We start from the raw sequence: 57,671 nt of genomic DNA, 5'->3' as shown, positions 1-57,671 counted from the left end.
CAGGCGTTTGACCCGCAGGTCGTCGAGGCGGTTATCGAGCTGGGTGATATCGGTCAAGCGCTCGCCACGCTCCACCAGTTGCCGCATGCCGTTCCAGGCAACGACAGCCAGTATCAGGGTCAGGGCCAGCACCAGACCGAAGCCGATGGCCAGTTTCAGGGTTACGCTGAGGTTGCCGAACCATTTGTTCATGAAGTTCTCCGGCATGAGATACAGGAATACGCAAACGCTGGAGAGTTATTCTTATGGCCAGCACAGAGACTCGGCACAGTTTAGACAGCGAAGGCGCGGCGACAATATCATGACGCCACCTTTTAATCATTCATTCATCTATATCACCCGCCAGACGGCACGCAGCCCCATCACCCCCACGCGCCACCTCTGCTAGGCTTGCCGCCCCAACGCCTGCCTGGATCACCCCATATGCGCGCTCTGATCGCCTTCAGCCGCTTCGTCGGTAATACCTTCGCCCTCTGGGTGTTGCTGTTCGCCGTTCTGGCCTTCCTGCAACCGGCCTGGTTCCTGCCCGTCACCACCTGGATCGTGCCGCTGCTGGGCTTGATCATGTTCGGCATGGGCCTGACCCTCAAGGCCGAGGATTTCCGTGACGTGCTGCTTCGGCCCCAGGCCGTGCTGCTCGGCGTGCTGGCGCAGTTCACCATCATGCCGCTGACGGCCTGGCTGCTGTGCCAGCTCTTCGGCCTGCCGACAGAAATCGCCGTCGGGGTGATCCTGGTCGGTTGCTGCCCAGGCGGCACCGCCTCCAATGTCATCACCTGGTTCGCCCGTGGCGACCTGGCCCTGTCGGTGGCGATCACTTCGGTGACCACCCTGCTCGCCCCGCTGGTGACGCCAGCGCTGATCTGGCTGCTGGCCTCGCAATGGCTGCCGGTGTCGTTCAGCGCGATGTTCGTTTCGATACTCAAGATGGTGCTGCTACCCATCGTGCTCGGCCTGGTGGTGCAGCGCCTGCTCGGTACGCGAGTGAAGACGGCAGTGCAGGTATTGCCGCTGATTTCCGTGGTGAGCATCGTCGCCATCGTCGCGGCAGTGGTAGCGGCCAGCCAGGGCAAGATCGCCGAATCCGGCCTGCTGATCATGGCGGTGGTGGTGCTGCACAACGCCATCGGCCTGACCCTGGGCTATCTGGCCGGACACCTGTTCGGCATGCCGCTGGCGCAGCGCAAGACGCTGTCGATCGAGGTCGGCATGCAGAACTCCGGCCTCGGCGCCGCCTTGGCCAGCGCCCATTTCAGCCCTCTGGCAGCGGTACCCAGTGCGCTGTTCAGCGTCTGGCACAACCTGTCCGGTGCGCTGCTGGCAACGCTCTATCGCCGGATGGGTGCGCAAAAGCGCGTCGACTGAAAAGCTGGTGCGCGCAGCGCCCCCTACGAAGCGTAGGGTGTGCCGCGCGCACCGTCATCAGCGCCAGTCGCTCCGTAGCGCAGCCACACGTGCCTGCAGCACCTCACGGCTGGCCTGTTCGGGGGCGATGGCCTCGCCCGCCACCAGGGTCACTCGCGACCACAGGCGCCTGAACAAGCCCTTGTTCGGGTCGTAGCTGAAGAAGCTGCCCCACAGGCCCTGCAAGGCCATGGGAATCACCGGCACCGGATTCTCTTCGAGAATGCGCTGCACCCCACCCTTGAATTCGTCGATCTCGCCGTCGCGGGTCAGCTTGCCCTCGGGGAAGATGCACACCAGCTCACCGTTGCGCAGGTATTCGGCGATCTTCTTGAACGCCGCGTCGTAGATCAGTAGATCCTCGTTGCGTCCGGCGATCGGCACGGCGCCAGCGGTGCGGAAGACGAAGTTGAGCACCGGCAGGTCGTAGATCTTGTAGTACATGACGAAGCGTACCGGGCGGCGAATGGCGCCACCGATCAGCAAGGCATCGACGAAGGAAACGTGGTTGCACACCAGCACCGCCGCCCCCTCTTCGGGAATGGCATGCAGCCCCTTGTGCTCGACGCGATACATCGAGTGCCCCAGCAGCCAGATGAGAAAGCGCATGCTGAATTCGGGGACGACCTTGAAGATGTAACTGCTGACCGCAACGTTCATCAGCGAGGCCACCAGGAACAATTGCGGGATGCTCAGCCCGGCGACACCAAGGAAAAGGATCGCGACGATGGCCGAGACCACCATGAACAAGGCATTGAGGATGTTGTTGGCAGCGATCACCCGCGCCCGCTCGTATTCGACGGTGCGCGATTGGATCAACGCATACAAGGGCACGATATAGAAGCCGCCGAACAGACCTATGCCGAGAATGCAGCCGAGAATCCACCAGACCTGGCCATGACCGAGCAGCGCCAGCCAATCGTGCGGTGCGGCGCCCTCGGGAAAGCCACCGGAAAACCACCACAGCAGAATGCCGAAGACGGTCAGGCCGATGGAGCCGAACGGCACCAGACCGATCTCCACCTTGTGCCCACTCATGCGCTCGCAGAGCATCGAACCCAGGCCTATCCCTAGCGAGAACACGGTGAGGATCAGCGTCACCACGCTCTCGTCACCGTGCAGCCACTCCTTGGAGTAGGCGGGAATCTGCGTCAGGTAGATGGCACCGAGAAACCAGAACCAGGAGTTGCCCACCAGCGAGCGCGACACGGCCGGCCGCTGGCCGAGCCCCAGCTTCATGGTCACCCAGGATTGGCGCAGGATGTTCCAGTCCAGCTTGAGCGTGGGCATGGCCGCTGCCGCACGCGGAATGCCGCAACTGGCCAGATAACCCAGCGCCGCCACACTCACCACCGAAGCGGCGACGATGGCGGCATAACTGCTGCTGGCCATCATGATGCCCGCGCCGATGGTGCCGGCGAGAATGGCCAGGAAGGTGCCCATCTCCACCAGGGCGTTACCGCCGACCAACTCCTTCTCCTGCAGATGCTGCGGCAGGATCGAATACTTGACCGGGCCGAACAAGGCTGACTGCGTGCCCATGGCGAACAGTACCACCAACATCAGCGGCAGATTGTTCAGCAGCACACCTGCCGCACCGGCGAGCATGATGAAGATCTCGGCCAACTTGATCTTGCGGATCAGGGCGTCCTTGGCGAACTTCTCACCAAACTGCCCGCCAAGTGCGGAAAACAGAAAGAACGGCAGGATGAACAGCAAGGCGCAGAGATTGACCAGCACATCGCGGTCGGCGCCCGTATTGAGCTTGAAGAGGATGGCGAGAATCAGCGACTGCTTGAAGATGTTGTCGTTGAAGGCGCCGAGCAATTGCGTCACGAAAAACGGCAGAAACCGTCTCTTGCCGAGCAGGGCGAATTGCGATTGTTGGGTCATCGTCCATGGTCCTCGCGGGGTCGGGTTTGCCCGCACGAGCATTTGACTGAAATCGCCGCCAGAAAGCCACAGGCAATGCCCTGCAAACACCTCCCCCCATACAGTCGCGACAAGCCTCCTGCCCTCTCTCGCCGCCACTGCTGCACAGTCACGGAAATTTAAAAAGAGCGCAATCAAGCAATAACAAAACAAGTAACGCACAACTTTAGAGCAAGAAAAAGAACCACGAAACATAATGAAGCACGACCAGTGCCGACTTGATGACGCCAAAAAAACACCAAAAAACACGCAAACTATTTTTTGACGCTGGAAATAACACAAACTATAACTTGTTGTTTTTATTGAATTTTTTAAAAAATTCAAACTTAAATTAAAAAAACCACAACAAGCCAACTTCGAGTGCTTGAAATAAAAAAAAAAGCCACCCTAGTATCCGCGCTAATTGCATAAAGCCATCAAACAGAACGGCAGAGATTGCGCGATAGCACATGCGCAGTCAGGGCGTATTTGTGCCTGGAATAAGTGCAGAAGATTTAGCCAACAACTTAGTATTGAGGGATGGAGTGATGAGAATCAGTATCTTTGGACTGGGTTATGTTGGAGCAGTCTGCGCAGGTTGCCTGTCGGCGCGCGGCCATGAAGTGATCGGTGTCGATGTCTCGCAAACCAAGATCGATCTGATCAATCAGGGCAAATCCCCGATCGTCGAGCCGGGCCTTGCCGAACTGCTCGAAGCGGGCGTCAACGCTGGCCTGCTGCGCGGTACCACCGATGTCGGCGCGGCCGTACTGGCCAGTGACCTGTCCTTCATAGCCGTAGGTACGCCGAGCAAACGCAACGGCGACCTGGATCTCGGCTATATGGAGTCGGTGTGCAAGCAGATCGGTGTGGCGCTGCGCGACAAGCACGAGCGCCATACCGTGGTGGTGCGCAGCACGGTACTGCCGGGCACGGTGAAGAACGTGGTGATTCCGCTGATCGAAAGGGAGTCCGGCAAGAAAGCCGGCGTCGACTTCGGCGTGGCCACCAACCCCGAGTTCCTCCGTGAAAGCACGGCGATCAAGGATTACGACTTTCCGGCCATGACCGTCATCGGCGAGCTGGACAAGCAATCCGGCGATCTGCTGCAGGAACTGTACAGCGAACTGGACGCGCCGATCATCCGCAAGACCATCGAAGTCGCGGAAATGATCAAGTACACCTGCAACGTCTGGCACGCCACCAAGGTCAGCTTCGCCAACGAGATCGGCAACATTGCCAAGGCCTGCGGCGTCGACGGCCGCGAGGTGATGGACGTGGTCTGCCAGGATCACAAGCTCAACCTGTCGCGCTACTACCTGCGCCCTGGTTACGCCTTCGGCGGCTCCTGCCTGCCCAAGGACGTACGCGCCCTCACCTACCGCGCCGGGCAACTGGATGTCGAGCATCCGTTGCTGGCTTCGATCATGCCGAGCAACCGTGCCCAGGTGCAGCGCGCCTACGACATCGTCGCCACCTATGACAAGCGCCGCGTCGGCCTGCTGGGCCTGAGCTTCAAGGCCGGCACCGACGACCTGCGCGAAAGCCCGCTGGTTGAGCTGGCGGAAATGCTCATCGGCAAGGGCTTCGAGCTGCGCATCTATGACAGCAACGTCGAGTATGCCCGGGTCTTCGGCGCCAACAAGGAATACATCGAATCCAAGATCCCACATGTCTCCTCGCTGCTGTGCAAGGAGCTGGAGGAAGTGGTCGAGGCCTCCGACGTGCTGATCCTCGGCAACAACGAACCACGTTTCGCTGAAGTCCTGCAGAACCTGAGCAGCGACAAGCAGGTGGTCGATCTGGTCGGGTTCATGGAGCACAGCACTCAGGCGAACAGGGAAGGCATCTGCTGGTAAGCGCACAGCCCGAATGGCAGCGGCATGTGCACGCTGCCACGGGACAGGTCGAGGCCAATGGCCTTTGCACTGCCAATAGGTTGCCAATCGGTGTTTGTCCAGGAGTGACGAAATGATCCCTCTGATCTTGTCCGGCGGTAGCGGCTCGCGGCTCTGGCCGCTGTCGCGCAAGCTTTACCCGAAACAGTTCCTGCCCCTGACCGGCTCGGCCACCATGCTGCAGCAGACCCTGCAGCGCCTGGCCCCGGAAGGCATGCACAAGCCCATCGTGGTGTGCAACGAGGAGCACCGTTTCATCGTCAATGAACAACTCGCCGCCATCGGCTGCGAGGCGCACAGCATCCTGCTCGAGCCCTTCGGCCGCAACACCGCGCCAGCCGTGGCCATTGCCGCCATGCATCTGCTTGCCAGCGGCCGCGACGAACTGCTGCTGGTGCTGCCTGCCGACCATGTGATCGAAGACCGCGCAGTGTTCCACCAGGCGCTCGAGGTGGCTCGCAAGGCTGCCGAACAAGGCGAGATGGTGCTGTTCGGCGTACCTGCCGAACGCGCCGAAATCGGTTACGGCTACATCAAGACCAGCCCCATGGGCGACGAGCTTCCCGACGGTGTGCTGCCGGTGGAGCGCTTCGTCGAGAAGCCCGACCTGGCCACGGCGCAGAGCTTCGTGGCGCAGGGCGATTACTTCTGGAACAGCGGCATGTTCCTGTTCCGTTGCAGCCGTTATCTGGAGGAACTGCAACGGCACGACCCGGATATCTACGACACCTGCCAGTTGGCGCTGAGCCGCAGCAAGAGCGATCTGCAGTTCATCCGCATAGACCCCAGCTCCTTCGCCTGCTGCCCGGACAACTCCATCGACTACGCGGTGATGGAGAAGACCGAGCGCGCCTGCGTGGTACCACTGGCCGCCGGCTGGAGCGATGTCGGCTCCTGGTCGGCCCTGTGGGACGTGCGCAACAAGGACGCCAATGGCAACAGTCTGTCGGGTGACGTGCTGGTGCATGACAGCCACGACTGCCTGGCCCACAGCCAGAGCAAGCTGGTCACCCTGGTCGGCCTGCAGGACGTGGTGGTGGTGGAAACCAAGGACGCGGTGATGGTCGCGCACAAGGATCGCGTGCAGGACGTCAAGCAACTGGTCAACGCCATGACTCGCGAAGGCCGCAGCGAGGCGCTCAACCACTGCCAGGTCTATCGCCCGTGGGGCAGCTACGACTCCATCGACAACGGCAATCGCTTCCAGGTCAAGCGCATCGTGGTCAAGCCCGGCGCGCAGCTTTCGCTGCAGAAGCACCACCACCGTGCCGAGCACTGGATCGTGGTCTCCGGCACCGCGCGGGTGACCTGCGACGACAAGACCTTCCTGCTCTGGGAAAACCAATCCACCTACATTCCCATCGCCGCCGTACACCGCCTCGCCAACCCCGGAAAGATCCCCCTGGAGATCATCGAGGTGCAGTCCGGCGGTTATCTCGGCGAGGACGACATCGAGCGCTTCGAGGACGTCTACGGGCGCAGCGACAACGTACTCAGCTAGCCAGGAAAGCGCTTGCTGCCGGTTCGCCGGCAGCAGCGTTCATCAATGAAGGAAGCACGTCAAATGCAAAGATCCTTTGCAGACAGGTTGAACAAGTTCTTGGGCTGGGCCTGCCTCATCGCCCTGATCCTGCTCGCCTCGGAAATGATCGATCCCGCCTACCTCGATCCGTCGCATCAGAAGTTCATCTTCCTTATCGGCGTACTGGGCATGTGGCGCTATGGCAATGCCGTGATGCATTACCTGCGCGGCATGTACTTCCTGCACTGGCGCTTCCCGCGTATCCGCAAGGCGGTCGACCGTATGGGCGCGGCGGCTCTGCCGGAGCACCTGTTCATGGTGGTCACCAGTTTCCGCATTCCCACGCAGACCACCTACCAGGTCTACCAGTCGGTCTTCCAGGAGGTGCAGCGCCTGCCCGTGCCCTGCACGGTGATCGCCTCGATCGTGGAAAAGAGCGACGAGCACTTCATCAAGGACATCATGCGCCAGGAAGTGCGCGAACGTGACGACATCAAGCTGGTCATCGTGCGGGCCCGCGGCACTGGCAAGCGCGACGGCCTGGCCCACGCCTTCCGCGCGCTGTCACGGCGCATGCCGCTGGAGAACTCGGTGGTCGGCGTGGTCGACGGCGACACCCTGATGCTGCCGGGTTGCGTCGAGCGCGCGGTGAGCCTGTTCGCCTACCTGCCCAGCGTCGGCGGCATTACCACCAACGAGTTCTGCGAGGTCAAAGGCAGCCGCCTGATGCGCGAATGGCACACCCTGCGCTTCGTCCAGCGGCACATCAACATGTGTTCGATGGCGCTTTCCAAGCGCGTGCTGACCATGACCGGGCGCCTGTCGTTCTTTCGCGCCAGCGTGATGACCGACCCTACGTTCATTCAGGACGTGGAAGCCGATTTCCTCGATCACTGGCGCCTAGGGCGTTTCCAGTTCCTCACTGGCGACGACAAGTCCTCCTGGTTCAGCCTGATGCGCGCCGGCTGGGACACCTTCTACGTGCCCGACAGCCACACCCTGACCATCGAACACCCGCCCAGCAGCAGCTTCCTCCAGGCCACCCGGCAACTGATGTACCGCTGGTACGGCAACTCGCTACGGCAGAACTTCCGCACCACTCGGCTGCTGGGCTTCGGTCGCCTGGGGCTGTTCACCATGTACGTCTTGTACGACCAGCGCGTGTCCATGTGGACCTGCCTGATGGGGCTGAGCGCCTCGCTGGTGGCCGGCCTGCTGTTCGGCATCCAGTACCTGCTGCTGTACCTCTTCTGGGTGCTGCTGTCGCGCTCGCTGGTAACGCTGCTGTTCGTCTTCAGCAAGCACCCGGTCGACCCGCTCTACCCCTTCGTTCTCTATTACAACCAGATCATGGGTTCGTTGATGAAGGTGTACGCCATGTTCCACATGAACCAGCAGAGCTGGACGCGACAGAAAACCACGCTCAGCAATGGCAGCGTCGCTTTCGATGCGGCCCTCAACCGATGGACCTCGAAGGGCATGTTGTTCTCCTCGATCGCCATCTTTTTCGGGGTCATTTCGATCCTGCTCGAACTCACGCAACACTAAGCAAAGGCGCGAAGACCATGAGTAGCACTGTCTTACCCGGAAACATCGTTCACGAGGCGATCGACGAGCGTCAGTTCGTTCGCGCCAAGATTCCTGCCCGTGTCACCCTCGAGGGGAACGGGATCAAGGGCCTGGAATGCGAAATACTGGATCTGTCCCTGGGCGGTATCGGCCTGTCGCTGGCACAGCCCATGACCATCGGCAGCCTGTTCAATGCCTCGATCAAGCTGAAGCTGAACAAGATCGACCTGAACATCGAGACCAAGCTGAAGATCGTCTCCCAGCGCAACCATGAGGTGGGCGCCGAATTCGTCGACCTGGATCGGCAGAAGAGCGACATCCTGCGCTACATCATCTCGTCCTACATGTCCGGTGACATCGCCGATATCAACGGCCTGTTCAACGTGATGCAGCGCGAGAACTACATCAAGGAACGCAAGCACAAGACCGCCGAATCACGCACCTTCGGCGAGCGTCTGCGGGCTCTGTTCGGCTCGTTGCTGTTCCTCGCCGTCGGCCTCACGGCCCTCGCGCTCATCGTTTACAAGAGTTATCTGCTGTTCTTCCACATGCAGGCGGCGCAGGCCGTGGTCGGCGCCAACGCCTACATCGTCAGCATGCCGGAAAACGGCAACCTCAAGTACCTGATCGCCCCCGGACAAACGGAAGTCAGCGTCGGTCAGCCACTGGCCAGCGTTTCCACCCAGCTGGCCAGCAGCCTGACCAGCCCGGCGGACATCGCCGCCCTGGCCAACCTCTCGGAACAGGACAGTGCCGCCCTGCTCGGCCGCGTGACCGTGGAAACGGTGATCGCCAGCCCCTGCAACTGCAGCCTGTACTACCCCAAACCGCGTCAGGACGGCTTCGCCTACAAGCAGGACGCGCTGGTACACCTGTTGCCGCTGGATCAACCACTGGACGTCAAGGCCAGCATTCCCTTCGCGCAGATGAACAAGCTCGAGCGCGTGCGTGGCGTCGAGATGCGCGTGCTGGGTAGCGATCAGGTCTTCACCGGCGAGATCGTCGGCAGCCGCGTGGACGAACAGCAGCAGATGGTCGAGCTGACCATCAAGCCGGATCAGGCACTGCCGCGCAACGACTACCAGTTGCCTGTCGCGGTCGACTTCAGGCTCGGCCTGCCCACACGCTGGACATTCTGAGGTCGCCATGTCGCTCAGATTCATCCTTTGCACGAGCGCCCTGACCCTGGCGCTCAGCGGCGCGGCACAGGCCGAGCGTAGCCTCGATCAGGTGCGCTACGCGCTGTTCCAGGACAACCAGGCGGCGGTCGAGGACGACCTGCGCCTGCTGTCGCAGCGCGGTGATCTGGCAGCCGCCCGCCTGCTCGGCGAAGTGCTGGCCAGCCGCAGCCCAGCCAATACCGCGCAAGCCATCGCGCTGTTCAAGCAGGCCTTCGCCGATGGCCGTGGCGATATCGGCGCGCTGATCCCCCTGGCGCGCCTAGTGGACTACAAGCCGCGCTGGCGTGAGGCCAACCGCGACTTCATGCGCCAGGCCCTGACGCAGTTCGCCACCGGGCGCGACTTCATCAGCGTGGATACGCGCCTGGAAGTCTTCCTGGTCTACCCGGAGCTGTTCGACCAGGCCGAGACGATGCGCCTGATCGAGCTGTATGACCGCGCCTGCCTGATCTATTGCCACGCCCCGCTGTACCGGGCGGTAGCCGCGACGCGCTATGGCGAGCGCGCCGAGGCCGAGAAATGGTTCGAGCTGGCGGTGGAAAGCGACCCACGCGCGGTGAACCGTTATTACGCCTTTCTCGGTGCAAAGCGCAACGAACTGTTCCGTGCCTTCGCCATACGCCTGGCAGAGCGCATGAACAGCCTGCCGGTGGATCTGGTGCAGAGCATCGCCCAGCAACTGACCGCAGTGCGCAACGCCGAGATCGGCGCCTATAACAACAACCGCCCGCTGACCCGCGCGCAGACCGACGAAGAAAAGGCCGAGCGCGAGCGCAAAGCCCAGGCGCAAGCCAGCCTGATCGAACAGATCGACCGTGAAGTGCTGCAGTGGCTGGACAACGCCATCGCCCGTGACTTCGGCCCAGCCATGCTGAGCAAGGCCTACTTCCTGATGACCGCGCCGGATCGCTATGGCCCGGAGCCGGTGGTCGAGCTGATCCAGCGCCTGGAACAACGCCAGGGGCAGAACCTCAGCCTGAGCATGGCCGAGCGCCAGGATCCGATCACCCCGCAGCGCATCAAGGCCCTGCGCGCCAGCCTGCACATGGTGGTCTGGCGCACGCTCGACCCACAGCTGAGCCAACGCCTGATCGCCGAGCTGCAAGCCGAGCACTACCCCGAGGCCACGCTGCTCGAAGGCGACATGTACAGCCAGGGCGTGCTGGACGAGCCTGACCAGCAACACGCCATCGCGCTGTACATGAAGGAAGTCCAGAGCGGCTCGCTCAACGCCCTGATGCGCATTGCCCGCCTGTACAGCTACGGCCGTTCCATCTGCCGCGACGACATCAAGGCTTACACCTTCGCCTACGCCGCCCAGGAACTGGGTGATCAACGCGCCCTGTCGCTGGTGGAAGCGCTGGGCTCCAGGCTCACCCCCGAACAGCGCGCCGCCGCCACCCGTGAAGGCAACCGTCTCATCGAGGAATCCATCCTGTGATCCGCACCCATGTCTTGCGTCATGCCGCCCTGCTGCTCGCCTGCCTGCCCCTCACTCTGGTGCAGGCCGAGGAACCTGACGAACCAGTGGCAGAGCCCAGCAACCTGTCACCCGAACTCGAGCCCGTCACCTCGCTGCTGACGCAAAAGCTCTTCCTGCGCAGCGGCTACGGCCCGGACGAAACGCGTCTGGGCGAAGATCGTCGGGCCTTCTTCAGCCTGCGCTACGAACCCTCGTACCGCTGGTATTCCCCCGAGCAACGCTGGGCCAAGTGGGAAGCCTTCGGCCGCCTGTGGCTCAACTACGACACCGATCCCAACGCCCTGCAGACCATCGAGGGCGACAACGACGACCTGTCGCGGCGGCGCCACGCCTACAGCGAGGCACGCGAGTTCTACGTGCGGCGCAACCTGCTCGGCGACGATCCACGCTTCTCCGCCACCTTCGGCCGCCAGCGCTTCACCGACCGCTTCGGCATCTGGTGGGACGACAGCATCGAAGCCCTGCGCCTGGACTACAACGACAGCTTCGCCAATGGCTTCGTCGCCGTCGCCGAAAAGTTCTACTACTACAACTCGGACGACAATCGCCTCGACCCGCGTGACAAGAACATCCGCTACCTGATGGCCGAGTATGCCTGGCGCTGGTATGCCGACCACTGGGTCGGGGTGCGCCTGCTGCACGAGGACGACCACTCCGGTAGCGCCATCGATGACCGCCAGGATTTCGATGGCCTGCGCTATGGCCTGTTCCTGCGTGGCGATACCCGCCAGTTGACCTCGCTGATCAGCGATTACCAACTGGAGTTGGTGCGCCTCGACGGCAATCAGGAAATCACCCAGCGCAACGGCCTGCGTGATCGCAGCGACAAAGAGGGCTGGGCGCTGGTCGGCGATATCGGCAAACGCTTCGAGGATCTGCCCTGGACGCCACGTGTCGGCCTCACCGCCGGCCTCACCGACCGCCCGGACGACAGCGGCAACGATGGCTTCAGCCTCAACCGCATCCAGTCGGATCGGCGCAACGACCCGTTCAGCTACAGCAGCCGCCTGATCAGCAACCTGGTCAGCGTCAACCTGAGCAACCTGGCGTTCTATGGCGTCACCCTGGAAACCCAGCCCACCGACCGCAGCCAACTGGATATCCGCCTGAGCGACCTGCGCCTGCGCAACGCCTCCGCGCAACTGCCGCTGCGCACCACCAACGAAGGCACCGTGCGCGACAGCGGCTCGTCCACCCACCTGGGTCAGGTGCTGGACATCACCCATTACTGGCGCATGTTCCCGCTGGCCTACGAAGGCAAGCGCATCCAGCTCAACACCCTGACCAGCCTGAGTTACTTCCGCGCCGGCAGCGCCCTGGAAATCGGTGACGACTACCAGCTGACGCTGGGCATCACCCTGACGTACTGACCGAGAGTAGTGCCAGCATGATCTTCGCCTCCAACGTCTTCCTGTTTCTCTTCCTGCCGGTATTTCTGCTCTGCTATTACCTGGCCAGGGAGCACTGGCGTTCGTACGTAATCGTGCTTGGCAGCTACCTGTTCTATGCCTGGTGGCGCCCGGACTTCCTCCTGCTGTTCGTCGCCATTTCCTACTGGAATTACTGGTTCGGCCTGCGCATCAAGGCACGCATGGATGCCGGCGAGAAGAAAATCGCCTTCCGCCTGCTGACCATCGGCGTGGTCGGCAACCTGGCCACCCTGGGTTACTTCAAGTACGCCAACTTCGGCGCCGACGTGCTGGTGGCGATACTGGAGCCGCTGGGCATCAACACCTTCACCCTGGAACACATCATCCTGCCACTGGGTATTTCCTTCTACGTGTTCCAGGCCCTGAGTTACATCGTCGACATCTACCGGCGCAACGCCGAACCCACCGAGCGCTTCGTCGACTTCGCCGCCTACATCGCCATCTTCCCGCAACTGATCGCCGGGCCGATCCTGCGCTACAGCCTGATCGACAAGCAGTTGAAGCAGCGCACCCATTCGCTGGAGCTGTTCTCCCTGGGCGCCTGCCGTTTCATGCTCGGCTTCATCAAGAAGGTGCTGATCGCCGACTCCCTGGCGCCGATGAACGTGCTGTTCATCAGTGGCGGCAGCGCCGGCGAGCTGCAGATGGTCGATGCCTGGTTCGGCCTGCTGATTTCCGCCCTGCAACTGTATTTCGATTTCTCCGGCTACAGCGACATGGCCATCGGCCTGGGCATGATGATGGGCTTTCGCTTCGCCGAAAACTTCAACCAGCCCTATATCGCACAGAGCATCACCGAGTTCTGGCAACGCTGGCACATGACCCTGGCCGACTTCCTGCGTGACTACGTGTACATGCCGCTGGTGCGCAAGCGCCTGGTGGGCATGCTCACCGGGCTGGTGGTGACCATGCTGCTGTCGGGCCTGTGGCATGGCCCGAGCTTCGCCTTCATCTGCTGGGGGCTGTTCTTCGGGGTCGGCATGGTGATCGAACGCAAGCTGGGCATCGCCACCAAGATCACCACGCCCTATCACTTCTGGCGCAACATGCGCTGCCTGTTGCTGCTGCTGTGCTCCATGCCGCTGTTCTTCACCGGCAATCTGCCGCACAGCCTGCAGGTCTATCAGGCCATGCTCGGTTTCAACGGTTTCGGCTCGCTGCAACCTTACTGGCTCGGCACCTCGGCCATGACCCTGAGCTTTACCCTGCTCGCCGTGCTTTGGCTCGTCGTCGCCGGCACGATCAACCAGCGCTATTACGCCGGCAACAAGCAGCAGCCGTACTTCATGCAACACGTCGACGGCCTCAACACCCTGCTGCTGTGGGCCGTCTTCCTGCTGACGCTGAGCCGTCTGGCAGCCAACTCCTTCTCCCCTTTCCTGTACTTCCAGTTCTGAGGAGCGCGCATGTTTCCCGTGATGAGTTCGGCCAGCAAGATCAACGGCATCCTCTTCATCGTGCTGCTGTGCGGCATGTGTCTGTATTCCCTGCCGCTGGTGTTCGGCTTTGCCAGCCAGCAGAACGCCGGCCAGGCCATGGCGCTGTTCTTCGATGGCAAGCTGGTGCGCAAGTTCGAGCATTACTACGACAAGAGCCTGTTCCTGCGTGACCCATCCATCGAGCTGTGGGCCGATATTCAATATGCGCTGTTCCGCGAAGGCGCCAGTGGCGTGGTGCTGGGTCGTGACGGCTGGCTGTTCACCAATCAGGAGTACCTGCTGCCCGGTGATCTGGAAGAGAACCTGGACAAGCAACTGACGCTGATCGACAAGGCCCGCGAACAACTGGCGGCCAAGGGCACACGACTGATCCTGTTACCCATTCCGATGAAGCTGGACACCTACGCCGAGCATTCACGCCTGGCACCCAGCGCGCAGCTCAGCGGTTTGTACGAGGACTTTCGCGCACGCCTGAGCGAGCGCGGCATCGCCTCGGCGGATCTGCGTGGTGCCTACAACGAGGCAGCCGCCGCCCTGCCCCTGTTCCTGCGCAACGATACCCACTGGACACCACAGGGCGCCGACCTGGCCGCACGCACACTGGCCCGGCAGTTCCCCGAGCTGGCCGGCACTACGGCTTACGTCACCCAGACGGTGGGCGAGAAACAGGTGCCCGGGGATCTGCTCAACTACCTCAAGTTCGACCCTCGCTTCGCCCCCAGCTACTTCGCGCCAGTGCACATCGCCCTGCACGAAACCCTCAAAGACTCGCCCAAGGACATCGGCGACAGCCTGTTCGCCGACGAGGCGGTATCCCTGGCCGTGGTCGGCACCAGCTATACGCGCATCGATGACTGGAATTTCACCGGCTTTCTCAAACAGGCGCTGCAGCGTGATCTGATCAGCGTGGCCCTGGAAGCACGCGGCCCGTTCGAGGCCATGAACGCCTTTCTCGCCAGCCCGGCAGCCGCCAGCGGCGACGTGCACACCGTCGTCTGGGAATTCCCCCTGCGCACCCTGCTCGCGCAACGCCAACTCCCCTCCCCCATCGCCCAACAATAGAAGAGGTGCTTCATGCCCATCTCCCCGCTTCGCGTCCTGTTCATGCTGCTGATCATCGGCTGCACCGCTGCCCAGGCGGCCCAGGACGGCAATGCCGACCTCTATGACCCGGTGGCACCGGCCAACTCGGCTTTCGTCCGGGTGCTGAACCTGAGCGAGCGCAACATCGAAGTCGGCTTGAGCGGCAAGAACAAGCCCCAGCTCGTCAACAGCGGGCAATTCGGTGGCTATCGTTTCGTCGCACCGGGCAAGCAGATCATCAGCGCCGACGGGCAGACCCTGGAGAGCGAGCTCAAGGCCAACACAGCCAGCACCGTGATCTACCGCGACGGCAAGTTGCTGCTGCTGACCGACAAGTTCGTCGACGAACCGCGCAAGGCGCAGATCGCCTTCTACAACTTCACCGACAAGCCCGCCGCGCTGAAGACCGTCGATGGCCAGCATGTGGTGGTCGACACCCTGCAACGCGACCAGACCGGCAGCCGCATGGTCAACGAGCTGAAGATCGCCTTCGCCGCCTACGCCGACAACGACAAGCTGGCCAGCTTCGACGAACTGTTCCTGAAAAAGGGCCGTTCCTACAGCTATGCCCTGCTGCCGGCAGGCAATGGCTACCGCGCCATCACCCTGGCCAACAGCATCGACGCCACCGAATGAATTCCGACCAGCAGGCCCTACGAGTAAGCGGACGATGATCCCGACGAAGATGAAACACTACCTTTCCCTGGCCATCGGCAGCCTGCTGGTGGGCGGCATGCAGGCCAGCTTCGCCGCGGCGCCGGCGAGCCAGGCCGATGACTGCGCGGATCTGCAATGCCTGATCTGCCCGCAACTGAGTGCACCCGAGGAATACGCCCAGGGCAACATGAAGGCGCTCAAGCAGCTCGTGCCGGGCCGTGACCACTGGCTGTTCCGTTCCGAAGTGGATCTGACCAACGACTTTGGCATTCCGGCCGCCATGCAGCCGGAGTTCGCCCGCCTGATGCGCGCCTTCGCCAGCCATGGCACCCAGGTGGTGATGGCGGTACAACCGACCCGTGGCCTGATGCATCGCGCCCAGCTTCTGCCGGGGCAAGCGCACGGTTTCGATTACGCCCGCGCCAGCGGCAACCTGCGCAACTTCCTGCAGCAGATGCGTGACGCAGGCGCCATAGTGCCGGACATCATGGGCCTGGTGCAGCAGCCCCCCAAGGACTTCTTCTTCCGCCGCGACCACCACTGGACCCCGGTGGGCGCCGAGGCCATCGCCAGGGTCACCGCCGACACCATCCGTCAACAGCCGGTCTACGCCCAACTTGCACACAAGGGCTACAAGACCGAGCAGAACATGACCCTGTTCAAGGACGGCACCCTCAACCTCGGCCTCAACGCGATCTGCGGCAACCGCTACGGCAATCAGTTCGTACCGGGCTACCAGACCGTCCCGGAAAGCAACGACGCCGCCCTGCTGTTCGAGGAACAGCCCGAGCCCGAGATCGTCCTGGTCGGTACCAGTAACTCCGCCGCCCGTGAAGACGAAACCAAGCAGTTCAACTTCGACGGCTTCCTCAAGCAATACCTGAGCAGCGACCTGGTCAACTACGCCCTGCCCGGCGCCGGCCAGGATGGCTCGTTGCTGCAATACCTGCTGTCCGACAACTATGCGCCGGACAAGGCGCCCAAGCTGATCATCTGGGAACTGCCGGCCAACTACCGCCTCGATGGCGACATCACCTACCGGCAACTGGTGCCAGCGGTCAACGGCGGTTGCAAGGCCAGCCCCAGCGAACTCGAGGCACGCGTCGAGCGTCCTGGCCTGCAGCTCAACGATCGCATCGAACTGCTCAGCAATGCCGGGGCACAACGCAAGGATCTCAAAGGTCGCGACGGCGTACTGGACATCCGCATCAGCGACCCCAACCTGAAGAACTTCTACATCATCACCTATTACGACAACGGCACCCGCGACAAGGTGTGGTTCCGCCGCGAGGCCATCGTCAACAGCGGGCAGTACTACCTGGAGCTGAGCCGCGCCGCCGAATTCCGCGACGCCAACCTGCTGTCCGTCTTCCTCGAACCGACCCAGATCATCGAGCAACCCCTGCAGATCGAGACCAAGCTATGCCTGTGACCCCCTCGATCAGGTGGCTGGCCACCGTCCTGCTGCTCGGCCCCCTGAGTGCCAACGCCACGCAATCGATCTGGGTCAGCCAGGCCACGCCGGCATCCGCACTGGTGGACGACTACCGCCACCAGCGCTGCCCGAAAACGCCACCGCCGGCCTACACCGGCCACCTGCAGCTCGACAGCAAGTACGACCAGAGCGACAGCAGCAAGTCACGCCTGACGGCCAAGCAGAGCAAGGACACCCAGCGTGTTCGCCAGCAGGTGCAGTACTACATCAGTGGCCTGATCAAGGCCGGTGAAGTGTTCCAGCGCGCGAAGAAGGCCGAAGAAGCCAACGTCGCTCTGGGTTGTCTGAGCCAATGGCTCGACGCCTGGGGCAGCCAATCGGCCCTGCTCAGCGACGATGCCAGCAAGACCGGCGTGGCCGCACGCAAATGGGCGTTGGCCGCCATCGCCACCACCCTGCTCAAGGTGCGCGCCCTTAGCGACCAGCGCTACCAGTTGAGCAGCGTGCAGCAGCGTTGGCTCGGCCAGCTCTCGGCCAAGGTGATGGCCGAATACGAGCCGCGTCGCCACGACCCCAGCATCTACTTCAACAACCATGACTACTGGGCGGCCTGGGCCGTGGCGGCCAGCGCCATGCTGCGCAACGACGACCGCGCCCTGGCCTGGGCCGATGTCGCCCTGCGCCGCGCCATCGGCCAGATCACCGCCGGCCAGGGCGATTACGCCTACCTGCCACTGGAAGTCGCCCGTGGCCGCCTGGCCGCCGACTATACGCACTACGCCATGGTGCCACTGACCTTGCTGGTGGAAACGGCAGAAACCAATGGCCGGCCGCTCACCGCAGAGGAGCGCAGCAAGTTCGCCGCCCTGGCCAACTTCGCCGCGCGCGCCGTGCTGGAACCCAAGGCCCTGCCCGAGCTGACCCAGCGCCAGGCCGAAGTCGGCACGCACAAGATGGTCTGGCTGCTGCCGTTTCTCAACCGCTATCCGCAGCATGCATGGGCCAGACGCCTCTACCAGGCATATGGCCAAGACATCAATGGCTACAGCCAGGTGGGTGGTGATCTCAAACCACTCTACCCTCGCCTCAACTGACACAGGACGCCGCCATGCCCCAGGCACTGCCCCTCTCCCGCGCACTGCTCCTGCTGAGCTGCATGACCTGCCCACTGCTCGCCCAGGCAGCTCCGGCTGCCCTGCGCACCCTCGATCCCCAGTGGCAGGAGCAACAGCAGCAACTCCCACGCCGGCAGATTCTCCAGCACAGCCAACCGCCAGCCATGCATCTGTCAGTGCCCAACCAGCGTGGCAGCGCCCACCTGGAGCCCATGTACTCGGCCCAGGCCGGTAGCTGGCCGTTCGAGCCCTTCGTGCACAACGGCCTGTTCCGCGCGGTTGCCAGCTACCAGGCGCAACATCCACGGGCCGTGGTTATTCGTGGCGGTGCCATCACCCTGGCGCAACTGCAAGCGCAACTGAACGACCCCAAGGTGTTGCGTCGCCACCAGGACGGTTATCTGCTCAGCTACCCGCTGATGATTGGCGAAGACGCCGCCCTGCTGATCGATGACCAGGTGCTCTATCTGTTCGGCCCCTCCGGCACAGCGCTGATCAACCAGGGCCTGCTGCAGGTACGCAACTCACGCCTGGAAAGCTGGAGCGACGGTCGCGCACTCAGCACCGATCGCCCCACCCGTCCCTTCATCATGAACTGGGCCGGCAGTCGCCTGCGCCTGGACAACGCCCATCTGGTCAAGATCGGCTACAACGCCAACTTCTCCCGTGGCATCAGCAGTGGCCTGAGCACCCAGCAAGCGCCCAGTCAGCCACCTGCGCGCATCCTCATCAGCAACAGCCAGTTCGACAACATGTCCAGCGCCCTGGAACTGCGCCACAGCGACGCGCTGATCCGTGACAACCGCTTCAACCAGCTACAGCAATACGCCATCGACATCAGCAACAGTCGCTTCCTCATCGCCGACAACCGCATCGACGGGGTCAAGCACAACAGCGGCATCCGTATCGGCGGCAGCAGCAGCGGGCGCATTCGCGACAACCTGATCCTGCACACCGGCAAGAGCGCCATCGAAGTCAACGAACAAAGCGGCGCCCTGCTGATCCGCGGCAATCTCATGGGCGCCTCCCAGGGCTACGGCATGATGCTGCGCCAGATCAAGGACGGCAGCCAACTGCTGATCGAAGACAACCTGATCGCCAACAGCCGCCTGAGCGCCATCGACGCTGGCGAGATCAATGGCGCCTGGATTCTTGGCAATCGCATCAGCTCCACCCCCGAATACGCCATCAGCCTGCGCAACGACCAGCCGGCCGCCGGCGAGCTGGTGATCAGCGGCAACACCCTGGAAAACATCGGCAAGGCCATGATCCGCGTGGAAGGCATGCAGAATACCGTGCTCGGCGACAACCAGTTCCGCGCCAACCCGCTGCTGCAAAACCTGCTGATCGGCGACCTGCTGCCGCTGCAGAGCCAGATCCTCGACAGCACCGTGCGCCGTCATTGCCACATGCTGATCACGCAAAGCCCCAGCAACGCCAGCACTGGGCCAACCTGTAGCAACTAGCAATCGGTTCCTTGGGTACCCAGGTGTCACTGGCGGTGTTCAACCTGCAAATGAGTGAACACCGCCGCCCCTGCATTGGTTTCATTGCCGCTGTTGTCAAGGGTGTAAACCCCTGCCTTGAAATACAGGCCATGACTGGCCCAGGCCTTGTCTACCGTGGCACTCCAGATTTTTACCTTGCCGCCTGGCTCGGCCAGACCGATCGTCAGCTTGCCACTCTTCGAGAGCTGAACTTCATAGCTGAAATCCTGATCCAGCCTGATCTTGCTCGACAGCACGATCTTCGTGGAGTCGGCAGATGCCGGATGCCCGCGAAACGCGATCACCACATTGCCGTTGTTGCTCTGGGGTAAATACTGATAACCCAGCATCAGCAGTGGCGAACTGCTCTGCTTGGAGTGGATCTGAGAGAACGCCAGCATGCCACTGGCAGGCACCTGAGTGATTCTGGCAGTGGCGCTCAACACATCATTGGCTGCCGTGTAGAACCAGTTGCGCAGTGCACCATCGCCGTAGGTTTCGCGTAACTCAGTGCGCGGGTAAGTCGAGTTGCGGGTAGTCGAACCATTGGCCGGCGCCCAGAAGAAGATCCGCCCTTCCCGGGACTGGAAATAATTGTCCTGATAGCCACCAACCAGCAGAGGCGTATCGATGACAGCCGCAGGTTGGCCCACGGGAATGGTCAGGTTCCAGGTAGCAAGATCGATCATGATTGGAGTCCATGGATAAAACGGCCATCAAAGGCCCACTCAGCCCCGCCAGACAGCCAACCTAATGGTCACGGCCTCCGACTTGCAGTGAGCTTATCCTCGACCTCGACGGGGTTTAACGACCGCCCATCACCCTATTGACGCCTGCTTTTTGACTAACTCCTGAGCCCACCTGAGCGCGTCTCCCTTTGCCTCGTCCCAAAACGGATATTCGTTGGCGCGGCGCACCAGGCACAGGAAAAACCCAGACCTTGTACCGCTCAGGCAAATGCAAGGAATGTGAACGAATCGAGGATTTGCCTCCGGCTGCAAACAATCCATTGCACGTCCCAGGGCACATCGAGCCTGATGCTTTCGCTCAGTTTAATGAAAGGCGGGATGACCACTTCCGGTGGCGGCTAGTTGCCAAGCTTGTGTTCGATGCTCCTACCCAACGCCGAAATCCTTGGTATCACCTCTTCAGGTGGTGGCGTAAGACTTTCGATGTGGTCGACGCCTTGTCGAACCGTCGTGACCTGCAACGCTACCAGCGGTTCGGTCGAGCCGCCACGATGGGCAAGGCCGAACCACAAGCGCTCCCGTTCACCGCTGTCCAGCCTGGGCGCCAGATGCCAGCCCATGAAAGTCGCTGAGGCGTGCCCCAGCGGTAACGGCTCACTGAAGACTTGCTTGATCCATTTGCTGAAATCGTAAGTCGGTAGGTAGTCGTTCTCCGTACCGAAGACGGGCTTGCTGTTCCAGGGGTTGCCGGCCGAGGCGTCGAGCAGGCCCATGATGACGTTCGGGCTGCTCTCGAAGCGCAGGCTATTCTTGAATTCGTAGTGCGTGTCGCCATCATCGCGGATGAAACCATATGGCAGGCATACCCCCGGCCCCTGGGGAATTTCATAGAGAGCCCGGGGTTCAAAGCGGGCAATCAGATCCTTGAAGCGTTCGGCCGCATTGGGTTGTGGATCGTCCATGGCGAAGATATAGATACGCTGTTGTCGCCATAGCACGGCCTTGGTGGGAAACGCCTCGCTGCCAATGAATCTGGCATCGGCGATACCCAGGTCATGTTGGTGATCCTGGGTCAGCAGCAAGGCATGCTCCGCTGCCCGGAGTTCAGCTCTAGCCGTGTCGATATCCGCAGCGCCATAGCCGCCTTTTTCCATCAGTTCCAGAACGAATCGCCCCATCTCGACGTTTCGCCGCTTGCTTTTTGCAGCCAGGAAATGATTCCCCCCAATGAAGTTGGAGAACCCCTCCAGTTTTTCCCGAGCGATCCTGTCGCTGACGAAGATTCTCAAGCCGTCGAAGTCGTAGCTCAGCCTGTCGAAATTGGCCGTGACATGCTGGCTGAAGCCCTGTGTTCCGCCATCCACTGTCTTGGAGTTATAAGGATCGTACGTAGCCCACTGCACGTCGTCCGGCACATCGAAGGTCATGCGCCCAAGGCATTCCTGTCGCGGCGTATCGGCTAGCACCATGCCTGCAGGAATCAACAGGCCCAGGCTCAGGTATCGGAAAAAGCTTTTCATCTGCGGCGGCTCTCTTTTTTACGACCGCTATCAGCCTGCGCCAGTGCGCGATCATCTTCGGGTTGTTCAAAGGTCTGGGCGCTTGATCCCGGAGTCATTGTTCTTACCGCGTATCCAGCCTGATGCTTTCGCTCAGTTTCATGAAGCGCGGGATGACCGCTTCCGGTGGTGGCGTCAGTTCGCTCAGGTCGTCCGTGCCTTTCTTAAAGGTGAACATCTGCACCGCCAATAGCGGTGAGCCCGTCCCGCCCCGATGCGCCAGGGCGAACCAGGCTCGCTCCTGCTCGCCGGAGCCCGGTTTGGGATCCAGACGCCAGCCCTCCAGGCCGGCCAGGCGCTTGCCGAGCTGGATGCGCTCGATGAAGGAGGTCTTGCGCCATTTCTCGGCGTCGTAGCCGGGGCGGTAGTCGCTGTCATAGGTGCCCCGCGTCGGCTTGGTCTGCCAGGGATCGTTGGCCGAGGCCGTAAGCAGGGTAAAGATCACATTGGGCGTCTTGGTAAAGCGCAGGCTGTTCTTGATGCTGTAGGCGGTCTTGCCATCGTCGGCGATAAAACCGTAGGGGAAGCAGAAGCCTGGGCCTTTAGGTACTTCATAAAGATTGCGGGTACGAAAGCGCGCCATCAGCGCCTTGATACGTTCGGCGGAGTCGGGGCCGGCCTTGGAGAAACCGAAGTAGTAGACACGATTGTTGCGCCAGAGCAAGGCCTTGCCAGGGGCGAGATACCCACCCAAGAAATAGGCGTCGGGAATGCCAAGATCGTACTCGTGGATCTTGGTTAGGGGAATCTGATGTTCAAGTTCTTCGATGGATTTAGTGAAGCGCTCCACTGCTTCTCTGGTGTCCTTCGTATTTTCTTTTTTATCTAACTCTTTTAGCTCACTGAGTAACTTCTTTTCAGTTTCCAAGTTTTTTTGTAATTCATCTTGATACAAGCGCACGGAGCCCTTGATATACCTCGCAGCGCCATCAAATGTATCGCGCTCGACAATATCACTCACTCGGATAGTCAGGCCGTCATAGTCATAACTGCCCACATCTCCTTTTGCCGTTACTTTGGGTGTAAAGACATGCCCCCCTCGTCCATCAGTAATTCTGTCAGTTCGCTGAGCGGAATAGGTGGCCCATTGCATGTCCTCGGGCACATCGAAGGTCATGCGCCCAAGGCACTCCTGTCGCGGCGTATCGGCCAAGGCCATGCCGACGGGGATAATCAGGCCGAGGCTCAGGTATCGGAAAAAGCTTTTCATGTGCGACGGTTCTCTTCTTTACGACCGCTATCAGCCTGCGCCAGTGCACGATCACGTTCGGGCTGCTCGAAGGTCTGCGCCAGAATGCTCAGGTTGATACCGGAGTCATTGTTCTCACCCCGCGTCCAGTTGACGGGCAAGGCGCAGATAAAGCCCTGTACACCAACGGGCGGCGCGAACGTCTTCACGTCAGCCAAGGTATTGGAGCGCCAGAAGCGCTCTTCATGCGGCATGGGTACCATCAGTTCGCCGCCGTGATCAATATTGTTCAGGTCTCGGTAAGCCCAGGTCGGCCAGGTCGAGGTGGGGAATCCATCTGGATAGCCGGTCATGTCCGGTGTTTTCCGTGGTTGTACCTGGCTGATGTTTTGCGGAATGAAGGCAAAAGATTTTTCATAAACACGGGCATTAAACCGAGCTCTTTCTTGTATCGCACGCCAAGTCTCTTCCGCCGCTGGCTGCTCCAGATACTGCGCCAGCCCAGAGGCGGGGCTGACGCCGGAGGAGCCCCCGGCCATGGACAAGCCAAAGTGTTTTTTCCATAGATCTACCCGTAACTGATGCACGGCCTTGCCAACGGTATGCGGCTGCTTGCCATCGAGCTTGATCTGTATCGGCGAGCTATCACGCACGATGACCGCCAGCTCGGAGTCTCGCGTGCCCAGCAAACTGCGGTCATTGATATTGGCGCTGCCGAGAATGGCCACACGGTCGTCGGCGATCAGCAGCTTGCTGTGCACGTAGATCTGTTCGGTGACCACGCGCCCCTTGAGGTTTTCCCAGGTGCGTAGATTGAGCAAGGTCAGGTAGCGGCGCCAGTCCTGCTGTTCGTAAACAGGCTGCCCTTTAGAGTTCTTGAACTCGATGCGTGCGAGGGCTTCTTCGCGACTCACCTTGCGATCCAACAGTGCGCGCAGGGCCATACGCTTCTGGATACGTTTGATCAGGCTGTTCTCGCCAAAGGCCAGGCTCTGCATGGTGAGCGTGACCTGATGCATGATATTGAGAACGTTCAGTGCACCTTCCGGATGCACCGGCAGAATCATATAGACGTGAAACGGGCGTTTCTCATCGATGGCACGGCCGATGCGATTAGCCAGGGCTTCGCCAATCTCGTTGAGCAGGCCCGTCTGCGCATCGGCCAGTTTATGGGTAAGCCAGCCCTGAGCATTGACGCCCCACATGGTTTGCAGGCTTTTCAGGAACTGGCGCGCCTCGCTACTGGGCTCCTTGGCGATGGCATCGATTTCTTTCCAGTTCAGTTGCCAGATGTCCTCGGCCTCCAGCGCTTCGCGCAGGCGCACACGGGCGACGTAGTCCTGGCGCAGACTGGCAGGGTCACGCAGACTGGCCATCGGGCCAGAAAGAGGCGCGTCATCAAATATTTCGCGTTCTTCACCATAGGCACTCTGAAAGAACTGGTTCTCGATATAGATGAAGTGCTGCGCACTGGAGATGGCCTGTAGCATCGCCGCCTTGCAGTTGGCCTGCACGCCACCAGTGTCGATACCTGCCGGCAGAGGCAGGTTGACGCCCGCCTTGCTACGCCCCACCTGCTCCTGCTGGGTCATGCGGCTGGAGGCACTGCGCAGCACCTGCACGCTCATGCCGCCCGGCTGTGCGCTGGGGGCCACGGGCAATTGTGTGGTCGCGTTGATCCATACCGGCTGTGGCTCGGGAAAGCTCAGGCGTGGGGCTTCATTGACCTTGAGCCTCACGCCCAGGTGGTCGAGACCTGTCTCACTGACCAAGGTATTGAGCCAGCGTACGACGGCCTCCAGCAGGTTACGAACCAGGGTGGTGTCCTGTAACGATGGCGCATCGGCCAGGTAGGCCTGCTGCCCATTCCAGCGGTCGATGAAATTACGCGCCACGTCATAGACCGAGGGGCCTTCGATACGGCAGTGCACATCCTGCCAGGGCATACGTGGCTGATCCTCCGCCAATCGGCCATTGTCCGGTGAAGCCAGCGGCTGCGGTTTTTCATGCAGGTAGGCGTAAGGCTCCAGGTGCTGCCCCGAGCGCTCCTGCAACAGGTGATAGATGAACCAGAGCATCGAGCTGGCCAGCTCGCTGGTGCTTTCTCGGTAGGTGCCGGGAATATCCTCGAAGCTCTTGCCGCTGAGCACGGTCAGAACGCGGCCGAGTTCGGTCTGGCTCATCCACTGGCTGATCAGTTCGATGCTCTTGATGCGCAATGACTCGGAAAGATTACCTGCCGCCTCACGCAGCTCCTGCAACCAGGCTTGCAGACGCAGCTTCAATTCCTCGGCCATCGGAACGCTGTCGAGGTTGTCGCTGATCAGCCTGGCCATCGCCTGAATGCTTTTACCCACCATCTGGCGCTGAGCAGCACTAAGGCGCTCGAAGCCTTCGTCGAGGCTCTCCTTGGCGCTGTTCTTGAGGCGAACCAAGCCTTGCAGAATGGAGAACGGAGGGCTGCGGAATTTGTCCGCAATATAAGTTGCACCATTTAGGGCCGTGCTTTGGCTAAGCGGGATGAGACTGGTACCCGACACAGGCTTGGACAGGTCGAACAGCGTGGCCATCATCAGCCCCATCGAGCTGACATGTTTGTCCATATCCATCCAACCTAACTTCGGCAGCCCTGGATTGTAGGCATCGTTGCCTTGCCTGTTACTGGCGTCGAGGCTGAAGTTATTGTCATCACGCCGCCCGTAGGCCAAGTCGATGCCCCCGACATAGGCAATGCGGTTGTCGATCACGACCGATTTTTGGTGGTGCGAGAATGCGACACCGAGTCCCTTCATATCGCTTTGCTGAATAGCAGGTGTACAGAAGGCACGAGGGCCGCCAGCCAGGCCCGCATTGAGCTGGAAGATGGCCAGCATGGTCTCGAAGTCATAAGTGCCGAGGCTGCCAGAGGGACTCAACCAGGGCATGACATAAACCTTCAAGGCCGGCTGGCGCTTGAGAGCCTGGTGCAGGCACTGCCAGAGGCTGCGCTTGCCATCGAGCAATACGTCGTAGTTGACCTGCCAACCCGTGATGAAAATGCATCGGCTGGCTTGGTCGATGGCGGCTGCGACGTCCTTGAAATAATCACTGCCGGTCGTGAAAAAACGAACCTGATTACCCGTGCGCTTGGGCGCGAACAAGTTCGCTTCGTTCAAAAAGAAATCCGGCGCGGAATACGCCGCATAGGCTTTTCCGTCCTGGCTGTTGATCTGGTTGAGTTCCTTTGCACGAACGCCGTTGTAGGCAGAGTCAGTTGCCATGGCTAATCATTCCTTGGATTGCAGATGGGTATAGAGATCGCTGGTGCAATGGCTATCCTGCTGGCTACGCTCTATTTCCAGCAGCGTATTGCCCATGGCATCGCGACTGAGGCAACTTTTGAAGTCCATAGCACCCAAGGCATAACGCTCACTGTCCCAACCCTGTTGCTCCAGATGAACCCGCAGGGCTATCCGCTGGCCAGGATAAGTGAGCCACAAGCTCTTGGGGGCCTTGGCGTAGATTTTGGCTAGCTGCTTCTGCTGAGTATCATCCAGCAGCACGCGGCCATCGGCATCGGTATCACCCTCCAGTACCACATTGCCGTCCTCTCCCTGTTCAATACTCCATGGGGCGTATGCCAAAGGGAAACCCTCGTCTCCAGGAATGTCCTGCAGACGAATATTGAATCGGTACTCGCGAGGTTCCACAGGGCTAGGCTCAGTCAGATCATTGGCCAACGCCTGCTCCAACAAACTCCCCGCCTTGTCACTATCGGCTGCGCCCGGCAGCACGGGTGGTTTGATCTTGAGCCCCGAGCCCTTGCCTGGCGAGCCACCGGCATTGAGCCTGGCCAGTGGGCCGCTGATGGTGATGCCGCCAGGGTCGAGTTTGATGAAGCTGCCGCCGGCCTTGATGGTCAGTTCGATGCCGGCTTCGATGACCATTTTCTGCCCGGCCTTGAGGTGAATCTCGCGGCCGGCTTTGGTCAGTTGCGCGGTGCCGAGTTTGATGTGCTGGTCGGTGCCTACCGTCAGGTGATCCTGCGGTTTGACTTCCACCTTGCGCTCGGCGGTGACGGTGAGGTGTTCCTCGGCCAGCAGCTCGGTGTAGCTGTTCTTCTCCACGGTGTCGTGGCGCTCGTTGCCGACGCGGATCTTCTGGTCGTGCTCGATGTTTTCGTCCCAGTCGCGCTGGGCGTGCAGGTAGATCTGCTCGGCGCCCTTGCGGTCTTCGATGCGCAGTTCGTTATAGCCGCCACCACCCGGGCTGCTGAGGGTCTTGAACACGCTGCGGGTCTTGTTCGCCGGCAGGTCGTAGGGCACGACGTGTTCGGCGTGGTACAGGCAGCCGGTGACCAGCGGTTGGTCGGGGTCGCCTTCGAGGAAGGTGACCAGTACCTCCATGCCGATACGGGGGATGGTGATGGCGCCGTAGCGATCACCCGCCCAGCTCGAACTGACGCGCAGCCAGCAGCTTGTCTTGTCGTCGGCCTGGCCTTCGCGATCCCAGAAGAACTGCACCTTCACCCGGCCATACTGGTCGCAGTGGATTTCTTCGCCGACAGGGCCGGTGACCACGGCGGTCTGGCTGCCCAGTACCTTGGGTTTGGGGTGTTTCAGCGGTGGGCGGAAGGGCACGTCCCAGGGGGTGGCGAGGAAGCGGTTGCGGTAGCCCTGGGTAAAGTCGGTGTCGCCTGATACACCCTCTCCCCGGCCCCTCTCCCATGAATGGGAGAGGGGAGATCGAGTATCGACTCTTCCAAGACTTGCGGTTGCTTGCCTTGGTGCTGCACTTCGGTGAGCAGCCACAGGGCGTTCCATTCGCGCTGCGGGTGTTCGGAGATCTCCAGCAGGTGGCCGCTGACCAGGCGCGGTTGGTCGCTCTTGCCTTGCAGTTGCTGGTAGTCGCTGCGGTGGCGTTCCAGGGCACGTTTGGCCAGGTGCTTGCCGCGGGTGCGGTCGGTGTAGCGGCCGGGGTAGTCGTAGTCTTCGAGGGCGGGCAGGTGGTCGAGCTCGCCGGCCTTATCGCCCTGGTAGGTGGCTTCCAGCAACAGGCGCGGTTGCTCGAAGTCGTAGTCGCGGCGCGTGGTGCGCCGGGTGCGGGTTTCCAGGCGCAGGGCCAGGCGCTTGAGCACCGGGTCGTCGGCGGTCATGCCGCTGTCCTGGATGTAGGGCGTGGGCCGGCCGAGCTTGGTGAAGGCGCTCTGGTCGTCGCCGAACACCAGCACATGGCCGCTTTCGCTATGGCGGAAGTGGTAGTGGATGCCTTCCTCTTCGCACAGGCGCTGGACGAAGTGCAGGTCGCTCTCGTCGTACTGCACGCAGTAGTCGCGTTCCGGGTAGACGGTGGGGCCGAGCTGGAATTCGTAGCCACCCTGGACGATGCCGTGCTCTTCCAGCACCTGGGCGACGATCTGCGGCACGCTCAGATGCTGGAAGATGCGCTGGTTGATGCGGTATTCGAGCAGCTTGAGCTGCGGCACGAGGCTCAGGCGGTAGCGGGTCAGGCGTTTGCCAGATTCACCCTGCTCGGCGCGGTGGATGATGCCGTGGATGCCATCGCCATTGGGGCTGAAGGCGAGAAAGGCACGCTGTTGCAGCAGGGCCTTGAGGTCGAGGTCGGGGCGCTCGCTGATCAGTTCCACGTCGAAGCGGTAGAGCTGGCTGACGGCCTCTCGTCCGTTGAATTCGAGCACCTGCAGGTCGTGCTCGACACCCTCGATGTTCAGGCTGAAATGGGTTTCGTTGGCCGGGTTGAACATGCCGTCATCCTTCCTCCGTGAAGTGAGTGCCCAGCAGACTGCACGCAGCGAGGCGGCAATTCAATGCTGGCGGGGCGATAGCATGATGTGGGTCACGCTATGCGAGCACTCACCATGCGAGCTGCAAGGCGCTGTGGAACTCGCGTACTTGGCCGCTGAGCGGGTCGACGAAGCGCAGGCCACGGGCCAGCAGCTTGAGCGGCCTGGTGTAATCGTCGGGCTGATTGCGGTAGCTGCTGAGCTGTGGATAGAAGTCGTCGCCCTGGATCGGCGCGCCGAGCCCCGCCAGGTGCACGCGCAACTGGTGCTTGCGCCCGGTCACCGGCGACAAGCCGTAGCGCCACCACTGGCCACGGCGCTCCAGCACCTCGATATGCGTCTCGCTATTGGCCTCCCCCGCCACCTCCTGCATGCGGAAGAATGGCTCGCCCTCCACCATGCGCGAGCGGTGCACATGGGGAAATTCGAGCTGCGGCAAGGCCAGGGCGATGGCCTCGTAACGCTTGTGCACCTCACGCTGGCGGAATAACGCCTGGTACGCACCGCGCGTGTTCGGCTGGCAGGAGAACAGCACCAGCCCGGCGGTGAGTCGGTCGATACGATGGATCGGCACCAGATCCGGGTTGCCGGTACGCCTGACCAGGCGCGCCAGCAGGGTCTGCTCGACGTACTCGCCAGCCGGCATCACCGGCAGGAAGTGCGGTTTGTCCACCACCAGCAAGTGTTCGTCCTGCCACAGCACCTGTTCCTCGAAGGGGATAGGCGTTTCCGCTGGCACCTCGCGGAAGTAACGCACCTTGAGGCCAGCGCGGTAGGGATGCGCCGCACCGATGGGCGTGCCATCGGCATCCAGTACCCGTCCGCGTGACATGCGTTCCAGCCAGGTGGCACGGTCGATGGCCGGGAAGTGCTCGCACAGGCAGTCGAGCACCGTGGCCCAGTCGCCCTGCGGCAGATGGAGGGTGCTGGGACGCATGGCGGAATTGGACATGGAGAACGAACCGAACGCAATGAACCGGCACATTAGGCCGCAGCCGGCGCGCTGCGTCAAAGCGAACGACTTGAGCCGAGGCCACGCTGTGGCTATGGTGGCGGCTTCCTTCGGAGGCCCCCATGTCCATCACCCGCAGCCTGCTCGCCACCCTCGCCCTGCTCCCCCTCGTGACCGCCTGCCAGGTCTATACCGGCAAGCCCGAAGGCCCGCCCCCAGCCACGCGCCTGCAAGGCGAGGTGCAAGTGCAGAACGGCGCCCTGTTGTTCACCCCCTGTCAGGAACAACGCCACTTCAGCCTCAGCGGTAGCGGCATCGAGCGCGAGGCTATGAACCTGCTGGCCGACGGCCATGGCAGCCTGTTCGCCGATCTGGCCGGAGAGCTGGGCGGCAGTCAGGGCCAGGGCAGCGATGGCCGCTTCGAGGTCAGCCGAGTGTATCGCCTGCAGGCCGAAGGCCATGGCTGCGACGACCTCAACTTCAAGCGCCTGGTGCTACGTGCCAGCGGCAACGAGCCGGCCTGGCAGGTGGAAGTCGGCAGCAAGGGTCTGGTGCTCAATCGCCCGAATCAGCCCCCCCTGGCCCTGCCCTATCTGGAAGAACAACTGCCGGACGAGCGCATCAGCTTCAGCAGCGAGGCCAATGGTCAGCGCCTGGAGCTGTGGGTCGCGCCGCAGCGTTGCGTCGACGCCATGAGCGGCACGCTCAATCACCTCAGTGCCGAGCTGCGTCTCGACGGCCAGGTGCTGCGCGGCTGCGCCCACTTCGGTGGCATGCGCAACTGAACAGGGATTGACAGCGCAGATTGCCGACACGCGCTCGGTTTTCACGCAGGGCCTCCTTCCACCACCTAAGCTGAAAGAGCCAATGATGGAAGGAGACCGCCATGTTACGCATAGCCCTGAACGGATACGGGCGCATCGGTCGCGCCCTGGTGCGCGCCCTGGTGCAACGAGATCTGCAGCAACGCATCCGCCTGCTCGCGATCAACGACCTCGGCAATTACACCACCCTCACCCATCTGACCCGCTTCGACTCCACCTTCGGCCGCTTCCCCGGCCAGGTCGATCTGCACGGCGATCAGTTGCACCTCGGTGGCCAAGCGATCCACCTGCTCAGCGAGCGAGAAGCCGTCAATCTGCCCTGGCGTGATCTGGGGGTGGATCTGGTGCTGGAATGCTCGGGCAAGTTCAAGCAGCGTGAGCAGGTCGAGCAGCACCTGACCGCCGGCGCGCAGCGCGTGCTGCTTTCGCACCCGCTGGAAAGCGCCGACCTGACCGTGGTGTACGGCGTCAACCATGACCTGCTGAAGACCCAGCAGATCGTCTCCAATGCCTCCTGCACCACCAACTGCCTGGCACCGCTGGCCAAGGTGCTGCATGAGGCGGTGGGCATCCGTCAGGGCCTGGTCAACACCGTGCACGCTTACACCAACGACCAGAACCTGCTGGACAAGGCCCATGACGACCTCTACCGCGCCCGCGCCGCCGCGCTGTCGATGATTCCCACCAGCACTGGCGCGGCAAAAACCATCGGCCTGGTGCTGCCGGAGCTGGCCGGCCGTCTCGACGGCCTGTCGGTACGCGTGCCGACGCCCAACGTGTCATTGCTCGACCTGACCTTCAGCGCCGAGCGCCCAGCCAGTCGCAACGCCATCAACGCTGCTCTGCAAGCCGGCGCCCTGGGCCTGTTGCCGGGGGTGATGGAATGCAACGAGCTGCCGCTGGTGTCCAGCGACTTCAACGCCCACCCGGTGTCCTGCGTGGTCGACCTCAACCACACCCGCGTGCAGGAGGATCTGGTCAAGGTGCTGGCCTGGTACGACAACGAATGGGCCTTCGCCAACCGCATGCTCGATGTGCTGCTGCACTGGCATCATCTGACCCGTCAGTAGCCCGCATGCAATCCAGGGCAGCTATGCCCGGTACCTCGGATTGCATCCGGGCTACGTCGATCGATCCATGCCCTGCAGGCGACGACCGCAAGGCGGCGATCCTGTACAATCGCCGCCCTTCTTGATCTTGCCGGATCACCACCGGCCCAGCGGGATATTCGCCATGATTCGCCTGACCGAACTGAAACTGCCCCTCGACCATCCCGAGGAGGCCCTGCGCCCGGCCATCGTCCAGCGTCTGGGCCTCGAGGACGCCGAGCTGATCGCCTTCAGCGTGTTCAAGCGCAGCTACGATGCGCGCAAGAAGTACGGCGACATGCCGTTCATCTACACCCTCGATTGCGAAGTGAAAGACGAAGCGGCGCTGCTGGCACGCCTGGCAGACGACAAGCACGTCGGCCCAGCGCCGGACATCCGCTACAAGCCGGTGGGCAAGGCCACGGCACCGCTGGACGAGCGCCCCATCGTGGTCGGCTTCGGCCCCTGTGGCATCTTCGCCGCGCTGATCCTGGCCCAGGCCGGCCTGCGCCCCATCGTGCTGGAGCGCGGCAAGGAAGTGCGCCAGCGCACCAAGGACACCTGGGGCCTGTGGCGCAAGAACGTGCTCGACCCCACCTCCAACGTGCAGTTCGGCGAAGGTGGCGCCGGCACCTTCTCCGACGGCAAGCTGTACAGCCAGATCAAGGATCCCAACCATTACGGGCGCAAGGTGCTGGAAGAGTTCGTCAAGGCCGGCGCGCCAGACGAGATTCTCTATGTCAGCAAGCCACACATCGGCACCTTCCGCCTGACCGGCGTGGTCGCCACCATGCGCGAGGAGATCAAGACCCTCGGCGGTGAAGTACGCTTCCAGCAGCGCGTCAGCGACCTGCTCATGGAAGACGGCCAACTTACCGGCGTGGTGTTGGAAAGCGGCGAGCAGCTCAACAGCCGCCACGTGATCCTCGCCCTCGGCCACAGCTCGCGCGATACCTTCCGCATGCTGCATGCCCGTGACGTGTACCTGGAGGCCAAGCCCTTCTCGGTGGGCTTTCGCATCGAGCACCCGCAGTCGCTGATCGACCGCGCGCGCCTGGGCAAGTATGCCGGCCACCCGAAACTCGGCGCCGCCGACTACAAGCTGGTGCACCACGCCAGCAACGGTCGCTCGGTCTACAGCTTCTGCATGTGCCCGGGCGGCACCGTGGTCGCTGCCACCTCCGAGCCGGAGCGCGTGGTCACCAATGGCATGAGCCAGTATTCGCGCAACGAGCGCAACGCCAACGCCGGCATCGTCGTCGGCATCACCCCCGAGCAGGACTATCCCGGCGGCCCGTTGGCCGGTGTGGAGCTGCAGGAGCGCTTGGAATCGCACGCCTACGTGCTCGGCGGACGCAACTACGAAGCGCCGGGACAACTGGTCGGCGACTTCATCAAGGGCACGCCGTCCACCGCACTGGGCGAAGTGCAGCCATCCTACAAACCAGGGGTGAAACTGGGCGACCTGGCGCCGTCGCTGCCGGACTTCGCCATCGAAGCCATCCGCGAGGCGATCCCGGCCTTCGCCAAGCAGATCAAGGGCTTCGATCTGGCTGATGCGGTGCTCACTGGTATCGAGACGCGCACCTCCTCGCCGGTACGCATCACACGTGGCGACGACCTGCAGAGCCTGAACCTCAAGGGCCTGTACCCAGCCGGTGAAGGCGCGGGCTATGCCGGCGGCATTCTCTCTGCAGGCGTCGATGGCATTCGCGTGGCCGAGGCGGTGATCAAGGACATGCTCGCTCGCTAGCTCCAGGCTCCTGCTGGCGCTGATGGATTGACCATCCCCAGGCCCTATCGCGGATATACGGCATCGAGCTGCGAACCGTGGCGGAAACGTAGTGGCAACAGCGCTGCCGGCAACGCCAGAACCAGTACACCCACGTCGACCACCAGCACGCTGCGCAGCGGCATGCTGGTGGAGCAATTGGCCCAGTACAGCGTCCACAGCGCCAGGCAGATGCAGCAGCCGATCAGGCCGCTGCGTCGACTGCGGCAACTCATCAGCCAGATCGCATTGGCCAGCGCCAGAATGACAAATACATAGAGCGAATGATGCAGCTACAGGCCGTAGCTGATATCACGACGGATGCTGCCAACTATCTGCCGATAAGCACCGAAAGCACTGTTGTAGAGCGCCAGTGCCAGCAATGGCTGCAGCACAGCCAGTAAGGTAATCGCAGCCAGACGCTTGATCATCATGCGTTCGCTGCGACTACACCCTCACTGCTCCCAGGGGCGCCCACGCGTCCGCTCGTTCATTGGCAGCTTCTGCTGCAATGCAGCCTTGGCCAGCATGTGCGCGCTGACCGGCGCGGTGATGAACAGGAACAGGGTGATCAGCAGCTCGTGCAGGCTGATGCCGTTGCCGCGCGTGCCGAAGAAGATCAGCGACGCGATGACCATGCCGCCCACGCCCATGGTGGTGGCCTTGGTCGGGCCATGCAGGCGCATGAAGAAATCCGGCAGACGATACAGGCCGATGGCGCCCACCAGGGCGAACAGGCTGCCGATTAGCAGAAACAGGGCGACCAGGCCTTCGATCCAAGTTTGCATACAGCAATCTCCGTAGAACGATTCAACGATCTCGCGAGCTAGCGCCATGCAAGGCAAAAACAGGTGAGGAAGCGGAGTGTACTTTTGTACATGAGCATTCCGAGCCTGTTTTTAACGCAGCAGGGCCGACGCGCAGCAGATCGTTCTTATTCGATGATGTCGCCGCGCAGCAGATACTTGGCGACTGCGACGGTGCCGATGAAGCCCATCACCGCGATCAGCAGCGCCGCCTCGAAGTACAGATCCGAACCCAGCCAGATGCCGAACAATACCAGCAGGGCGATGGCGTTGATGTACAGGGTATCGAGCGCCAGGATGCGGTCGGGCATGTCCGGGCCCTTGATCAGCCGGGCCAGGGTCAGCACCAGTGCCAGGCCCATGATGGCCAGGCAGATCGGGATCACGTACGCGAGCATGCGAATACCTCCAGCAGCGGGGCTTCGTAACGGGTCTGGATGGTGCGCACCAGCTCTGCCTCGTCATCCACGTTGAGGCTGTGGATCAGCAGCGTGCGCTTGTCATCGCTGAGGTCGGCCGAGACGGTGCCCGGCGTCAGCGACACGATGCTGGCGAGCATGGTCAGCGCCAACTCGTCGTCCAGTTGTACCGGAACCTCGACGAAAGCCGGGCGCAGGCGACTGGTCGGGCCGAGGATGAGTTTGGCCACTTCCAGATTGGCCACCACGATGTCGCCCAGCACACGCAGCAGGAACAGGCACAGCTTGAGCGGCTTGCGGATCTGCGGCGGGTTGATCCAGAACACCTGGCTGACCAGGGGGATCAGCCAGCCGAGGAATGCCCCCAGCAACCATTGGCCAAAACTGAAATCGTTCACCAACAACAGCCAGACGCCGAGCAGGCACAGGCTCAGCAGCGGATGTGGCAACCAGCGACGTGCGCTCATGCGCCACCTCCGCTGTGCAGGATCATGTGGTAACTCTCCAGGTCATGCAGTTGCGCCACCGTGGCGGCCAGATAATCCAGTGCCGGCGCGGCACAGGCCACCAGCAGCGGGCTCATCAGCAGCAGGCCGATAGCCGCGAGCAGGCGGCCAGTATCGAGTTCGGCACTGTCCAGTTGGCTCAGGCCGACGCGCCAGAACAGCGTGCTGCCGGCGCGGCTGAGGCTGATCAGGGTCACCAGACCACCGATCAGCACCACCGGCCACAACAGCGCGGCCTCCCAACCCGTCCCGACTGCCTTGAGCAGCAGCACCTTGCCGAAGAAACCGGACAGTGGCGGCAACCCGGCCACGGCAATGGCGCCGGCGAAGAACAGCGCGCCGAGAATATGCGGGTTCTGCAGCGCCGGCCCCTGGATCAGTTGGCCCACCTTGATGCCGCGCTGGCGGCTGATCAGGTCGGCGATGAGGAACAGCGCCCCCGCCACCCAAGTGCTGTGAATCAGGTAGAACAGCGCGGCCTGCAGCGCCTCGGGCGTACCCAGTGCCATGCCGGCGAGCAAGGTACCCACCGACAGCACCACCAGGTAGGCGAGCATGCCCTGCAGCGTGACCGAAGCGAAGGCACCGATGGCACCCAGCGCCAGGGTCAGCAGAGCCAGCGGCCACAGCCACTCCTGCACCATGTGCGAGAGGTTGCCGGCTTCGTCGCCGAACACCAGGGTGTAGACGCGCAGGATCGAATACAGGCCGACCTTGGTCATGATGGCGAACAGCGCCGCCACCGGCGCGGTGGCCGCGGCATAGGCGCGCGGCAGCCAGAAGTACAGCGGCAGGAACGCCGCCTTGAGGCCGAACACCACCAGCAACAACATGGCCGCGGCAGCGATCAGCGGTGCATGATCGGCACCGGCGGCAGCGACGCGTACCGACATGTCGGCCATGTTCAGCGTGCCGGTAACGCCATACAGCGTGCCCACGGCAATCAGGAAGAAGGCCGAGCCGACCAGGTTGAGCACCACATAGTGCAGACCCGCCCGCACCCGATCCTTGCCACCGCCATGCAGCAGCAGCGAGTAGGAGGCGATCAGCAGGATCTCGAAGAAGACGAACAGGTTGAACAGGTCGCCGGTGAGAAAGGCACCGTTGATACCCAGCAACTGGAACTGGAACAGGGCGTGGAAGTTGCGCCCGCGCTCGTCGTCGCCACGCATGGCATAGAGCACGGCGAACAACGCCAACACCGAGGTCACGACCAGCATCAGCGCGCTGAGACGGTCGAGCACCAGCACGATGCCGAACGGCGGCTGCCAGTTGCCCAGGGCATAGACCTGAATCACGCCCTGGTCGGCCTGTAGCAGCAGCCACAGGCTCAGCGGTACGAGCAAGGCCGTGGCAGCGACGGAAACGAGCCGCTTGAACGGCATGTCGCGGCGCGCGGCTACCAGTAGCAGGCTGCCTGCCAACATGGGCAGGAGCAGAGGAAGGATCAACGCATGGTTCATCGATGCTGCTCCCGGCCATCGACGTGGTCGGTGCTCAGCTCACCGACGCTGCGCAGTGCCAGCACCACGACGAAGGCGGTCATGGCGAAGCCGATGACGATGGCGGTCAGCACCAGCGCCTGCGGCAGCGGGTCGACGTAGCGCGAGCCAAGCCCGATCACAGTGGAAGCGCCGGTCTGCAGGCGCCCCATGGCGAAGAGGAACAGGTTGACCGCATAGGAAATCAGGGTCAGGCCCATCACCACCGGGAAGGTGCGGGCTCGCAGTAACAGATACACGCCGCTCGAGGTCAGAATGCCAAGCGCGACGGCAAATAGCGCCTCCATGTCAGAGTACCTCCTGGCCGGGCTTTTCCTGGGTCAACTTGCCCAGGTTAGCGAGAATGAGCAGGGTCGACCCGACTACCGTCAGGTAAACGCCCAGGTCGAAGAGCATGGCCGTGGCCAGCTCGATCTCCCCCACCAGGGGGATGTGGAAATGACCGAACGCCGAGGTCAGGAAAGGGCGCTCGAACAACCAGCTACCCAACCCCGTGGCGGTTGCGATCATTACGCCGCTGCCCGCCAGGCGGTGGTAGTTGAGCGGCAGACGCGATTGCGTCCACTGCACCCCGCTGGCCACGTATTGCAGGATCAGCGCCACGGCGGTGACCAGGCCAGCGATGAAGCCGCCACCCGGCAGGTTGTGACCGCGCAGGAAGATGAACACCGAAATCAGCAGCGCCATCGGCAACAGCACGCGCGACAGGGTAGCGAGGATCAGCGGGTGGCGATCCCGCGCCCAGCTACGGCCCTCGGCGTCGGCATTGGGCTGGAACAGGCGCAGGCCATCGAGCATGGCGTAGATGCCGACACCGGCGATGGCCAGCACGCTGATCTCGCCCAGGGTATCGAAGCCACGGAAGTCCACCAGAATGACGTTGACCACGTTGGTGCCACCGCCACCGGAAACGCTGTTGGCCAAGAAGTAGCCGGCAATGCTGTCGTAGGGGCGAGTGAGCACGGCGAAGGCCAGCATCGACACCATCACCCCGCTGCCGATGGCCAGGCTGAAGTCACGCAGGGCGCGCATGCTGCTGGACTCCACCCGCGTCTGCGCCGGCAGGAAGAACAGCGCCAGCATCAGCAGGATGATGGTCACCACCTCGACCGATAGCTGCGTCAGCGCCAGATCCGGCGCCGAGAAACGGGCAAAGGCCAGCGCCACCATCAGCCCGACCACGCTGAGCATCAACAGCGCCACCAGACGCTGACGGTGGAAGATCACCGTGACCAGCGCAGCGAGAGTCAGAATACCCAGCCCCAGCGCGGTAATGCCGTCGATCGGACTGAGCGGCACCGAACCACCCAACTCCGGCAGCGGCCCCAGCGCCATCACCACCACGACGATGGCCGACCCCAGCAGGTAGGCGATGTAGCGCTGCAGCGATGCATTGTCCAAGCGGCGGGTCAGCGCCGATGCACTGATGAACAGGCTCACCACCATGCGCTCGAACACCAGCTTGGCATCCACGCTGGGCATTCCGGCGTACCAACGGAACAGCGGCTTGCGCAGGGCGTAGACCAACACACCGCCGATCAGTGCGACCAGGCTCATGATCAGCGGCAGGTTGACGCCATGCCAGATCGACAGGCTGTACTCCGGCAGGTTGCCCCCCAAGGTTGCCGAAGCTGCGGCAGCCAGCAGCGGCGCCACGGTGTAGGCCGGCACGATGCCCACCAGCAGGCACAGGAACACCAGCACCTCCACCGGCACCTTCATGTAACGCGGCGGCTCGTGCGGCGGGTATTTCGGCAGATCGATGGGCTCGCCGTTGAAGAACACGTCGTGGATAAAGCGCAGCGAATAGGCCACCGAGAACACCCCGGCCAGGGTCGCCGCTGCCGGAATCACCCAATTGAAGCTGCCCAGCAGGTGCTGGTGCAGGGTTTCGGTGAAGAACATTTCCTTGCTCAAAAAGCCGTTGAGCAGTGGCACCCCGGCCATCGCCGAGGCCGCCACCATGGCCAGCATCGCCGTGTGCGGCATGTACTTCCACATGCCGTTGATACGCCGCATGTCACGGCTGCCGGTTTCGTGGTCGATGATGCCAGCGGCCATGAACAGGGAGGCCTTGAAGGTGGCGTGGTTGATGATGTGGAACACCGCGGCGACTGCCGCCAGGCGCGTATCGAGGCCGAACAACAGGGTGATCAGGCCCAGGTGGCTGATGGTCGAGTAAGCCAGCAGGCCCTTGAGGTCATGCTGGAACAGCGCCAGGGTCGCGCCGATCAACAGCGTGGCCAGGCCGGTCAGGCTGACCAGATAGAACCACCACTCGGAACCGGCCAGCGCCGGGTACAGACGGGCCAGCAGGAAGACACCGGCCTTGACCATGGTCGCCGAGTGCAGATAGGCAGACACCGGCGTCGGCGCCGCCATTGCATGCGGCAGCCAGAAATGGAAGGGAAACTGCGCCGACTTGGTGAACACCCCCAGCAGCACCAGCACCAGCGCCAGCGGGTACAGTTCATGGGCACGGATCGCATAGCCGGCGGCGAGCACCTGCGACAGCTCGAAGCTGCCGGCGATATGACCGATCAGCAGGATGCCGGCCAGCAGCGCCAGGCCGCCGCCACCGGTGATCGCCAGGGCCATGCGCGCGCCCTTGCGGGCATCGGAGCGCGAACCCCAGAAGCCGATCAGCAAGAACGACGAGAGGCTGGTCAGCTCCCAGAACACCAGCATCAGCAGCAGGTTTTCCGACAGCACCACGCCAAGCATGGCGCCCATGAACAGCAACAGGAAGGCGAAGAAGCGCCCCATCGGCTCGCTCTTGGACAGGTAGTAGCGGGCGTAGAGGATCACCAGCAGGCCGATGCCGAGAATCAGCAGGGCGAAGAGAAACCCCAGGCCGTCGAGGCGCAAGCTGAGGTTGAAACCCAGTTGCGGCAACCACTCCAGCCTGACCCGCAGCACCTCACCGGCAAATACCCCCGGCTGCAAACTGAACAACAGCACCAGCGCGATCAACGGCGGCAGTGCAGCCGCGACGGCACAGGCCGAACGCCCCAGGCGCTCGGCGAGCACCGGAAGCAACAGCCCCAGAAATGGCAAGGCGACGATCAACGCAAGCGCCATCAGCAAAACCCCTTATGCAGGCACGCCGGCCGACCACGACCGACGACGAGAACTGGAGTCGCAACTCCCTGACGGTGACGAACCCCGCACCACAACGAATCAGCTAAGTCGTTGTCGTGACAAGAATAACCACCGATTATCCATACCTATCGGCGGATCGTCATGCATTGAATTATTACTAAACGCACCGACACCTGAATAAGCGAATCTATCTATCGAGCGATAGATGAGCCGCACGCATAAAAAAACCGGAGCAGTCCACGACCGCTCCGGTTCTTCCATCCACTATTCAGTGAGTGACGCGACTGGTGCCATTCACCGTCATGATGCGTACACGCTCACCGACGCGGAAAATCTGGTTGGGCTCGACTTCCTGCACGTAGGCGCGCATGGTGCCGTCGTCCTCACGCACGGTGATCTCCACACCCTGGGTACGGGTCAGGCCCTCTTCGGCCGCCGCGCCCAGCAGGCCACCGGCCACTGCGCCGATCACCGCCATTACCGCGCTGCCGCGACCGCCACCCAGACCACTGCCGCCAACGCCACCGATGACCGCACCAGCACCGGCGCCTATCGGGGTCTTGGTGCCTTCGATCTTCACCGGGCGCAGGGATTCGATGGTACCCATGCGCACCGTCTGAACCTGGCGAGCCTCGTCACGGCTGTAGGTGTCGCCAGTCAGGCTAGACGCACAACCGCCCAGGGTCAGAGTCGCGGCAACGAACACAGTCAATACTGCAGGCTTACGCATGGTGGACTTCCTCCGTTGATCAGTTGAACCATTAGACAGCCCTGGCGGCAAAGTGTCACTCGACGCGACGTAAAGACACAGCCCCGTACAGCCGCCCGACAGCTAGAATGCGCTGTGAATCGAGGCATCAGAGTACTGCATGGACTATTTCATCATTCTGGTCACCACCCTCGCCGGCCTGATCTTCCATGGCTGGCTGTACCTGCGCATAAGGCGCTGGGTGGATCGTGACCTGGCGCTCTCCCTGGCCGGTACCGATGCAGACAAGCGTAGCTTCATGCTCGAACGCCTGGAAGTTGCCCGTCGACAAAAGCTGCCGCGCAAGCAATTATCGGCATTTCTCGAACAGGCAGCGCAGGACTATGACGGCAGCTCAGCCACGCCCGGCCAGGCGCCATAGCCGCGCGATATCCACCGCCCGTGCCTCCAGCTCAGCAGCCGCGCCCGCCATCGCCTGCTCCAGGCTCAGCGGCCCCGGCGCAAGACTGAAGGCCGCCTCGATGCCGGCGTCGTAAAGCGCCTGATAGCCGTCGCCGAGGCTACCGGCCAGAGCGATCACCGGCACGCCCGCCACCTGCGCCACTTTGGCCACGCCCATCGGCGTCTTGCCGTGCAGGGTCTGCGCATCCATCCGCCCTTCCCCGGTGATCACCAGATCGGCGCCCGCCACGGCTTCGGCCAGGCCAGAAAGCTCAGCCACCAGGGCGATGCCAGGGCGGAAGCTGGCCTTCAAGAAGGCACGCGCGGCAAAACCGAGACCACCAGCCGCGCCGACACCCGGAAAACCGGCGTGATCCTCCCCCAGCGTCGCGGCAGCGATGCGCGCGAAGCGCCCGAGGGCAGCATCCAGTTGCTCGACCTGCGCGGGGGTCGCGCCCTTCTGCGGACCGAACACCGCGGAGGCACCACGCGGGCCGCACAGGGGGTTGTCGACGTCGGCTGCCACCTCCACCTGCACCGACAGCAAACGCGCGTCCAGGCCGCTGAGATCGAGCTGATCCAGCCCAGCCAGCGCCGCACCGCCGGGTGGCAGTTCACGTCCCTGCTCATCAAGTAGACGCAGGCCCAGAGCCTGCAGCAAACCGGCGCCACCATCGTTGGTGGCGCTGCCGCCAAGGCCGAGAATGATGCGCTTCGCGCCGGCATCCAGCGCCTGGCGGATCAACTCCCCAGTGCCGTAGCTGCTGGCCAGGCAGGCGTCGCGCTGCTCACGCGGCACCCAGTGCAGCCCGCTGGCGGCTGCCATTTCGATCACCGCCGTCGCGTCGCCCAGCCAGCCCCAGTGCGCCTGCACGGGCGTGCCCATGGGGCCGCGCACCTGGCATTCGCGGCGCTCGCCACCGACGGCCGCGAGCAATGCATCCACCGTACCTTCGCCGCCATCGGCCATTGGCCGCAACAGGCACTCGGCCTCGGGGAACACCTGCTGCCAGCCACGAGCGATGGCAGCCGCCACATCGGGCGCACTGAGACTCTCCTTGAAGGAGTCGGGGGCGATGACGATTTTCATCTCGGGTACCTCGGCAGGGGCGAACGGCGCCATGGCCGTCCGCCGTTGGAGCGGATTACAGCAGCACCAGGCTGAGCAGCCACACGGTGAGCATGCCGGCGATGCCCTGAACCAGGGTCGCCAGAGTCTGAGCGCGATAGGCTGTGGCCACTTTCATGCGGCTGAACTGGGTGACCACCCAGAAGAAGCTGTCGTTGGCGTGGGACACGGTCATGGCGCCAGCGCCAATGGCCATCACGGTCAGCACGCGGCCCATCTCGCTGTCCAGGCCCAGATTGCTCAGCAGCGGCGCGACCATGGCCGAGGTGGTGACCAGCGCCACGGTGGACGAGCCCTGCGCACTTTTCAGCGCCGCCGCCACCAGGAACGGCATGAACAGGCCAATGCCCAGCGCCGACAGGGTGTCGCCCAGGTAGCCGGTCAGCGCCGTGGCCTTGAGCACTGCACCGAAGGCGCCACCGGCACCGGTGATCAGCAGGATCGGCGCGGCATCCTTGAGGCCGTCGGCGACGAAGTCATGGAATTGCTTACGCTTGTCCTTGCCCTTGAGCAGGCTGCAAGCCAGTGCCAGCCCTACCAGCAGCGCAGCGACTGGCTGGCCGAGAAAGCTCAGCACCGTGAACAGGCCTTCGCTGCCGAATGGCTTGCTCGGGAAGGCGGCAATCGACCCCAGGCAGATCAGGGCGATGGGTACGAAGATCGGCGCGAAGGCCTGCCAGGCGTTCGGCAGTTTGCCGTAACGGGCGCGCAGCGCATCGAAATCGAGGTTTTCGGCCAGCAGTTCGCTGGGGGCTTCCTCCAGCAACTGGCTGTCATCCTGCTTGAGGTAACGGTTGGCCCAGAGCATGCCGGCGAAGGCGGTTGCAGCGGCGACCACCAGACCCACCAGAATTACCAGGCCCAGCGAGGCGTCGAGGCCCAGGTTACCGGCAGCGGCAATCGGCCCCGGCGTCGGCGGCACGAAGGTGTGGGTGGCGTAGAGGCCGGTGGCCAGGGCCACGCTCATGGCCACCACGGAGACTTTCATGCGTGCGGCCAGGGCGTTCTTCAACGAGTTGAGGATGACGTAGCCGGAGTCGCAGAACACCGGGATCGACACCAGATAACCGATGATCGACATGGTCAGCGTGGGAAAACGCTGGCCCAGCACACGGATCACCGTCTCGGCCATGGTGATGGCGGCGCCGCTGCGCTCGAGGATCACGCCGATGATGGTGCCGAGCACGATGACGATGCCGATGTAACCGAGAATCCCGCCGAAGCCGGCAGTGATGGTCTTGATGATTTCGCCGCTGGGCAGTTGATAGGCGAAGCCGGCGATCAGCGCGGCACCGAGCAAGGCGAGAAAGGGGTGCAGTTTCAAACGGGTGGTGGACAGCACGATGAACGCGATAAGCGCCACCAGAATCAGGACCAGGCCCATGACCAGTCTCCTCATTGTTGTTATGAGCGGACGCCACATCCGCTTGGGAATGCCGAACAGGCACTCCATTGTGGCTCAGCTCATGCCCACACCGCTCTGTGCGCAGGCACCAACAGCACCGACATGATGGCGCATCGCCCTGTGCACCCGCACAAAGTCCCCCTCATTCTTGTGGGAGCGGATTTATCCGCGACTGGGATTGGCGCCCTGCACGAGCAGATCGCGGATAAATCCGCTCCTACCGCTCACCCCTGAGCATCCGGCTCCAGCAGCCCGAGCCCCAGGGATAGCTGCAGGCGCTGGTCGAAGCGACCGAGATCCAGGCCACTGAGCTCACTGATACGCTCCAGGCGATAACGCAGGGTATTGCGATGAATGCCCAGCGCCTGGGCACAGGCCTGCGCCTGGCCGTCATGGGCACACCAGGCCTCCAGGGTTTCACGCAGGCTGCCCTGGGTGTCCTGCGCCAGCACCCGACGCAGCGGCGCCAGCCATCCTTGCAACAACCAGTTGTGGCGCTGGGCATAGAGCAGCGTGGGCAATCGCAGCTCATCCAGGCGCAACACACGGCGCTCGGGAAAGCGCGCCCGGCCATAGGCCTGCAGATCACGCAGTACCAGGCTGGCCTGGCGCAACTCGGCCAGATCGGCCAACGGATCGCTGAGCGCCAGGCACTGCACGCCCCACTCACGCTCGTCGGCCTGGGCCAGCCAGGCCTGATCGTCCCGCGAGGCGCTGTAGGGCCGACACCAGAGCACTTCGAGACGGCCCAAGGGCGCCAGCAGATGCTCGCTCTTGCCGCCCAGCGCCGTCAGCAGGCGGGCCTGACGCGGCAGCGGGTCGCCCTCCTCGCTCAAGCGCAGCAAACACATCTGCCGCGGCCAGCTCAGATGCAAGCCCAGGCGTTCAGCCTCGGATGCCAGCCCGGCCAGGCCCTGCTGCGGGTCGAGCAGGTGGCGCAGCCAGGCTTCTTGCTGGTGCCGCTGCCAGTGTCGCTCGGCTTGCAACACGCGGTGCTCGACGAGCATCTCGGCGGCCATGCGCACCAGCTCGGCGTATGGCCGCACGGTTTCCGGGTCGCCGGTAATACCGAGCACGCCGATCAACTGGTCGGCATGCAGCAGTGGCAGATTCACCCCCGGCTTGACCCCACGCAGGCAGGCCGCCGCCTGCGCGTCGATCTCCACCACGCGACGGTTGGCCAGCACCAGTTGCGCGCCCTCGTGACGAGTGTGCAGACGGCTGGGATCGCCACTGCCGATGATCATGCCCTGCGCATCCATCACATTGATGTTATGCGGCAGGATGGCCATGGCACGGTCGACGATATGCTGCGCCAGGGTGGAATCGAGTTCGAGCATGGCAAGCGGCCTCGCGAGTGAGGCCGCCATTGTAGGAGCATCCAGCGCGATTCACGATGCTGCGCTGCATCCTCGCACAGAGCGACCTATCCCTGCGGTGATATCCCTGAAGCATGCTCAGTTCGACTGGCCTGGCGCCAGCGATTGGGTGACATGCCCACCCGGCGATTGAAGGTGCGGGTGAAATGCGCCTGGTCGCAGAACCCGCAATCCTGGCCGATTTCGGTCAGCGAACGACGGCTCTGACTGAGCATGCGCTGCGCCGTCTCGATGCGCAGATTGATCACCCACTCCTGCGGCGACAGCCCGGTGCTCCGCTTGAACGCGCGGGAAAAATGGCTGCGCGACATCGCGCACTGCTGCGCCACCTCGGCGATGTACAGGCGCCCGGACAGGCTGCCGGCCAGCAGCTCCTTGGCCCGGCGCTCCTGCCAGGGCGCCAGGCGCGCATTCTGCTGCGTACGTTCGCAGGCGCCCTGATCGCGCCCCAGCAGGTAGTCGCACAACTGCCGGCTCAGTGAGAACAGCCGCTCATCATCGGCGGCCGACGACTGCAGAAGCGCCTGCAGTCCCTGCGTCAATCGATAGGCTTCGGCATCCAGCGTCACCTGCCTGGCCAGTCCCAATGCGCTCATGATCGCTCTCCTCGACAATGAGGCAAGCGTCGCGGCCAGGGGCTTCAAGTGTCCTTGAGCAAGGCTGAAAAACCCTGAAAGTCCTTCAGCCGCGATACACAGGCAAGGTGAAGAAGAACAGGCTTTCGTCGTTGCGCCCGAGGGTCGCGCCGAGCACGCCACCATGGTTTGAGATGATCGAACGGCAGATGGCCAGCCCCATGCCCATACCGCTGGACTTGGTACTGAAGAAGGCCTGGAAAACCTGCCCCTGCAGCGCCTCGGGTACGCCCGGCCCACTGTCCTCGACCAGCACCAGCAGCTCTTCGCCCTGGCGAGCGCATTGCAGGCGCAGGCGGCGATTACTGGTTGGTAGGACGCTCATGGCCTCGATAGCGTTCTGCAGCAGGTTACGCACCACCTGCTGCAGTTGCACGGCATCACCTGCCACCAGCAGGCCACCTTGCAGGTGCAGGCTAAGCTCGATGTGCTTGTCGTCGATCTCCGCCTGGGTGATGGCCAGCACCTGGCGGATCATCTGGGCCGGATCGAGTGGCTGGCATTCGCCTGGCGCCTGGCATGCGAGCGCGCGGGTCGCGCGGATGATCTCAGCGGCACGACGGCACTCCGAGAGAATGTCCTGCAGCCCTTCGAGCGCGTCGCCGACCGAGGGCTGCTCACGCTCCAGCCAACGCACGCTGGCCGCGGCATTGGAGAGGATGGACGCCAGCGGCTGATTGATCTCGTGGGAGATCGACGCCGTCAGTTCGCCGAGGATCGCCGCCTGGGCAGTGCGCTCCAGTTCGCTGCGCGCCGCATGCAGCTCGGCCTCGGTACGGCGCCGCTCGCTAATGTCGCTGACCACGCCGATCAGGGTATAGAGGTCGGTCGGTTCGAGCAGCAACTCCAGGTAGCGCGGGGTGGCCTCAACCGAAACGCAGCGAAACTCCAGGCGCATGCCGCGCCGTGCCTCCAGCGCTGCTGCCAGGGTCTGCTCGAAGCGTACGCGATCATCCTCATGCACCAGAGCAGCAGGATACTGCAGGTAGTCGTCGCCCGCCCCCGGGCTCAGTCCCAGCTCCGCCAGCAGCGTCGCCGACCAGAACGATGGTTCGATCCGCAGGCGCCAGATGAAGGTGCCATAGCGACTCACCTCCTGCCCCAGCGCCAGCAGCGCCTGGGTACGCCGCAGGTTGCCCTGGCTTTCCCGGCGCCGCTGGTTCTCTGCCAGCAAATCAGCGTACAGCCGCGCATGGCTGAGGGAAATCGCCGCCTGCGCCGCGAGCAAGGCCAGTAAATCGACACGGCTCGGATCGATGGCCCCCGTGGTAAGACGATTCTCCAGGTACAGCGCACCAATGACCTCGCGCTGCTTGAGCAGCGGCAGACAGAGTACCGAGCCGGTGTCTAGCTGGCGCAGATAGGGATCGTCGGTATAACGGCGCAAGGCATAGCGCCCTTCCACCAACAGCGGCCCACCACCGGCCATCGCCTGACGCACCAGCAGCAGGGGCAACAACTGTTCGACAGGCTCCTGCGGTGCCAGGCGCACGCGCACACCAGCGCTGTCCGACTGGCCACAGGCGGCCACGCGCAGGTGCTGTTGCTCGGCCAGAACCAGCACCACGTAGCCGGCGTTGGCGTACATGGCGGCATTGGCCAACAGGCTTTCGATCAGCGCGTCGGGCTCGATCTCGCGCGACAGAGCCTGGCAGGCGCGGGTGATCGACAGTCGATCCACCTGCTGTGCCATCGACGGCAAGTCCTGCAAGTCGCCGTCCCGTTCGCTGAGAAAACCATGGGCCTGTTCCAGTTGCCTGGCCAGGGTATGCGCCCCCCAACGCCGCCACGCCGCGTGGGCACGGCGCAGGTGTTCACGAGCACTGACCCGCAGTTGCAACTCGCCATGGCAACGGGCAGCCAGCTCGTGGCCCAGGCCCTTGATATGCACGGCCCCGGCGCTCTCGGCATACTCGATGGCTTGTTCGTAGAGGCGCAGCGCCCCGAGCAGGTCGCCCTCGACCCGCGCCACCTCGGCCTCGGCCAGGGCCAGGCGATCCTTGAAGTAACGCGGATTGAGCTCGGCCCACAGGCGCAAGCGGCGCAGGGGCTCGGCGTAATCCTGTACCTGGCCGGTGCTGCCCTGCAGAGCGGCACGGTTGAGCACACTGAACATCGCCAGGTCGATCTGCTGGATATGCACGGGTGCCGACCAGGTCAGCTTCCAGGCACGATCCATGTACTGGGCAGCGACGGCGAAGTCGCCTTCGAGGAAGGCCAGCAGCCCTTCAAACAGCCACCACCAGAAACGCAGCGGCCCCATGTCGCTGCCCTCTACGCGCGCCTGCAGGGTGGCCTTGTCCGGTATCGGCCAGCGTGTCGCGGTATCCCCGGCAAGGCGGCGAATGTAGCGCGCCTGGATGTGCAGGATGCTCTGCGCATCGCGGAACTCCAGGTTGCACGCCAGCGCCAGGCCCGTGTCGATCTGCTGCAGCATGCGCTCGATGGGCGCGCCCAACACCAACAGATCCGAAACGATGTGGTTATTGGCATAGCAGGCGAAACTCGGTGCCCCCTGCGACAGGCTGGCGCGATAAGCCTGTTCGGCGCACTCCAGGGCATAGGGGAGCGATTGCGTCCAGACGCTGACCTGATCCAGCGCCAGCAACACAGACATGCGGCTGGCGGCATACTCCGGCCGCTCGGCCAGTTGCCGGGCCACGGCGGCGAAGGCGAACCCCAGGCCATGAAACTCGAAGCGCTCGGCGGCCGCCACGCCGAGCCAGGCCAGCGCCTGCACCGCCGTTGCACTCAGGCCATGGTGCAGCGCCAGCAGGGCGATCCGGCAGCTCGCCAGCAACATCAGATGCGGCTGAACGAACGAGCCCGGAATCATCAGGGCCGTCAACAGGCCCATGACCGACAGCACCCTGACCTCCTCGGCGGGCGGCAGGGTCACGAACAGACAGGGCGGCCGCTCGCCCAACTCATCCAGCAGGGCCTGCCAGGCAGCCTCGGCTTGCTGCTGATCAGGCTCGCTCGGGAAGTCCAGGCCAAGCTCGGCCAGTGCCTCGACGGCACATGCCAGCGCAGCACGATAACGCCCCTGCAGGGACAGGGTTTCCACCTGCAGGCGCTGCAGTTCGACCCGCTGCGTAGCCGGCAGTCTGCTGGCCAGGCAACGTGCGATGCCCTGCTCGGCGCCGGCGTAATCGGCATCGAGGATCAGCCCACGCACCAGGTGCAGATTCACCCGATCACGTCGCTGCGGTTGATCGAGGCCGATCAACAACGACTCCGCCTGACGCAGATAAGCCAGCGTCAGCCCTGCTGCGGCCACATCGATTGCTTGGCCGGCCGCCTGCACCAGCAGGTCGATGACGGCCAGTCGCTGCTCCATACTCAGGGCTTCGGGCTGTAGCCGCAAAGCCTGTTCCGCCACGCGCGTCAGCGCTTCACCGACAGCGAATTCGGACAGACCGGCCATCAGATTGTCCACCAACCAGGTCTGCAGGCAGGCGGCCTGATCCGACGACAGGCTGGCATGCACGGCCTCCTGCACGCTGTCATGAACGAACATCAGTGCCTCGCCGTGCTCGATGACCAACCCGGCTTCCAGTGCCGGCACCAGGCAAGTGGTCACCCGCGACAGCGGCAGACTGCAGGCTCCGGCGAGCTCCTCCAGGCGTGTCTGGTTGCCCAGCAGGGCCAGCACCTGCAGCACCTCACAGGTGGCCAGGGGCAGGCATTGCAGGCGTGCAGCCAACAGGCTATCGAGGTCATCCCCGGCTATCGCGCCCCGCTCCCGCCAGAGCGCATCGAACTGTTGCAGGAACAGCGGACTGACCGAGCCGTGGCGCTGCAACCGCGCGGCCAGCTCCACCGGTATCGCCGAAGCCTGCCAGGCATCCGGCTCCAGCCACTCGGCCAAGCCTCTGGCATCCAGCGGCAGCAGGGGCAACGCCCGATAACGCGCCTCCAGGGCGCGGCAAGTCTCGAGCAGCCTGCGCGCCGCCTGCGCCTCCGGACATGGGCGACAGGCCAGGATCAGCAACAAGTGATCGAACGCCGTCTCGGGCAACTCGGCGAGAAAGTCACTGCTCTCCTTGTCGATCCACTGCACATCGTCGATGAACAGCAAGAGCGGCTGGCCCGGCTGGGCCAGGGTCAGTAGCAAGCGTTGCAACAAACCGCACAGATAGCGTCTTGCCTCGCTCGGCAACAACTCGCATCCCGCGTCGGCAACCTCGCCGAGCAGCGGCGCCAGAGCCGGGATCAGGCGTACCAGATGCGTGCCATGTGCAGCCACCTGCGCCTGCAACAGCCAGCGCCAGTGCTCGACCTGCTCGGGCGGTTCGGCCAGCAGGCGCTCGCAGAGTTCGGCGAACAGCGCTTCGAGGGTTTCATATGGCCGGCCTCGGCGGCTCAGCTCACACTTGGCACTGGCGAACAACAAGGGCCCCTCGCCCTCCTCCTGGCGCATGCGCCGCACCAGCGAGGTTTTGCCGATGCCCGCCTCGCCTTCCAGCAACAAAACGCTACCTTGCCCCCGCAGCAAACCCTGACAGGCCTCGCGCAACACCGCCAGTTCCGCCTCGCGTCCGATCAGGCGGGGCGTAGCTGGTGCCACACGATGTAGGCTGGGGCCCTCACGCCAGGCCTGCAGGCAGCGCTGCAAGGTCGCCTCCACCTGCTCGGCCTGTTGCGGCCTGGCCCCACCCTGCTTGGCCAGCATCCAGCTCACCAGGGCATCCAAATAGCCCGGTAGCCCCGGCCGCAGCGAAGACGGCAGCGGCGCGGCAACGGCGGCGTGCCGGTGCTGCCATTCGACGACATCCTGCGCCTCGAAGGGATGGCGTCCGGTCAGCCAGAGGAAGAAGCACACACCCAGCGCATAGAGATCGGCACTGGGCTTGCCTGCCTGATCCGGCGGCAGGTAGGCCAGGCAGGCCACGGGCGGCAGTGTCAGGCTTGCCTCGTCACCCACGGCAGCACGGCAGAAGCCGGTCAGGCGCACACCACCCTGCGGGTCGAGAATGAGGTTTTCCGGGCACAGGTTGCGGTGCACCAGGCCCGCTCGATGCAGGCCGGCCAACGCCCGCGCGCTGGCCAGCGCCAGTTGCAGGAAGCGCGGCACCGACAGGGGCGCCTGGCTCAGCGTCGACAGCGGCACGCCGGCTTCGTCATCGAGCACCAGCAGGGTGCCTTCGGCACAGCCGAGGCGCGCCACCGGCAACAGTGCCCAGTCAGGCGCAAGGCGCGGCGCCAGGGCATATTCATGATCCAGCCCGGCCTGCTCCCAGCGCGTGGCCTGAGCATCGGCTCGCACCACCAGCCACTTACGTCCGGCGCGCGCATCGTCAACCCGCCAACGGCTGACGCCAGCGCAATGATCCAGCGGCTGCCAGTCCAGGTTTGCCATCCAGTGCGCGTCGAAACATTGCGCCAAGGGCTCGGCTGCTTGCAGCGGCAAGGCGAAAGGTTGGGCGCTCATGCCTCGGCTCCCGACAGGCTGGCCAACAGCGTCAACAAGGCTTCGGCGCTGAACGGCTTGGCCAGAAAGGCCCGGGCGCCGTCCTGCAGGGCCTGCTGGGCAACCTCCCGGCTATTGTTGGCGGACATGCAGATCACCGGCAGGGAAAATCCGGCCTCCTTCAGACGGCACTGCACGTCCACCCCCTGCAGGCCCGGCATGTGCAGATCGAGCACCAGCGCCATGGCACGCGAGCACCACTCCGAGGCGAGAAAGCCTTCCCCCGAAGCGAAGCACACGGCCTGGTACCCGGCGGAGCGCAGCAGATTGGCGAGGCTCTTGCGAACCTGGGGTTCGTCGTCGACGACGCACACGACCTTCATGGCAAGCCCTTGGCAACGGTTGGGCAGAGGGTGAATGGCGCATGCGGCTCAGGCCGGTTCGGCGACCGCATCGAGCTGGGGGAGCATGCCCAACGCACGGCCAGCCACGAACAGGTGTATCAGGTTGCTGGCCCCGAGTTTTGTCATCACGTGCTTTTTGTGCATCTTCACCGTCACGTCCTGCAGGCCAAGACGCTGGGCGATCTGCCGGTTTTGCTGGCCCTCCAGCAGCAGGGCGAAGACGTCGCGCTCACGTGGCGTGAGGCTGGCGTAGCGCGCCTGGATCGCCTGGCGTGCGCTGCTCTGCTGGTGCTGCACGGTGGCGCGGGCCATGGCCTCACCAACGGCAGCCAGCAGTTGCGCCTCCTCGACCGGCTTGGTCAGGAAGCTCTCGGCGCCAGCCTTCATCGCCCGTACCGACATGTCGATGGTGCCGACACCGCTCATGAACACGATGGGCAAGGGAGCGCCGCAGCGCGCCAGCTGCGCCTGCAGGTCGAAGCCGCTGCCTTCACGCAGGCGCACATCGAGCAGCAGGCAACCGGGGCGATCATAGGGGCGGCAGTCGAGAAACTCCCCGGCCGAGGCATAACCACGCGCCTCGATACCGGCGGCGCGCAACTGGCGCACCAGCGCCGTACGCACCGCTGGCTCGTCGTCGATCACATGCACCTCGACGGCGGGCGCCGGAGCATTGGCCACCAGACTGAGACGCTCGGCCTGCACCGGCACCTCAAGATTGAGGCGATAGCCCCGGCGCGGCACGGTTTCCAGCAGGCGTGCATCCAGCGCCAATTGCCGGCGCAGGGTGGAAATCTGCACCTGCAGGTTGTTCTCCTCGACCACCACGCCGGGCCAGGCAGCCTGTAGCAGCTCGGCTTTGGTCAGCAAGCGTCCGGGCGCAGCCAGCAGCGCGGCCAGCACATCGAAGGCACGGCCGCCCAGACGCACCGGCGCGCCGTCGCGGAAGGCCTCCCTGCGTTCCAGTGAAATCCAGGCGTCACCCAGGCGGATCATATCGAGCGGCTCACGTTCCGGTTTGCTCGGGCAAACATCGGGCTCAAGCTGGTTGCGGCCAGACAGACCATCAGAATGAGCGAACCTTTACACATGAAAGTCTCCGACCAGTAAGGCGGCAGATTAAGGGTCGTACCAGCAAGACAAACAGGTACTTACGGGCAAAAGAGTCCTGACCAAAAGTCATGAATATCGCCCTCTTTCTAGCCTGGAGATCGACTATGGGAGCCAGATATCGATGCCCGCCGACTCGCTGGTAAAGTCAAGCTAGTTGAAACCAATTCCCATCTCAAGCATTCGCCTCGTCACGCTAAAACTCGAACAAACGTACAAGCCAGAGCGTTGCCAGGCTGCTTGAATAACGCGCCAACTGCTGTCTTCCCGCCCCAGCCCACGCGCCTCACAGCTCAATCGAGCACACCGATACAAGCCAGGCGCCCGCCGCCATCCGATAGTGCCATCTGCCGATCTGCCTGCCTTCAAGGATCTCAGCCGATGCCAACCCCCGCCCCCGCCAAGCCCACCACCGCTGCCTCGCCCTGGCAGCCGCTGCGTAGCCGGCTGTTCCTGGCACTGTGGCTGGCCAGCATCGCCTCCAACATCGGCACCTGGATGCACGAGGTCGGCGCCGGTTGGCTGATGACCTCGCTGTCGGCCAGCCCCTTGGCCGTGGCTGCCGTGCAGGTGGCAGGCGCCCTGCCGATCTTCCTCCTGGCGCTACCGGCTGGCGCCCTCGCCGATATCGTCGACAAGCGCCGTTCACTGCTCATCGTGCAGTGCTGGATGGCCGCCGTGGCCATGATCCTGGCCCTGCTCACGGCCTCCGACAGGATGAGCGTCGAGCTGCTGCTCGGCCTGACCTTCGCCATGGGTGTCGGCACGGCGCTGATGATGCCGGCCTGGTCGGCCATGCTGCCAGAAGTGGTCGGGCGCGCCGAACTGCCGGCAGCCGTGGCGCTGTCGAGCCTCGGTGTGAACGTCGCGCGTGCCATCGGCCCGGCGCTGGCCGGCATCCTCGTCAGCCTCAGCGGCCCCTGGCTGACCTTCGCCCTCAACGCCGCCTCGTTCCTCGCCGTGATCGTCGCCCTGGCGAGCTGGAAGCGCACACCAAGCCAGAGCGTGATGCCGGCCGAACGTCTGTTCGGTGCGCTGCGCGTGGGCCTGCGCTACGCCCGCAGCAGCCGCTCGCTGCAGGCGGTGCTGGTACGCACCGCCGCCTTCTTCATCGGCGCCTCGGCCGGCATGTCACTACTGCCGGTACTGGTGCGCCGCGAGATCGACGGCAGCGCGCTGGATTACGGCATCCTGCTCGGCTGCGTCGGCCTCGGTGCAGTCGTCGGTGCCACCCTGCTGCCGCGCTTGCGCACACGCTACGGCAACGACCGCCTGCTGGCCGGCGCCAGCCTGGTCTATGCCCTGGTACTGGCAGGGCTCGCCATGCTGCGCAGCATGCCCGCACTGGTACCCGTGATGCTGCTCAGCGGCATGGCCTGGATCGCAGCGTTGTCCAGCCTGCAACTATCGGCGCAGACCGCCGTGCCGGCCTGGGTGCGGGCGCGTGCGCTGTCACTGTACATCCTGGCTTTCTTCGGCTGCTCGGCGGCTGGTGGCCTGGCCTGGGGCGCCCTCGCCAGTGGCCTGTCGCTGAGTGCCGCCTTCGCGGGCAGCGCCGCCCTGCTGGTGCTTGGCCTGCTGGCCGGCTGGCGTTTTCCTCTACCGGTCAGTGAGGCCGATGACCTGGCGCCCTCGCTGCACTGGCCAGCGCCGATTCTCGACGATGCCCTGGATCGCGAGCGCGGCCCGCTGCTGGTGACCCTCGATTACCGCATCGCCGCCGCCGACAGCGACGCCTTCGGCGCCGCGATGCAGGACGTGCGGCACATGCGCCGGCGCAACGGCGCCTTCTCCTGGGGCCTGGTGCAGGACGCCGAGGATCCCAGCCGCTGGCAGGAATTCTTCTTCGACGAGTCCTGGCTGGAGCACCTGCGCCACCACGACCGCGTCACCCGCGCCGAGCAGCGCATCGAAGCGCGCGCGCGGCGCTACCAGATGCCCGACGAGCCGATCCGCATCCGCCATCTGCTCGCCGCGCCGCGTCACTGAAACATTCACCCCACGAGGAGCTACACCATGAGCAAGCCCTACAACCGCCTGAACAAAGACGACGCCGCCGTACTGCTGATCGACCACCAGTCCGGTCTGATTTCGCTGGTGCAGGACTTCACCCCCAGCGACTTCAAGAACAACGTGCTGGCCTTGGGCGATGTCGCCAAGTTCTTCGGCCTGCCGACCATCCTCACCACCAGCTTCGAGCAAGGCCCCAACGGCCCGCTGGTGCCAGAGCTGAAAGCGCAGTTCCCGGACGCGCCCTATATCGCCCGTCCCGGCCAGATCAATGCCTGGGACAACGACGACTTCGTCGCGGCGGTGAAGAAGACCGGGCGCAAGCAACTGATCATCGCCGGCGTGGTCACCGACGTGTGCGTGGCCTTCCCGGCGCTGTCGGCCATCGCCGAAGGCTTCGACGTGTTCGTCGTCACCGATGCCTCGGGCACCTTCGACAAGACCGTGCAGCAGGCTGCCTGGGCGCGCATGAACGCCGCCGGCGTGCAATTGATGAACTGGTTCAGCGTCGCCTGCGAACTGCACCGCGACTGGCGCAACGACATCGAAGGTCTCGGTAGCCTGCTCTCCGAGCACATCCCCAACTACCGCAACCTGATGACCAGCTACTTCACCCTGATGGGCAAGTAAGCATCCGCCTACGCCCTGCTGCGGGCCTTCCCCGCCGCAGGGCGCTCAGGCGTCTAGCTGCTGCGCAGAGCGCCAGCGGCTCGGCGCCAGGCCCTGCCAGCGCGAGAACACCCGGGCGAAATGTGCCTGGTCGTTGAAGCCGCAGGCACAGGCCACCGCCGCCACGCTATTGCCCGCAAGCAGCAGGTTGCGCGCCCGCGCCAACCGCGCGCGGGTCAGCCACTGGTGCGGCGACATCCCCGTGCTGCCATGAAAGGCGCAGGAAAAATGACTGCGTGACAGGCTGCACTCACGCGCCAGCCAGGCGATGCTCAACGGCTCGTCGAGGTGCGCCTCGATCAGTTGCTTGGCCCGGCGCAATTGCCAGGCCGACAGGCGGATCGCAGGTAGATCACCCTGCGCGTTACCGGTATCCATCGGCGTTCCTCCCTCCCGGTTGCACCAACGCCCCGGCCTCCGCACGAGGCGGAGGTCGATGCGTGCTGGATCATGGGAGGGATGATGCCGTCGCCTTTGCCAGGCTAGAACGCCAGCGTGGGGAGCCTGGCGGACATCATGGAGCGTAATTCGGACATCAACTGAACTGGTGACGGTACTGCACAGGCGTCAGCCCCAGGCGATCGGTGAACAGCGTACGCATGCAGCGCACGCTGCCGAAGCCGCTGCGAAAGGCGATGGTCTTCAGTGGCAGGTCGGTGGTCTCGAGCAATTGCCGAGCATGATCGATACGCGCGTCGTGGACGAACTCGGTTGGGGTCATGCCCACTTCGCGGCTGAACAGGCGGGTGAAATGCCGAGCGCTGAGCCCCACCACAGCCGCCAGCGCCTCGACGCCAAGGTCTTCGGCCAGGTGCTCCAGCACATGGCGCTGGGCACGCGCCACAGGCGTATCCTCGCGCGCCACTTCGGCCAGCAAGGGGCTGAACTGGGCCTGTCCGCCCTGGCGTGTCTTCGCCACCAGCAGCACCTTGGCCACCGAGACGGCCACCGCCTTGCCGTGATCCTCGGCAATGATGCCCAGCGCCATGTCGATGCCAGCGGTGATACCACCCGAGGTATAGAGATTGCCGTCGGCCAGGTAGATCTGCTCGCTCAGCACCTGCGCCTGTGGGTAGCGTCGGGCCAGCCGCTCGGTGTAGTTCCAGTGGGTGGTCACCCGGCGCCCGTCGAGCAGCCCGGCGTCGCCGAGAACGAAGGCCCCGGTGCAGATCGAACCAAAACGCCTGGCCGCAGCCGCCGCCGCGATCAGCCAGGGACGAAAGGCACTGTGATCCGCGTCGTAGGCCCCCGGCCCGCCGGGCACCAGCAGCAGATCATGAGCAACGGCAGGCGCCTCGCCGATCAACTCGTCGGCGACCATCTGCAAGCCGCAGGAGGCACGCACCAGAGGTTCGCCCAGAGCAAGGGTACGGATACGGTAGTGCTGCTCGGCGGGCAGGTAGCGGTTGGCGATGGAAAACGCCTCCACCGGCCCCGCCACGTCCAAGAGCAGCACATCGGGAAACAGCAGGATGGCTACGTCGGTCATGACAGCGAAGTCTAGCGTTGCCAGGCGATAGCGCCATTAGCACGGCTCGGCACTTTCACCATGGCAACGCGCTAGAGCTTACTCCGCGCTCTGCGGCTCGGCATTCTCGACGGCCTTGGTTTCAGCATCCGCTTTCGGCTTGGCCTGACGCCGCGCCTCCATGCGCTGGCGCCGGGCCTGCTGCTTGGCATGCAGCGCCTGCGGCGCCGTCACCACGCCAACGGGCTGGCCCTGCAGATCCAGGCGCGGCGCATTCTCGGTCATCGCCGCCCAGTAACGCCCGCCCCGGCACCAGGCCGCGATACCCAGCTTGAGCTGCTCCAGAGTAATGCCCAGCAGCTCCAGATGCTGCTCGGCATCCTTGAGGATGCCTTCCTTGAGCGGCACCTTGGGCGCCGGATTGACCGGGAAGGCCAGGGGGAAATGCTTCTGCAGCCGCCAGATCGCCTCGACGGCCGGATCCTGCTCGCGTTGCTTGGTCTTCTGCGGCGTCTTGCGCTTCTGCGGCTTCGTGCCCTCGGTCTTGACGCGCTCTTTCACGCTCTCGGCCTTGGCCTGGCCTTTTTCAGCCCGCAGGCGGTCACGTAGCTCAGCTAGTTGTTCGAAACCCATGGTTCAGTTCACAGCATCCTGGTTGATTCGTCGCGCAAGGGTATCCGATACGCAGCTTTCATACAGCCTTATCGATGGTTGGAATGCTCAGCGGTAGAAATTGGCAGGCTCGGCAGCCTGCTCATTGGCTAGCAAAGGAAAGAGGTGCACAAGGTCTGATTTGACCAAGAAGGGTTGCAGCGGATCTTGGTTGCGACCAGAGGCGGTCGTTAACAGTTTCAAGCGTCAGCTTGAGGGGAAGCTACACCAGGCAAGTGTCTGCTCCTGGCCGCTAGCTGACGCTTCCCGGTTGCGAAGATCAATCCACAGCTAAGGCTTATTGAAGGATTGCCGCGCACATTCAGTTTCTGCCCTGATCGCACATCCGGTTGCATGGTCGTTGAACAGCCCCTTGGCCTGCAGGAACGCATAGACAGTCGTAGGCTTCACGAACTTCCAGCCTCGACGCTTCAGCTCCTTGGAC

General features: G+C 63.4%; 46 protein-coding genes and 1 pseudogene (2 of these 47 only partly in view). 19 read left to right on the top strand and 28 right to left on the bottom strand.

Features of this window, described 5'->3' with window-relative positions; genetic code table 11:
- A protein-coding gene (locus PVE35_RS06795; protein ID WP_268182328.1) for a methyl-accepting chemotaxis protein crosses the window boundary here: on the bottom strand, positions 1–192 show its 5' portion. It extends 1,731 nt beyond the left edge of the window; the window shows 192 of its 1,923 coding nt (coding positions 1–192); its start codon is at positions 190–192; its stop codon lies off the left edge, out of view.
- Between the two features lie 231 nt (positions 193–423).
- Here PVE35_RS06795 and PVE35_RS06790 point away from each other — a divergent pair, with 231 nt between their 5' ends.
- On the top strand, positions 424–1,365 hold the full coding sequence (locus tag PVE35_RS06790) for a bile acid:sodium symporter family protein (protein ID WP_277374205.1): 942 nt from the start codon (positions 424–426) through the stop codon (positions 1,363–1,365).
- Positions 1,366–1,422: 57 nt separating this feature from the next.
- Here the strand turns inward: PVE35_RS06790 and PVE35_RS06785 are convergent, their stop codons facing one another.
- Positions 1,423–3,297, bottom strand: coding sequence for an MFS transporter (locus tag PVE35_RS06785; RefSeq protein WP_277374204.1), 1,875 nt, complete (start codon positions 3,295–3,297; stop codon positions 1,423–1,425).
- Positions 3,298–3,863: 566 nt separating this feature from the next.
- Here PVE35_RS06785 and PVE35_RS06780 point away from each other — a divergent pair.
- The 12 genes from PVE35_RS06780 to PVE35_RS06725 all read left to right on the top strand — a co-directional run bounded on the left by PVE35_RS06780 (position 3,864) and on the right by PVE35_RS06725 (position 19,593).
- A complete protein-coding gene (locus PVE35_RS06780) occupies positions 3,864–5,174 on the top strand; it encodes a UDP-glucose/GDP-mannose dehydrogenase family protein (RefSeq protein WP_268182321.1) in 1,311 nt (436 codons plus the stop codon).
- Between the two features lie 112 nt (positions 5,175–5,286).
- Positions 5,287–6,714, top strand: coding sequence for a mannose-1-phosphate guanylyltransferase/mannose-6-phosphate isomerase (locus PVE35_RS06775; RefSeq protein WP_277374203.1), 1,428 nt, complete (start codon positions 5,287–5,289; stop codon positions 6,712–6,714).
- Positions 6,715–6,777: 63 nt separating this feature from the next.
- Positions 6,778–8,283, top strand: coding sequence for a glycosyltransferase family 2 protein (locus PVE35_RS06770; protein WP_268182316.1), 1,506 nt, complete (start codon positions 6,778–6,780; stop codon positions 8,281–8,283).
- A 17-nt stretch (positions 8,284–8,300) separates the two neighbouring features.
- Positions 8,301–9,443 (top strand): PilZ domain-containing protein, encoded by a 1,143-nt coding sequence (locus PVE35_RS06765; RefSeq protein WP_277374202.1) that lies wholly within the window; start codon positions 8,301–8,303, stop codon positions 9,441–9,443.
- 7 nt (positions 9,444–9,450) lie between these two features.
- Positions 9,451–10,926 carry a sel1 repeat family protein gene (locus tag PVE35_RS06760; RefSeq protein WP_268182312.1) on the top strand — a complete coding sequence of 492 codons (1,476 nt, stop codon included), beginning with the start codon at positions 9,451–9,453 and terminating at the stop codon, positions 10,924–10,926.
- Positions 10,923–12,338, top strand: coding sequence for an alginate export family protein (locus PVE35_RS06755; protein WP_277374201.1), 1,416 nt, complete (start codon positions 10,923–10,925; stop codon positions 12,336–12,338). Before PVE35_RS06760 ends, PVE35_RS06755 begins: the two co-directional genes overlap by 4 nt.
- 17 nt (positions 12,339–12,355) lie before the next feature.
- Positions 12,356–13,795, top strand: a complete 1,440-nt coding sequence (locus tag PVE35_RS06750; protein ID WP_268182309.1) for an MBOAT family O-acyltransferase — start codon at positions 12,356–12,358, stop codon at positions 13,793–13,795.
- 9 nt (positions 13,796–13,804) lie between these two features.
- Positions 13,805–14,899 carry an alginate O-acetyltransferase gene (locus PVE35_RS06745; protein ID WP_277374200.1) on the top strand — a complete coding sequence of 365 codons (1,095 nt, stop codon included), beginning with the start codon at positions 13,805–13,807 and terminating at the stop codon, positions 14,897–14,899.
- Between the two features lie 12 nt (positions 14,900–14,911).
- Positions 14,912–15,556: an alginate O-acetyltransferase AlgF gene (locus tag PVE35_RS06740; RefSeq protein ID WP_277374199.1), complete on the top strand. Its 645-nt coding sequence runs from the start codon at positions 14,912–14,914 to the stop codon at positions 15,554–15,556.
- Positions 15,557–15,605: 49 nt separating this feature from the next.
- Complete coding sequence (locus tag PVE35_RS06735; RefSeq protein WP_268182300.1) at positions 15,606–17,009, top strand: alginate biosynthesis protein AlgX; 1,404 nt, start codon at positions 15,606–15,608, stop codon at positions 17,007–17,009.
- Positions 17,000–18,106 (top strand): polysaccharide lyase, encoded by a 1,107-nt coding sequence (locus PVE35_RS06730; RefSeq protein WP_277374198.1) that lies wholly within the window; start codon positions 17,000–17,002, stop codon positions 18,104–18,106. Before PVE35_RS06735 ends, PVE35_RS06730 begins: the two co-directional genes overlap by 10 nt.
- Positions 18,107–18,120: 14 nt before the next feature.
- Positions 18,121–19,593: a right-handed parallel beta-helix repeat-containing protein gene (locus PVE35_RS06725; RefSeq protein WP_277374197.1), complete on the top strand. Its 1,473-nt coding sequence runs from the start codon at positions 18,121–18,123 to the stop codon at positions 19,591–19,593.
- 26 nt (positions 19,594–19,619) lie between these two features.
- Here PVE35_RS06725 and PVE35_RS06720 read toward each other — a convergent pair whose 3' ends face one another.
- The 6 genes and pseudogenes from PVE35_RS06720 to PVE35_RS06695 all read right to left on the bottom strand — a co-directional run bounded on the left by PVE35_RS06720 (position 19,620) and on the right by PVE35_RS06695 (position 29,785).
- On the bottom strand, positions 19,620–20,303 hold the full coding sequence (locus PVE35_RS06720; RefSeq protein WP_277374196.1) for a polysaccharide lyase family 7 protein: 684 nt from the start codon (positions 20,301–20,303) through the stop codon (positions 19,620–19,622).
- Between the two features lie 398 nt (positions 20,304–20,701).
- Positions 20,702–21,823, bottom strand: a complete 1,122-nt coding sequence (locus PVE35_RS06715; protein WP_277374195.1) for a T6SS immunity protein Tli4 family protein — start codon at positions 21,821–21,823, stop codon at positions 20,702–20,704.
- A gap of 103 nt (positions 21,824–21,926) precedes the next feature.
- Positions 21,927–23,072 carry a T6SS immunity protein Tli4 family protein gene (locus PVE35_RS06710; protein ID WP_277374194.1) on the bottom strand — a complete coding sequence of 382 codons (1,146 nt, stop codon included), beginning with the start codon at positions 23,070–23,072 and terminating at the stop codon, positions 21,927–21,929.
- Positions 23,069–26,311, bottom strand: coding sequence for a phospholipase D-like domain-containing protein (locus PVE35_RS06705; protein WP_277374193.1), 3,243 nt, complete (start codon positions 26,309–26,311; stop codon positions 23,069–23,071). The genes PVE35_RS06710 and PVE35_RS06705 overlap by 4 nt, the downstream gene beginning before the upstream one ends.
- Before the next feature lie 6 nt (positions 26,312–26,317).
- Positions 26,318–28,794 (bottom strand): annotated as a pseudogene (tssI, locus tag PVE35_RS06700) (type VI secretion system tip protein TssI/VgrG).
- A 109-nt stretch (positions 28,795–28,903) separates the two neighbouring features.
- A complete protein-coding gene (locus PVE35_RS06695; RefSeq protein ID WP_277374192.1) occupies positions 28,904–29,785 on the bottom strand; it encodes an RluA family pseudouridine synthase in 882 nt (293 codons plus the stop codon).
- A 122-nt stretch (positions 29,786–29,907) separates the two neighbouring features.
- On the opposite strand from PVE35_RS06695, the gene PVE35_RS06690 reads away from it, so the two are divergent.
- The 3 genes from PVE35_RS06690 to PVE35_RS06680 all read left to right on the top strand — a co-directional run bounded on the left by PVE35_RS06690 (position 29,908) and on the right by PVE35_RS06680 (position 33,450).
- A complete protein-coding gene (locus tag PVE35_RS06690) occupies positions 29,908–30,570 on the top strand; it encodes a hypothetical protein (RefSeq protein ID WP_277374191.1) in 663 nt (220 codons plus the stop codon).
- A 101-nt stretch (positions 30,571–30,671) separates the two neighbouring features.
- A complete protein-coding gene (gene gap / locus PVE35_RS06685; protein ID WP_268182281.1) occupies positions 30,672–31,679 on the top strand; it encodes a type I glyceraldehyde-3-phosphate dehydrogenase in 1,008 nt (335 codons plus the stop codon).
- A gap of 163 nt (positions 31,680–31,842) precedes the next feature.
- Complete coding sequence (locus PVE35_RS06680) at positions 31,843–33,450, top strand: NAD(P)/FAD-dependent oxidoreductase (protein WP_268182280.1); 1,608 nt, start codon at positions 31,843–31,845, stop codon at positions 33,448–33,450.
- Positions 33,451–33,494: 44 nt separating this feature from the next.
- On the opposite strand, the gene PVE35_RS06675 is transcribed toward PVE35_RS06680, so the two are convergent.
- The 9 genes from PVE35_RS06675 to PVE35_RS06635 all read right to left on the bottom strand — a co-directional run bounded on the left by PVE35_RS06675 (position 33,495) and on the right by PVE35_RS06635 (position 40,533).
- Positions 33,495–33,704, bottom strand: coding sequence for a hypothetical protein (locus tag PVE35_RS06675; protein WP_277374190.1), 210 nt, complete (start codon positions 33,702–33,704; stop codon positions 33,495–33,497).
- Positions 33,705–33,761: 57 nt separating this feature from the next.
- The gene (locus PVE35_RS06670) at positions 33,762–33,902 is read right to left on the bottom strand and encodes a hypothetical protein (protein WP_268182277.1); all 141 of its coding nucleotides are present in this window, start codon (positions 33,900–33,902) and stop codon (positions 33,762–33,764) included.
- Between the two features lie 21 nt (positions 33,903–33,923).
- Entirely contained in the window at positions 33,924–34,256 is a 333-nt protein-coding gene (locus PVE35_RS06665; RefSeq protein WP_277374189.1) for a Na+/H+ antiporter subunit G, read from the bottom strand.
- A 146-nt stretch (positions 34,257–34,402) separates the two neighbouring features.
- Complete coding sequence (locus PVE35_RS06660) at positions 34,403–34,672, bottom strand: K+/H+ antiporter subunit F (protein WP_037049014.1); 270 nt, start codon at positions 34,670–34,672, stop codon at positions 34,403–34,405.
- Positions 34,657–35,160 carry a Na+/H+ antiporter subunit E gene (locus PVE35_RS06655; RefSeq protein ID WP_268182270.1) on the bottom strand — a complete coding sequence of 168 codons (504 nt, stop codon included), beginning with the start codon at positions 35,158–35,160 and terminating at the stop codon, positions 34,657–34,659. The genes PVE35_RS06660 and PVE35_RS06655 overlap by 16 nt, the downstream gene beginning before the upstream one ends.
- Positions 35,157–36,662, bottom strand: a complete 1,506-nt coding sequence (locus tag PVE35_RS06650) for a monovalent cation/H+ antiporter subunit D (RefSeq protein ID WP_277374188.1) — start codon at positions 36,660–36,662, stop codon at positions 35,157–35,159. Before PVE35_RS06650 ends, PVE35_RS06655 begins: the two co-directional genes overlap by 4 nt.
- A complete protein-coding gene (locus tag PVE35_RS06645; RefSeq protein ID WP_268182265.1) occupies positions 36,659–36,988 on the bottom strand; it encodes a Na+/H+ antiporter subunit C in 330 nt (109 codons plus the stop codon). The genes PVE35_RS06650 and PVE35_RS06645 overlap by 4 nt, the downstream gene beginning before the upstream one ends.
- Before the next feature lies 1 nt (position 36,989).
- Positions 36,990–39,782, bottom strand: a complete 2,793-nt coding sequence (locus PVE35_RS06640) for a monovalent cation/H+ antiporter subunit A (protein ID WP_268182262.1) — start codon at positions 39,780–39,782, stop codon at positions 36,990–36,992.
- 289 nt (positions 39,783–40,071) lie between these two features.
- On the bottom strand, positions 40,072–40,533 hold the full coding sequence (locus PVE35_RS06635) for a hypothetical protein (protein ID WP_268182260.1): 462 nt from the start codon (positions 40,531–40,533) through the stop codon (positions 40,072–40,074).
- A 139-nt stretch (positions 40,534–40,672) separates the two neighbouring features.
- On the opposite strand from PVE35_RS06635, the gene PVE35_RS06630 reads away from it, so the two are divergent.
- Positions 40,673–40,933, top strand: coding sequence for a hypothetical protein (locus PVE35_RS06630; RefSeq protein ID WP_268182259.1), 261 nt, complete (start codon positions 40,673–40,675; stop codon positions 40,931–40,933).
- On the opposite strand, the gene PVE35_RS06625 is transcribed toward PVE35_RS06630, so the two are convergent.
- The 7 genes from PVE35_RS06625 to PVE35_RS06595 all read right to left on the bottom strand — a co-directional run bounded on the left by PVE35_RS06625 (position 40,907) and on the right by PVE35_RS06595 (position 52,314).
- Entirely contained in the window at positions 40,907–42,043 is a 1,137-nt protein-coding gene (locus tag PVE35_RS06625) for a glycerate kinase (RefSeq protein ID WP_268184224.1), read from the bottom strand. The genes PVE35_RS06630 and PVE35_RS06625 overlap by 27 nt on opposite strands.
- A 55-nt stretch (positions 42,044–42,098) precedes the next feature.
- Positions 42,099–43,466 carry a GntP family permease gene (locus tag PVE35_RS06620; RefSeq protein WP_277374187.1) on the bottom strand — a complete coding sequence of 456 codons (1,368 nt, stop codon included), beginning with the start codon at positions 43,464–43,466 and terminating at the stop codon, positions 42,099–42,101.
- Between the two features lie 245 nt (positions 43,467–43,711).
- Entirely contained in the window at positions 43,712–44,827 is a 1,116-nt protein-coding gene (locus PVE35_RS06615) for a sugar diacid recognition domain-containing protein (RefSeq protein ID WP_268182255.1), read from the bottom strand.
- 86 nt (positions 44,828–44,913) lie between these two features.
- Complete coding sequence (locus PVE35_RS06610; RefSeq protein ID WP_277374186.1) at positions 44,914–45,462, bottom strand: AraC family transcriptional regulator; 549 nt, start codon at positions 45,460–45,462, stop codon at positions 44,914–44,916.
- A gap of 85 nt (positions 45,463–45,547) precedes the next feature.
- Complete coding sequence (locus PVE35_RS06605) at positions 45,548–50,935, bottom strand: AAA family ATPase (RefSeq protein WP_277374185.1); 5,388 nt, start codon at positions 50,933–50,935, stop codon at positions 45,548–45,550.
- On the bottom strand, positions 50,932–51,297 hold the full coding sequence (locus PVE35_RS06600; protein ID WP_277374184.1) for a response regulator: 366 nt from the start codon (positions 51,295–51,297) through the stop codon (positions 50,932–50,934). The genes PVE35_RS06605 and PVE35_RS06600 overlap by 4 nt, the downstream gene beginning before the upstream one ends.
- Before the next feature lie 48 nt (positions 51,298–51,345).
- Positions 51,346–52,314 carry a response regulator gene (locus PVE35_RS06595; RefSeq protein WP_277374183.1) on the bottom strand — a complete coding sequence of 323 codons (969 nt, stop codon included), beginning with the start codon at positions 52,312–52,314 and terminating at the stop codon, positions 51,346–51,348.
- A gap of 495 nt (positions 52,315–52,809) precedes the next feature.
- Between PVE35_RS06595 and PVE35_RS06590 the strand changes: the two genes are divergently transcribed.
- Both PVE35_RS06590 and ycaC read left to right on the top strand, forming a co-directional pair.
- Positions 52,810–54,417, top strand: coding sequence for an MFS transporter (locus PVE35_RS06590; RefSeq protein WP_277374182.1), 1,608 nt, complete (start codon positions 52,810–52,812; stop codon positions 54,415–54,417).
- Positions 54,418–54,444: 27 nt separating this feature from the next.
- Positions 54,445–55,068, top strand: coding sequence for an isochorismate family cysteine hydrolase YcaC (ycaC, locus tag PVE35_RS06585; protein ID WP_268182241.1), 624 nt, complete (start codon positions 54,445–54,447; stop codon positions 55,066–55,068).
- A gap of 45 nt (positions 55,069–55,113) precedes the next feature.
- On the opposite strand, the gene PVE35_RS06580 is transcribed toward ycaC, so the two are convergent.
- From PVE35_RS06580 to PVE35_RS06565, 4 genes are all read right to left on the bottom strand, one after another.
- On the bottom strand, positions 55,114–55,485 hold the full coding sequence (locus PVE35_RS06580) for an AraC family transcriptional regulator (protein ID WP_268182239.1): 372 nt from the start codon (positions 55,483–55,485) through the stop codon (positions 55,114–55,116).
- 157 nt (positions 55,486–55,642) lie between these two features.
- Positions 55,643–56,596 (bottom strand): GlxA family transcriptional regulator, encoded by a 954-nt coding sequence (locus PVE35_RS06575; protein ID WP_277374181.1) that lies wholly within the window; start codon positions 56,594–56,596, stop codon positions 55,643–55,645.
- Positions 56,597–56,674: 78 nt separating this feature from the next.
- Positions 56,675–57,208, bottom strand: a complete 534-nt coding sequence (locus tag PVE35_RS06570) for a ProQ/FinO family protein (protein ID WP_277374180.1) — start codon at positions 57,206–57,208, stop codon at positions 56,675–56,677.
- A 309-nt stretch (positions 57,209–57,517) separates the two neighbouring features.
- On the bottom strand, positions 57,518–57,671 hold the 3' portion of the coding sequence (locus PVE35_RS06565; RefSeq protein ID WP_277374859.1) for a DNA-3-methyladenine glycosylase I. It continues 8 nt past the right edge of the window; only the last 154 of its 162 coding nucleotides appear in the window; the start codon falls outside the window, past its right edge; it ends in the stop codon at positions 57,518–57,520.

This window comes from Pseudomonas sp. AA-38, assembly GCF_029457475.1.
Lineage (GTDB): Bacteria > Pseudomonadota > Gammaproteobacteria > Pseudomonadales > Pseudomonadaceae > Aquipseudomonas.
The sequence above is the reverse complement of the archived record's forward strand: the minus strand, read 5'-3'. Positions and strand labels throughout refer to the sequence as shown.

Bases quoted from the DNA above. Each gene is read 5' to 3' on its own strand.
- PVE35_RS06605 (WP_277374185.1), bottom strand. From the start codon at position 50,935: ATGAGCGCCCAACCTTTCGCCTTGCCGCTGCAAGCAGCCGAGCCCTTG.
- PVE35_RS06665 (WP_277374189.1), bottom strand. From the start codon at position 34,256: ATGCAAACTTGGATCGAAGGCCTGGTCGCCCTGTTTCTGCTAATCGGC.
- PVE35_RS06590 (WP_277374182.1), top strand. From the start codon at position 52,810: ATGCCAACCCCCGCCCCCGCCAAGCCCACCACCGCTGCCTCGCCCTGG.
- PVE35_RS06775 (WP_277374203.1), top strand. From the start codon at position 5,287: ATGATCCCTCTGATCTTGTCCGGCGGTAGCGGCTCGCGGCTCTGGCCG.
- PVE35_RS06750 (WP_268182309.1), top strand. From the start codon at position 12,356: ATGATCTTCGCCTCCAACGTCTTCCTGTTTCTCTTCCTGCCGGTATTT.
- PVE35_RS06770 (WP_268182316.1), top strand. From the start codon at position 6,778: ATGCAAAGATCCTTTGCAGACAGGTTGAACAAGTTCTTGGGCTGGGCC.
- PVE35_RS06680 (WP_268182280.1), top strand. From the start codon at position 31,843: ATGATTCGCCTGACCGAACTGAAACTGCCCCTCGACCATCCCGAGGAG.
- PVE35_RS06705 (WP_277374193.1), bottom strand. From the start codon at position 26,311: ATGGCAACTGACTCTGCCTACAACGGCGTTCGTGCAAAGGAACTCAAC.
- PVE35_RS06720 (WP_277374196.1), bottom strand. From the start codon at position 20,303: ATGATCGATCTTGCTACCTGGAACCTGACCATTCCCGTGGGCCAACCT.
- PVE35_RS06765 (WP_277374202.1), top strand. From the start codon at position 8,301: ATGAGTAGCACTGTCTTACCCGGAAACATCGTTCACGAGGCGATCGAC.
- PVE35_RS06760 (WP_268182312.1), top strand. From the start codon at position 9,451: ATGTCGCTCAGATTCATCCTTTGCACGAGCGCCCTGACCCTGGCGCTC.
- PVE35_RS06745 (WP_277374200.1), top strand. From the start codon at position 13,805: ATGTTTCCCGTGATGAGTTCGGCCAGCAAGATCAACGGCATCCTCTTC.
- PVE35_RS06660 (WP_037049014.1), bottom strand. From the start codon at position 34,672: ATGCTCGCGTACGTGATCCCGATCTGCCTGGCCATCATGGGCCTGGCA.
- PVE35_RS06640 (WP_268182262.1), bottom strand. From the start codon at position 39,782: ATGGCGCTTGCGTTGATCGTCGCCTTGCCATTTCTGGGGCTGTTGCTT.
- PVE35_RS06690 (WP_277374191.1), top strand. From the start codon at position 29,908: ATGTCCATCACCCGCAGCCTGCTCGCCACCCTCGCCCTGCTCCCCCTC.
- PVE35_RS06650 (WP_277374188.1), bottom strand. From the start codon at position 36,662: ATGAACCATGCGTTGATCCTTCCTCTGCTCCTGCCCATGTTGGCAGGC.
- PVE35_RS06580 (WP_268182239.1), bottom strand. From the start codon at position 55,485: ATGGATACCGGTAACGCGCAGGGTGATCTACCTGCGATCCGCCTGTCG.
- PVE35_RS06695 (WP_277374192.1), bottom strand. From the start codon at position 29,785: ATGTCCAATTCCGCCATGCGTCCCAGCACCCTCCATCTGCCGCAGGGC.
- PVE35_RS06625 (WP_268184224.1), bottom strand. From the start codon at position 42,043: ATGAAAATCGTCATCGCCCCCGACTCCTTCAAGGAGAGTCTCAGTGCG.
- PVE35_RS06595 (WP_277374183.1), bottom strand. From the start codon at position 52,314: ATGATCCGCCTGGGTGACGCCTGGATTTCACTGGAACGCAGGGAGGCC.
- PVE35_RS06670 (WP_268182277.1), bottom strand. From the start codon at position 33,902: ATGATGATCAAGCGTCTGGCTGCGATTACCTTACTGGCTGTGCTGCAG.
- PVE35_RS06600 (WP_277374184.1), bottom strand. From the start codon at position 51,297: ATGAAGGTCGTGTGCGTCGTCGACGACGAACCCCAGGTTCGCAAGAGC.
- PVE35_RS06610 (WP_277374186.1), bottom strand. From the start codon at position 45,462: ATGAGCGCATTGGGACTGGCCAGGCAGGTGACGCTGGATGCCGAAGCC.
- PVE35_RS06675 (WP_277374190.1), bottom strand. From the start codon at position 33,704: ATGAGTTGCCGCAGTCGACGCAGCGGCCTGATCGGCTGCTGCATCTGC.
- PVE35_RS06730 (WP_277374198.1), top strand. From the start codon at position 17,000: ATGCCTGTGACCCCCTCGATCAGGTGGCTGGCCACCGTCCTGCTGCTC.
- PVE35_RS06790 (WP_277374205.1), top strand. From the start codon at position 424: ATGCGCGCTCTGATCGCCTTCAGCCGCTTCGTCGGTAATACCTTCGCC.
- PVE35_RS06620 (WP_277374187.1), bottom strand. From the start codon at position 43,466: ATGGGCCTGGTCCTGATTCTGGTGGCGCTTATCGCGTTCATCGTGCTG.
- PVE35_RS06715 (WP_277374195.1), bottom strand. From the start codon at position 21,823: ATGAAAAGCTTTTTCCGATACCTGAGCCTGGGCCTGTTGATTCCTGCA.
- PVE35_RS06575 (WP_277374181.1), bottom strand. From the start codon at position 56,596: ATGACCGACGTAGCCATCCTGCTGTTTCCCGATGTGCTGCTCTTGGAC.
- PVE35_RS06785 (WP_277374204.1), bottom strand. From the start codon at position 3,297: ATGACCCAACAATCGCAATTCGCCCTGCTCGGCAAGAGACGGTTTCTG.
- PVE35_RS06570 (WP_277374180.1), bottom strand. From the start codon at position 57,208: ATGGGTTTCGAACAACTAGCTGAGCTACGTGACCGCCTGCGGGCTGAA.
- PVE35_RS06725 (WP_277374197.1), top strand. From the start codon at position 18,121: ATGCCCCAGGCACTGCCCCTCTCCCGCGCACTGCTCCTGCTGAGCTGC.
- PVE35_RS06710 (WP_277374194.1), bottom strand. From the start codon at position 23,072: ATGAAAAGCTTTTTCCGATACCTGAGCCTCGGCCTGATTATCCCCGTC.
- PVE35_RS06630 (WP_268182259.1), top strand. From the start codon at position 40,673: ATGGACTATTTCATCATTCTGGTCACCACCCTCGCCGGCCTGATCTTC.
- PVE35_RS06780 (WP_268182321.1), top strand. From the start codon at position 3,864: ATGAGAATCAGTATCTTTGGACTGGGTTATGTTGGAGCAGTCTGCGCA.
- PVE35_RS06740 (WP_277374199.1), top strand. From the start codon at position 14,912: ATGCCCATCTCCCCGCTTCGCGTCCTGTTCATGCTGCTGATCATCGGC.
- PVE35_RS06615 (WP_268182255.1), bottom strand. From the start codon at position 44,827: ATGCTCGAACTCGATTCCACCCTGGCGCAGCATATCGTCGACCGTGCC.
- PVE35_RS06645 (WP_268182265.1), bottom strand. From the start codon at position 36,988: ATGGAGGCGCTATTTGCCGTCGCGCTTGGCATTCTGACCTCGAGCGGC.
- PVE35_RS06635 (WP_268182260.1), bottom strand. From the start codon at position 40,533: ATGCGTAAGCCTGCAGTATTGACTGTGTTCGTTGCCGCGACTCTGACC.
- PVE35_RS06655 (WP_268182270.1), bottom strand. From the start codon at position 35,160: ATGAGCGCACGTCGCTGGTTGCCACATCCGCTGCTGAGCCTGTGCCTG.
- gap (WP_268182281.1), top strand. From the start codon at position 30,672: ATGTTACGCATAGCCCTGAACGGATACGGGCGCATCGGTCGCGCCCTG.
- ycaC (WP_268182241.1), top strand. From the start codon at position 54,445: ATGAGCAAGCCCTACAACCGCCTGAACAAAGACGACGCCGCCGTACTG.
- PVE35_RS06735 (WP_268182300.1), top strand. From the start codon at position 15,606: ATGAAACACTACCTTTCCCTGGCCATCGGCAGCCTGCTGGTGGGCGGC.